The sequence below is a fragment of the Hamadaea tsunoensis DSM 44101 genome (genome assembly GCF_000428945.1).
GTDB classification, from domain to species: domain Bacteria; phylum Actinomycetota; class Actinomycetes; order Mycobacteriales; family Micromonosporaceae; genus Hamadaea; species Hamadaea tsunoensis.
Genome location: NZ_AUAX01000016.1, coordinates 56,826 through 114,496 on the forward strand (window position 1 = coordinate 56,826; position 57,671 = coordinate 114,496).

A 57,671-nucleotide genomic window follows, 5' to 3' on the forward strand; every position below is an offset into this window, starting at 1 on the left:
GTCGACCCGAACTCCAACCCCGCCACCTGGGTCGCGGCCAACCCGGCCGACTCGCGCGCCGCCACCATCCAGGCCGGCATCGCGAGCAAGCCCATGGCCCGCTGGTTCGGCAACTGGAGCGGCGACATCACCACCGCCGTCGCCGGCTTCGTCGGCGCCGCGGACACCGCCGACAAACTGCCGATCCTGGTCGCGTACAACATTCCGGGCCGGGACGCCTGCGGTGGGCAGTCCGGCGGCGGCGCCGGGTCGGTCGCCGCGTACAAGACCTGGATCGCCGCGTTCGCCAACGCCATCGGCAACCGCCCGGCGATCGTCGTCCTCGAACCCGACGCCCTCGGCGACTTCAGCTGCATGGACACCGCGGCCATCGCGGCCCGCAACGACATGCTCGTGTACGCGACGCAGCAGTTCCGCGACCACGCCACCAACACGTGGGCGTACCTCGACGGCGGCAACGCCGGCTGGGTGGCGGCCGACACGATGGCCCAGCGGCTGTACGCGGCCGGCGTCGGCAACGTGCGCGGCTTCTCGCTCAACGTCTCGAACTACTACACGACCGCCGAGACGACCACGTACGGCAACTCCGTCAACAGCAGCCTGCAGACGCGGTACGCGTACACGAAGCCCTATGTCATCGACACGAGCCGCAACGGCAACGGCGGCAACGGGCAGTGGTGCAACCCGGCGGGCCGCAAGCTCGGCGCGGTGAGCCAGGTCGGCGGCGGCGCCGAACTGCTGCTGTGGGTGAAGGTGCCCGGGGACTCCGACGGGCAGTGCGGGATCGCGCCGACGGTGCCGGCGGGGACGTTCAGCGCGGACCTCGCGGTGCACCTCATCACCGGAGTCTGACCGGACCTCCCAGGGGCCGGCCGCGCGGGTACGCGGCCGGCCCCCGAGCGTTACCGGGCGACCCCGTTCGCGCCGGGGAAGTCGTCGCGGCCGACGTGCGCGGGGTCGGCGAGCTTCTCCGGCGCCATACCCTTCGCCTCGCTGTACGCCGACACGAAACCCGACCAGATCCGGTACGGCGCACCGTTTCCGGTGACCGCCCCGCCTCCGACGGGGTCGACGACGCCCACCGATCCGGCCGCGTTGCCGGTCCAGACGGCCACGGTGAGCTGCCGGGTGAACCCGACCGTCCACGCGTCGGAGTTGAGCGCGGCGTCGTCGGTGGCGGTCCAGGATCCCGTCTGCACGGCGATCGGGCGGCCGTGCGCGGCGGCCTGGAACCCGTGCGCCTGCGCGGTCTGCCCCATGGCGTAGGTGACGTCGTCGGCGACCTGGCGGCGGACCGCCTGTACCGGCCGGAGCCGCTCGCCGGCGCCGGGGACGATCCTGAACTCGCCGGTCACCGTGTCCTTCCGCTCGACCTTGAACACGAAGTGCGGCGCGTTGTACCGGCCGCCGTTCGCGATCGTCGCCACGCCCGCGGCGTTGTCCAGCACGGTGACCGGATACGCGCCATAGCCCACGGGACGGTCGAACGGCGCGCGCGCCGTGTCGTCCTGCGCCGAGCCTGAGCCGAGCATCTCGCGGCCCTCGGCCGTCCACATTCTGGTGATGCCGGCTCGCTGGGCGGTCTTCACGATCGTGCCCGGGCCGATCTGGCGGGCCACCCAGTAGAACGGCACGTTGTAGCCGGCGGTGAAGCTCTCCTGGAGACTGCAGTAGTCGGCGCAGGGAGCGGCGGTGCTGTTGCCGATCTTCGCGCCTTCCTCGGTGGTGAAGGCCGCGCCCCGCCAGCGGGACTTCAGGGAGGCGCCGGACTCCAGCGCCGCGGCGAGGGAGTAGACCTCCATGGTCGCTCCGGCGGGATGCCCGCCGAACGAACCCTTCGGGCCGCCGACGTTGAGGCCGGCGACGTCCGTACCCGTGCCGTCCAACCCGCCGTAGTACGCCAGGACCCGGCCGGTTGCGTTGTCGAGGACGACCCCGGCGGCCTGCAGGTCCTGGCCTACCGCCGCTTTCCGGCCGGCGAGCTGCGAGCCGGGCAGATCAGGCCGGGATTGCGTCTCCAGCAGCGCCTGCGCCTGCGGGTCGATCGACGTGGTGATCCGGTAGCCGCCGGTCCGCAGTTCGTCGGGGGAGATGCCCTGCGCCGCCAGCTCCGCGAACACGTAGTTCAGGACGTTGCCGGTCGCCTTGCCGGCTGGCGTACCCGGCTCGATCTTGATACCCCACTGAGCGGCCGAGGACACCGTGGCGGCGTCGCGTACCTGCGGGAGCTGGAGCTGGTCGCGTTCGGCGGCGGTGAGCCAGCCTTTGTCCACCATGGAGTCGAGTACATAGGTCCACCGCGCTTTGGCCTCCGCGGGATGGGCCTGCGGATCGTAGATGCTCGGCCCGGCCTGATCGCCATAGGGCGCCTTGATGATGCCGCCGAGCACGGCCGCCTCCGCGACGGTCAGGTCCCTCGCGCTCTTGCCGAAGTAGGCTTCCGCCGCCTTCTCCACACCGACCGCGCCCCGGCCGAATTCGACCAGGTTGAGGAAGAAGCCGAGGATCTCCAGTTTCGTGTACTTGTCCTCCAGCTTCCGGGCCAGGATTACCTCGCGCAGCTTGACGCTGTTCGAGTCGTCCGAAGCCTGCGTCGCCAGCCGGATGTACTCCCGCGTGAGCGTCGACGCCGTCGCGGAGCCCTCGAAGAAGTCCTTGTCCTCACCGGCGATCAGCGCCTGGCGTACCTTCTCGGGCAGGATGTCCATCGGGATCACCGACCGGTTCTCGGTGCCGAGCTGCGCCAGCTGCGTCGTCCCGTCGGCCGCGAAGATCGTCGTCACCTGCGGGACCGGCAGGCTCTCCGGCAGAAGCTCGTCGATGCTGTCGACGTACAGGGTCCCCGCGACCGCTCCCCCGGCGAGGAGCACCACCAGCACCGTCAACGCCACCAGCAGGGTCTTGCGCCTGCTGCGCCGTTTCCGCGTACGCACCGGGTGGGACTCGAGCACGTCCGCGTCGGGCGCGGGCTGATTGTTGTCGGCATCGGACGTCATGCGTCATCCCGTTCTGTCAGGGGCGGGGTACCGCCGCCGCAGAGGGTCGTATCGCCCTCGTATCGATATGGCCGAGCCTGTGCACCCCCGGGATTCTGCCGCAGAGTCCGCCGCGCCGCCGCCCCATAGGTCCGTCCACATCGGTGATGACGCTTCGGCAGGACGCCGACGTTACGTCCGTTCCCACCTGTTCACAGCGCGCCTGGAAGCTCCGACGCGACCGCCGGGAACAGCCGAGCCTCGCTCAGGATTCTCGGCACATCCAAGCTCAGCAGTTCCGCTGCGGAATAGCGGTCGAGAAGCCGCGTACACCAGCGGTCTCCGGCGTAGTACCCACAGCGCTGCGGCAGACCACCGGAACCGCTCGGGTTCCCGCTGAAGAAACGCTCCCCCGCGGCTTCCGGCTGGTCGAGTGCCGCCGTAAGACCGTCGACGATCGCCGGCCAAGCCCGCTCACACGCCGCCGGCCAGTCTTCGCCTTCGGCCCCCAGCCCGAGGTACGCGAGATCGGGCAGCCCTGCCGCGTACCGCCGGGACAAGGCGGTGGCGATGCCCTCGGCGAACAGCCACGTACCGACCCGCAGATCGCGTTCCAGATCGAGTCTTCCGAGATGAGCCACGTGTACGAGTTCGTGACTGATCAGCACGCGGTCGACCGGCGCGGCAGGCAGCGACTCCAGCGCCACGAAGAGTGCCGCCCGGCCACGGAACGAAGTCGTCCAGGCGTTGGATGTGCCGTAGCCGACCAGCAGGACCGCCGCCGGATCCGCGTCCGGAAGGAGGCGGTCGGCGTACAGGCGGCCCGCGACCTCGCCGATGAGGTCACGGGCGCGGCCTTCCGCCTGAGCGATCCGCTCCAGCACCTCGCCGGCCCGCTCGACGCCGCGGTGCCGGAGCGCCGGATCACCCGCGGCGCGGTGATACACCTCGAAGACGTCCGGGTACGCGGCCTCGTAGCCGTCCACCCAGTCCGCCTCGGTACGCGGCCCCGAGGCCCAGCGGCGAAACGCGTCTACAGTGGATACGACGGGCACGATGCGACACTACCCTGCCGGATCGAACCGCCCGGATCACATGGTCAGCGGAGGTCGCGGCGCATCGCCGTACGCGGCCAGCGGTCGAGTCCCAGCGCGATCTCTCGATCCCGGATCACCCGCAGCCCGGGAGTCAGCTCGTCGTCGCCGATCCGGTGGAATCCGTGCCGCTCGTAGTACGGCGCGTTCCAGGGCACGTCGACGAAGGTGGTCAGGGTCAACGCCGGCAGGGCGTCGGCGACCGCCCGCGCAGCGACCGCGGCCAGCAGCGCCGCCCCGAACCCCCGCCGTCCGTGCGACGGGAGGACCGAGATCTGCTCGATGTGCAGGCAGCCGTCGACCGGCTCGGCGATCAGGTAGCCGACGGCCGTTCCCGCCGCCGTGGCCGCCCACGCGTACCCCTCGGCCTGATGGCGGGCCAGCACCTCCAACGGAAGTGCCTCGTAGCCGGCGATCTCAGGCATGCCGATGTCCACGAACAACCGGCCGGCCTCGACCTCGATCTCCCGAAAGACGGGCAGGTCAGTCGCGTACGCGAGCCGAATCTCCATGGGCGCATGGTAGTCGGACCGCGTACGCCTGCCGGACTGTCGAAGAATGAGACAGTGAACGACATACAGGCGGATCCGGCACCCACCCTGTTCTTGATGGTCGGCCTTCCCGGGTCCGGGAAGACCGTGCGAGCGCGGGAGCTGGCGGCCGAGCGCGGCGCCCTGCGGCTCACCGCCGACGACTGGGCGCTCTCCATACTCGGCCGGGAAGACCGGCACCAGGCCCGGCCTGGCGGCATGCGGTGGCTGCTGGAGGGCCGGCTCATCGCGCTGGCCGTCGACGCCCTGCGCCTGCGGCTCAGCGTCGTTCTTGACTTCGGACTCTGGTCGCGCGACGAACGCTCCGCCCTGCGCTGGATCGCCGCGTCAGTGGGAGCGTCGTGTGAAATCGTGTACCTGCCGGTGGAACGCGAGGTGCAGTGGAGCCGGATTCAGCACCGCTGGAAACACACGCCGGAGCAGACTTTCCCCATGGCCGAGGCGGAGCTCGACCCCTGGAGAGAGCAGTTCGAGGTCCCCGGCGCGGACGAGCTCTCCGGTTCGTCTCCGCCTTCTCCGCCGCCCGGAGATGAGAGCTGGTTTGACTGGGCGCAACGTTTCTGGCCCTCTCTCGCTCAAGGCTTAAACGGGCGACTCCCCGAGAGATAACCCGCTGTCGCGGAGATGGTCATCGGCCTGGGCGCACCGACCCACGTAATCCGACTTGAGGCCCGTATCCCGATTCCATCTCGCGGGACGGAAACCGGAAAACGGGGCAGGTATCTCCGTCTGGCCATCGATCGACCGGCGGGCCGAGAAGAATCATCTGTCTGCCTGCCGGGCGTTGGGAGGAAACCCATGGACACCACGACACAGGCCACTGCGGCCGGCGTACCACTGTCGGAGTATCCGCGTCGCTGGCTGGCGCTGGCGGTGATCGCCATGGCGCAGCTCATGGTCATCCTCGACGCCACGATCGTCAATGTCGCGCTGCCGCAGGCCCAGGCCGACCTGGGGATCAGCGACCCGGACCGGCAGTGGGTGGTGACCGCCTACACATTGACCTTCGGCGGGTTCCTGCTGCTCGGCGGGCGCATCGCGGACTACTGGGGCCGCAAGCGGACCTTCATGGCCGGCGCGCTGGGCTTCGCCCTGGCGTCCGGCCTCGGCGGTCTGGCGCAGCACGGCGCCACCCTCTTCGCCGCGCGCGCCCTGCAGGGTGCGTTCGGCGCGCTGCTCGCGCCGGCCAGCCTCGCCCTGCTCACCGTGCTCTTCACCGAGGTACGCGAGCGGGCGAAGGCGTTCGCCGTCTACGGCGCCATCGCCGGCGGCGGGGCGGCGGTGGGCCTGCTGCTCGGCGGCATCCTGACCGAGTACGCGAACTGGCGCTGGTGCCTGCTCGTCAACATCCCGATCGCGCTGATCGCCATGTTCGCGGCCGTGAGCCTGGTACCGGAGAGCAAGGCGCACGGCAACACGAGCTTCGACGTCCCCGGGGCGATCGTCGTGACGCTCGGCCTCGCCTCGGTCGTCTACGGCTTCACGAAGGCCGCCACCGACGGCTGGCATGCCCCGGTGACGCTCGGCTTCCTCCTCGGCGGTCTGCTCCTCGTGGCCGTCTTCGTCCTGTTGCAGACACGCGTACGCAATCCGTTGCTGCCGCTGCGGATCGTCCTGGACCGCAACCGCGGTGGGGCGTACCTCGGCAGCCTGCTCACCGGGGCCGGACTCTTCGGCTCGTTCCTGTTCATGACCTTCTACTTCCAGCGCACCCTGGGCTACTCGCCGATGCGGGCGGGCCTGTCGGCGCTGCCGGTGAGCGGCGGCGTCTTCATAGCCGCCGCCGCGGCGAGCCAGCTCGTGCCGAAGATCGGCCCGAAGCCCATCATGGTGACCGGAGGCGTCCTCGCGACCGGCGCGCTGCTGTGGCTGACCCAGATCGGCCTGTACACCAGCTACTGGACACACGTCCTGCCCGCGCAGATCGTGCTCGGCATCGGCCTCGGGGCGATCTTCGTGCCGCTGTCGAGCCTCGCGCTCATCGGTGTCGCCGACCACGACGCGGGCGCGGCGAGCGCCACCCTCAACGCGACCCAGCAGGTCGGCGGCTCGCTCGGCACCGCTCTGCTCAATACGCTCTTCATCTCGGCGGTCACCGCGTACGCGACGTCGCACGCGCGCAGCATGCCCGATCCGCGCCAGCTGCAGGCCGAGGCGGCCGTGCACGGTTACACGGTCGCCTTCTTCTGGTCCGCCGTCCTGCTCGCGGTCGCAACAGTGATCATGGCCGTGCTGGTGAAGGCCCACAAACGCGACCTGCCCGCCCAAGGCGCCGGTCCGACGTGATGTCCGGCTGTATGCGGGCTTGGGGGCACTCTGCGTCATGCAGTTGAGGCGGACGCTTTCTCGGCGGCACGGGCAGGTTCGCGTTCGCGGAGCATGTTCAGCAATCCGGGAAAGCGCTGATCCACGTCGCCGTAACGCAGCGTCATCAGCCGGCGGATGCCGTCGACGCGCGTACGGATCAGGCCGGCGTCGCGCAGCACCTTGATGTGGTGCGACAGCGTCGACTTCCCGATGGTGACGCCGGTGTTCTTGAGGATGTCGCTGCCGCACGTCCAGTCCCCGGCGGTGTCGAGGGCGCGCACGAGCGTGAGCCGCACCGGGTCGGCGAGCGCGCTGAGGACGACGTCGATCGTCACGGTCTCGATGGCGGGTTCGATCACCTCGGTCACGAGACGAAGCCTAGCCGGATCTTGCGAAAAGTTCGACTCTCGTCGTACTGTACGACACAGCTCGAACAGTACGATACAGATCGAACATTGGACGGATCATGAAGGCGATCATCTACCGCGACAACGGCGGCCCCGATGTACTCCAGCTCGTCGAGCGGGACCGGCCGGAGCCCGGACCCGGCGAAGTCCGCGTCAGGGTTGCCGTGTCCGGGGTCAACCCGACCGACTGGCAGGCCCGCTCCGGCAGAGCCCACCGCAAGCTGTTCGCGGAGATCACCCCGCACCTCGACGGCGCCGGCGTGGTCGACGCCGTCGGTGACGGGGTCGACCCGGGTCGGATCGGTCAGCGTGTGTGGGTGTTCATGGCCGCCGCCGGGCGGCCCACCGGCACCGCCGCCGAGTTCACCGTCGTGCCCGCCGATCAGGCTGTACCACTCCCCGACGATGCCGGTTTCGACGTCGGCGCGTCGCTCGGCGTCCCCGCGCTCACCGCACACCGCGCACTCACCGTTGCCGAGGACGGGCCACGCCGCCTGTCCCCCGGCGTACTCGACGGCAAGGTGGTGCTCGCCGCCGGCGGGGCCGGCGCGGTCGGCCACGCGGTGATCCAGCTCGCCCGATGGGCCGGTGCCACCGTCATCGGCACGGTCAGCAGCCCGGAGAAGGCGAAGCTGGCCGCCGCAGCCGGTGCCCACCACACGATCAACTACCGCGAGGGCGACCCGGCCGCCGCCATCCGTGCGGTCGCCCCGGACGGTGTCGACATCATCGCCGAGGTGGCACTGGGCGCGAACCTGACCCTGGACCTGGCCGTGCTGCGTACGCGCGGCACGATCGCGACGTACGCCAACGAGGGCGGACAGGCGGTCGAGCTGAACGTCGGGCAGAACATGGTGCTGAACAGCCGCTTGCAGTTCCTGGTGCTCTACACGGCCGGCCCGCAGGCGCGCGCCGCAGCCGTCGAGGACGTCGCCGCCGCGGTCCGCGACGGTGCCCTGCCGGTCGGCGAGCAGCACGGCCTGCCACTACATCGATTCCCGCTGCACCGCACCGCCGACGCCCACCGAGCGGTGGAGACCGGCGTGGTCGGCAAGGTCCTGGTGGACATCACATCCTGAAGCTGGTGCAGGCGATGACCAAGGAGCCGACGATCGCCGAAGCGTCGCTCCGTCACCTCGTCGTGCGACTCGGCGTCCGCGCCGGAGAAGCACGGCCGAGGCACGGCGCATGACCCACGGGGGACGGTGCAGCGCCCTCCCTCGACCGGTGCCGGCGAGACGTTCGTCAGAGCGGCTTGAACCGATCCTCAACCATCCATTCTGGACCGAGTTCGACCCGCAGCCGCTCCAGCAGCGCCCTGGCGTCCGCGTTGAACCGCGCACACTCCGCCCGGCTCCACGGACCGGGGTCGGGCGGATAGTCCCAGTTCAGCGATGTGTCGAAGCGGGCAACGAGAGTATCGACGGCCCGCCGCAGATCTTCGCTCACCGGTAGGTCGCCGGTTTCCCACGGGCCGTCCTCGCCCCACAGCAGGCACCCCGAACCGGCGTCGAAGAAGAAGCGCGCCTCGATCACCTCGACAGTGTCTCTCCGAGGTCAACCGCGATACGCGGCTACCCTGGGGCGCGTGGCTCAAGATCTGCTCGACCGGGCGCTCACCGACGAGGTCCCCCTGCGGTCATTGCCGTCCGACGTCGCCGATCTGCTGCGTCGGGTGGGCGCCCCGCCGCGGCTGGCGGCCCACCTGCGGGCCGTGCACGATGTCGCCGGGCAGCTCACGGATGCGATCGCAGTGATGTACCCGGCGCTGCCGTTCGACCGGGACGAGGTGCTGTTCGGCGCGGCCACGCACGACGTCGGCAAGACGATCCACACCGCCGAACTGTCGGCGCCCGGCCACCAGCACGAGCAGGCGGGCTACCGGCTTCTGGTCGAGCAGGGCGTCAGCGGCTGGCTGGCGAGGTTCGCGGCCAGTCACAGTTCGTGGACGGCCCCCGACATCAGCACGGAGGAGTTGCTCGTCAGCCTCGCCGACAAGATCTGGAAGGCCCAGCGGGTGCCGGACCTCGAAGACCGGATCAGCCAGCACATCCGGGCGTACTCCGACGAGCTGCCCTGGGAGGTCTTCATGAAGCTCGACGACCTCCTCACCCGGATCGCCCAGGACGCGGACGCGAGGCTCGCCTTCCAGAACCGCCACCCTGTCAATGCCTGATCCCCTAAAGTCAAGATCGTTTTGTCCCGGGTTCGTCGATCTCACCTCCGCTCCTCCCGCGGGAGACCGTTCCGCCCCTATCGCTGCGCTCCGGGGACTCCACTGCCAGCACAGTGGGGCGACGCATCGTTCACCGTCATTCGGTCACGGTTTCGCCCTTCACCCCCAGCCTTTGTCGCGACTGTCCGGTATGCGCACGGGTGCATCGGCGACGAGGTGATCGTTTGCGGCTGGGGTGTGAATATCGCCGCCCAGTGCATGATCGTTTACGGTTCCCGGGCGCGTTGACCGGCTCCGGCTGCACCTGACGCGTCATCGATCATGCAGATCGGGCGGGATTTACACCCCAGCCGCGAACGATCACCTCGTCAGCGACCTCGCTCCCACCAGACGGAAGAGCGTTCCCGCATCACGGACTCCGGCCGCAGACCGGACGGCTCGGGCGTGATCCACAGCGATACTGATGCCAAACAAGCCCCACGCCCATGATCCAAAACGGTTCGGATGCAGGAAACCGGCCCCAGTGACATCTCGGCCGCGATGGATCAAGGGAGCGGCCCCGAAATTACATCCCCATCGCAAACGATCATCGGCAGCCCGACCCGGCGCCGCCATACCGGCCAGGCGGTCGACGATCTTGCGCGAATGTCCGGGCGCTTAGGGCATACCGGACGAAATTCGGGGCATTCGCGCAAGATCGCCGGAGGCGGGCCGTACCCCCGCCCACAAGTCGGACAGTCGCGACAAAGGTCGGGGGGCGAAGGGCGAAACCGTGACCGAACGACGGTGAACGATGCGTCGCCCCACTCAGGTGGCAGTGGAGGCGCCCCGCGCCGGAACGGTCTCCCGCGCGAGGAGCGGAGGTGAGATCGACGAACCCGGGAAATAAAGATCTAAAAAGATCTTGAAGTGAGGACTACCTCCCCCGCCGTGCCCGGATGTAGTCGGAGATGACGTACCGCCCGAGATCCTCCGCCGATGGAGTGAACACTCGTCCCCCGCTGCGCCGGGCGATCGCGTCGACGAAGCGCCGCAGCCCCGGATCCTCCCCCAGCATGAAGAGGTTGAGCGACGCCCCGTACCGGGTCAGGTGGTCGACCTCGACGACGGTGGCCTCGATCGTCTCGCGTACCGGCGGCCAGGAGAAGTACGGGCCGTCGGGCGTGTTGTGCGAGGTCGGCTCGCCGTCGGTGACCACCAGGACGACCGGTTCCCCGTCGGAGTGCTTGCGCAGGTGGCGGCCGGCGAGCTGGAGGGCGTGCTGGAGGTTGGTGCCCTTGTCCCAGTCGGGTTCGGCGCCCGCGAGTTCGACGTCGGTCATGGTGGCGGCGCTGCGGCCGAAGCCGATGATCTGCAGTGCGTCCTGCGGGTAGCGGGTGGCGATGAGGTGGGCGAGGGCGAGCGCGGTCTGCTTCATCGGGCCCCACCGGTCTTCGAGGACCATCGAGACCGACAGGTCGACGCACAGGGCCACCGCCGCGGAGGTGCGTCGTTCGGTTTCGACGACCTCGAAGTCATCGACCTCCAGGCGTACGGGGGTGTGCGGGCCGTTGCGCAGGACCGCGCGCGAGACCGTGCGGACGACGTCGAGCGGCTGCGTGTCACCGAACTGCCACGGCCGCGAAGCGCCCGTGATCTCCCCCGCGGCCCCGGCCATCGCCAGGTCGTGCTGTCCCTGCCGGCCGCGGCCCAGGTCTGCGAAGATCGAGTTCAATGCCGTGCCGCCGAGCCTGCGCAAGGCCTTGGGGCTCAACGTCAGCCCTTCGCCGGTACGCGTCACCCAGCCCTGCCGCCGCAGTTCCCGTTCGAGTTCCTGGAGCCGGCGGACGTCTTCGGCGGCCTGATTCCCGAGCGTACGCTCGACGGCCTCGACGTCGACGTCGTCGAGTGTCGCACCTGGACGGTCCTGGCCGAGCTGGTCGAGGAGGGCGTCGAGGTCGCTGATCTCTTCGAGGGCGCCGGTCGCCTGCCCGTAGCCGAGTTCGGCGTTGCCCCGGGTCTGCACGGCGCCGCCCCAGGACAGGCCCGGTCGCAGGGCGCGCAGGTTGTCGCCGAGTTCGGCCATCTCCGAGCCGAGCGGCCCCTGGAAGGCCTGGTCCATGAGGTCGGCGAGTTCCTGGCGCTGGCGTTCGGACAGCGAGCGCATCAGCCGCTCGCCGGCCGCGAACCGGCGGCCGAGGACGTCGATGAGTTCGTCGACGTTCTGCGGGTTCTCCGGGAAGTAGTCGCCGTGCTTGTTCATGAAGTCGGCGAACCGGTCGGTGACGTCCTCGTTGCGGGCGTGCCGGGCCAGCAGGTCGTTGAGGTCGTGCATCATGCCGGCCATCGCCTCGCGGGCGGCCGGGTCCGACGCGGCTTCCTTCATCCCCCGGAACCGCTGTTCCATCACGTCCTGGCGCAGGCCGTCGAGGATCTGGTTGTACAGGGCGGCTGCCTCGGGGCTCTCCCACCGGTAGCCTTCGAGCTCGCGTACGGCTTGGGCGGTGGAGCGGGGCAGGTTGTCCAGCATCGACCGGGCGAAGTCCGCGTCCATGTCCGTACGCGGCGCCAGCGCGTCCCGTTCCGTCGCGACGGCCTGGTCGAGCAGGTGCTGCGCGCGGGTCACGGCACCGCCGAGGTTGCCCCGGCGCAGGGCTTCGCGGCGGGCCCGCATCGCCCGGGCGGTCAGCTCGTCGAGGCCCCGCCGGCCGTCCGGGCCCCGGCGGAGCAGATCGTTGAGCGCGTCGCGTACGCCGCGGCCGGCCAGCACGTCCCGGCCGACCTGGTCGACGGCGGCCCGGACGTCGTAGGGGGCGGCCAGCGGATCGGGGCCGCCGTCCCAGGCGCCGTAACGGTTGCGGCTCACTCCCGGCTCCCGTAGAGGGTGCGGCCCTCGTCGGTGGTGGCCTTCGACATGCGGCGGGTCAGATGCAGCCCTTCGAGCACGAACTCGACCCCGGAGGCGGCCTCGCCCGGCGTGGGCGCGTCGCCGATGCCGAGCCGGTCGAGCACCTTGGCCAGGCCGGGGACGGTGCCGATCTGGCGCAGCACGTCGGCGGCCGGGACCAGTTCGCCGGTCTCGATGATGTCGCCTTCGGCGACCCGGTCCACGAAACCGGACAGGTCCAGGCCCGCCAGGCGGGCGCGGAAGGTCTCGGCGGTCGCGACCCGCAGCAGGTGGCCGAGGATCTCGATCTCGCGGCCCTCCTCGCCGCTCTCGAACTCGACCTTGCCGCGCAGGGTGCTGGTCACGGACACGGTGTCCCCGATCCGCGCGACCGGGTCGGCCTCGTTGAGCAGGCCGGACCGGCGCAGCGCGGCGGCGGCGACCGTCTCGGCGGCGGCGATGGCGAACCGGGCCGAGACGCCGCTGCGCGAGTCGACCGACGGGGACTCGCGTACGCCGCGGGCGAACCGGGCCAGCACCTCGATCAGGTGTCCGGGCAGGGCGGCGACGAGGTCGGCCTCCTGCTGGATCAGGTCCATCTCGAGTTCGAGGTCCAGCGGGTAGTGGGTGCGGATCTCGGCGCCGAAGCGGTCCTTGAGCGGGGTGATGATCCGGCCCCGGTTGGTGTAGTCCTCCGGGTTGGCGCTGGCCACCAGCAGGATGTCCAGCGGCAGCCGCAGCCGGTAGCCGCGTACCTGGATGTCGCGCTCCTCCAGCACGTTGAGCAGGCTGACCTGGATCCGCTCGGCCAGGTCGGGCAGCTCGTTGACGGCGAAGACCCCGCGGTTGGCCCGCGGCACGAGTCCGAAGTGGATGGTCTCCGGGTCGCCGAGCGTACGCCCCTGGGCGACCTTGATCGGGTCCACGTCGCCGATGAGGTCGCCGACGCTCGTGTCCGGGGTGGCGAGCTTCTCGGCGTACCGCTCGTCGCGGTGCAGCCACGAGATGGGCTGCAGGTCGCCGGCCTCGGCGGCCGCGCGGCGGGCGGCGGGCGTGATGGGGTGCAGCGGGTGCTCGTTGAGCTCGGAGCCGGGCAGGACCGGGGTCCACTCGTCGAGCAGGCCGACCAGGGTGCGGATCAGGCGGGTCTTGCCCTGGCCGCGCTCGCCCAGCAGCACCATGTCGTGGCCGGCCAGGATGGCCCGCTCGACCTCGGGCAGCACGGTGTCGTCGTAGCCGACCACACCGGGGAATCGGGGCTCGCCCGTACGCATCCGGGCCAGCAGGTTCTCGCGCAGCTCTACCTTGACCGGCCGGTACCGGTGCCCGGCCGCCCGCAGTTCGCCGACCGTCGCGGGTCGGCCTTCCGGCGTGATCGTCACCCTCGCACGCTAACTCGGTTCAGCGGCCTGCGGCACCTCTGATGAGCAGTTGTGTGAGCAGTTGTGCTGAGAGCGTCAATCGTTCATCCCCTGAGAATTCGCTCGACACCGCCCCAAGATCCCGCTTGGATCAGGAAAACCACCCGGATCATGGGCCATGATCACGTGGCGATCCCTGATCCGAGCGGGATCTTGAGGGCTCGATCTTGACGGCTCGATCTTGACGGCCGGACCGCGGGTCAGCCGCAGATGGACTCGCGGTTGAGCGTCGCCGTGGTCCAGCCGGTGATGTGCCCCTCGCCCACCTGCGGCGCGCCGGCCTGGCCCGGGTCGTACGCGACGAACCGCACCAGCCCGATGTTCTTGCCGTAGTAGTAGTCCTCCCAGTGCACCCACGTGCCGCCCTGGTTGACCTGCGACTGGAGCTGGATGACGTTGGAGATCGTGAACGACGTCCCCGGACTGGTCCACGACGCGTTGAACCCGATCACCACGATGCGCGTACCGGCCACGCCGGAGTGCGCCGTGTCGGCCGCACATGTCGTCTTCGACAGGTACGCCCGCACGTACGGCGACCGGCTGAACGTCGTGCCGACCGCCACCGAGCGCTGGATCCAGTCGTCGCCGAGCGCCGTGTTGGCCGTGTTGTACAGCGCGTACCAGGTGCCGCCCCCGGAGGAGGTGTCACGGTAGCGGCGGATCCGGTCGGCCGTGTAGGCGATCTCCTCCCACTGGGAGTTCTTCACCTGGTAGTAGCGCCCCAGCGAGGAGTTGTACTGGATCTGCATGGTCTCGCCGCTGGAGAAGCTGTAGACCGGGCCGTTCTGCCCGTCGGTCCGCGTGAGGTAGGTCGCCAGGTCGTACGGCGACGTCTCACCGCCGCCCCCGCCGCCGGACACCGAGATGTCGTCGAACGCGATCCAGCCCCACGCCTGCGGCGACAGGTTCAGCGCCGCGAACGCCACGTGCGTCGTCGCCCCGGCGGGCACCGTGAAGCTGCAGCTGTAGAGGGTCCAGGCCGTCGTGTTGGTCGCCGTGGTCTGGCACCAGCGCTGATCGAACAGGCCGTTGTCCACCTGCAGGAACGCCGACTGTACGCCGCCCGAGGTCCGGATCCGGCCGGACAGCGTGAACGTCCCGGCCGGCAGCGTGATGTTCTGCCACGTCACGATGTACGACGTCAGCCCCGATCCGTAACCGGTGTTGTCCGGATGGGCGTACCCCTCGGGGTAGCCGTTGGGGGCGCCGGCGCAGCAGGACTCGGCGCCGCCGTTGGTCGGCGCGTTCCAGCCGGAGATCCCGGCGCTGAAGGTGCCGTTGGTGACGTACTCGACGGCATGGGCGGCCGTCGGTCCTATCAAGACGGTTGCGGCGAGGGCCACCGCCGTGACCAGGGCGAGACGAAGACGCATGGAGGATCCTTCCGTTCGGGGCCAGAACATCCACGAAGGTAGATCGCACAGCCCTCGGCGGCGGGCTTTCTTGCGTACGCGCGGCGGCCGCGCAAGAACGACGCCGGGTTCGAGTGCCGACCACCCCAACGGGGGACGATGATCCGGCCGTCGGGTACCGCCGGACGGCAGCGGAATCCCGCCGTTCGCGATCCTGACTACACTCAGGACGGTCCATAGCATCGACTCATGCAGTGTCGCCAGTGTCATCTGCGCAATCGCGCCGACGCGCGTACGTGTACGCGGTGTGGTGCGCCCCTGGACACCGCGGACCTCGACGGCGCCACGACGAGCCGCCCGGCCGCCCCACCCACAGCCGCCCCGCCCACGGCCGTGCCGCCCACCGCAACGCCGCCGATCGCAGTGCCCTCGGCCCCTACGCCTTCGACCGCTGGGCCGACGAGTGCAGGGCCGACGACCGCCGACCGGTCGGCGGTGCCGGAGTCCGCCACCCCTGGGTCCACGGGCCCGCGCGAGACGGCGATCGGCGAATACGTCATGGGAGCCGGCGCCGCTACCACCTCGGCTCAGGCGCCGCCCCGGGCCGACGCGACCGCGCGGATCGTGGTCGCCTTGGGCATCGTGGCCGTGCTGGTGCTGGCCGGCGGGGCGTACCTGGTGTGGCTGCGGCCCACGTCGAGCACGAGCGCGCAGCCGCCGGCGTCCTCGGCGTCCCCGTCACCGGGCGACGTCTCCCCGGCGCCGGCCGAGAGCACGGCCGAGCCGTCGCCGTCGCCGGATCTCGACAGCCAGCGGCAGGCGGCCCGCTCCCTCGACGCCGTCGTGGTGCGCAGCAGCCAGTCCCGGGCCAAGCTGCACCAGGCGCTGGGGTTCATCGACGCCTGCCGCGTACCGAGCGCTCAGGGGCTGTTCAACCAGGTGGTCCTCGAACGCCAGGGCGAGCTGTCCACACTCGACACCCTTGTCCTCGACAGCCTGCCCGAAGGCGAGGCTCTGCGCCGCCAGCTCGCCGAGGCGATCGGCCAGGCGCTCAACGCCGACCGCGCGTACCAGCGCTGGGCCGTCTACCTCGCCGGGCACGGCTGCCGCGCGGGACACAACGGCGACTGGACGCAGGCGCAGGCGTACGACGACCAGGCCGGGACCGCCAAGGTCGCGTTCGCGACGGCCTGGAACGCGATGGCCGCCCGGGTCGGTGGCGGGCTGCTGCCGCACTCCCGGGAAGACTTCTGAGGCAGCGGGCCGCTCAGGGGGCCAGGTGGCGGACGACCAGGACCGCCGCCTGGGAGATGAGGGCCGCGACCTGCGTACCGTCGGCGAGCCGCCCGAGGTAGGTGAAGGCGCGCTCCAGCTTGCCCTTGTCCCGCGGCTGCTCGGCCAGCAGGAGGGCGATCGCCTGCAATGCCTGCCGGGCCTGCTCGCGGTTGTCCGCCGCGAACTCGTCGAGCCGGCCCTCGATCTCGGCCAGCAGCGCGGCGGAGTCGGTCGCCTGCACGTTGGTCTGGTGGAACTCCGAGTCCTTCGCGTTGAACACGGGCTGGCTGCTGTGGAACGTCATGTCGCCGTGGAAGTTGAAGGTCGAGTCGTCCATCGGGACTCCTCGCGCGAAGATTCGGACGTTCGGTGGGTCGGGCCGCCCGGTTCTGGTGGGCTCAGTTCTGGTGGAACGTCGACGTTCCGCCGAAGGCCTGCTGGCCGCCGTGGAACGTCAGGTCGCCGTGGAAGTTCTGGATGTGGTTGACCCGCTGCGCGAACTCGGCGATGTCGTAGCCGCCGTCCTGCAGGAAGCGGAGAATCGACTCGCTCACCGCCCGCTCGATCAGCTTGACGTACTTCGCCGTGTCCAGCAGCTGCAGGTACTTCACGATGACGGGGTCGGCGGCGGCCGCGCGTACGCTCAGCCGGGCGCCGTAGTCGTGGACGCGCGACAGTTCGGTGTCGCGGCCCGACGCGGCCATCCGCAGCCCGGTACGCGCCATCCGGGCCAGGCCGGTCAGGATCCGCCAGCCGCTCGCGGCCGAGTCGGCGGGCATGGCGCGCAGCGCTTCGCGTACGGCCAGCCAGCCCGCGACGCGGGGGCGCATCGTGTCGACCAGTTCGAACCGCTCCCGCACCGGCGGCAGGACCCGCGACAGGAACTCCGTGTACAGCATGCCGCCCTCGACCGCGACGTGCACGAACACCGAGATGTCCACCCCGGCCACCCGCGGCGGGAGGACCTCGGTCCCCGCCCCGGTACGCACGGGGTTGCCCGGCCCCGAGACGACGATGCGCTCGTAGTACCGCAGGCCGCCCTGCGGACAGCGGCGGATCGCGTCGATCAGCTCGTCGGCCGCGTACGCGTACGGCATGCGCCGGTCCGGCGACAGCAGCGGATCGTCGACGTCCATCCGCCCGTCGGCGACGAGATGCGGCAGGAACTCCAGGTTGGCGATGCGGGCGCCCTCGGGCAGGCCGGCGTCGCGCATGCCTTCGACCGCCGAGCGGATGCCGCCGTAGAGGCCGTCGGTGAGCTCGCCCAGCGGCAGCACCGGGCCGCCGCCGTCCTCGGCCGGGCGCAGCCGCAGCGCGAAGCTCCAGTCGTCGGAACCGTCGCTGACCGACATCCCGCAGCCCAGGAACGGGTCGCGCTCGTGGACGACGATGTTGCCGTACTGGGCCGCGGCGATCTTCGCCAGCCGCCGGCGTACCCGGTCGCTGTGCGTCTCCGGCCGGAATCCGGGCCGGTCGGCGGCCAGTTCCGTGGCGAGGATCGCGTTCACCCGCAACCGGTAGGCCAGCAGGACACCGAACGTCAGGACCGCGAGCGCCAGCGGGATCAGAAGGGCGGCCAACGAACCCAGGTCAGGTGGCGCCTGATCGGCGCCCGAGCCGCCGGCCGAAGCGGACGTTCCGCTCACCCCGCCCGTCCCGCTCGTGCCCATCGCGCTCTGCACCTTCTGCAGGACGCCGAACAACGCGAACAGCAGCGAGCCGGCGATGCAGCACACCGCCGCCCCGACCGCGCCGAGCACGCCGAGGACCACCCATCGACGCGTACGCGGAGACAGCGCCCGCATCAGCGGCGTACGCCAGCCGGCCACCACGAAGCCGATGGCCAGCCAGCCGACGGTGAAGACCGGGGTGAACCGCAGGCCGACCAGCACGAGGACGGCGAGCGCGAAGGAGGTGGCCAACCGCAGCCGGCGGGCCCGCAGGGCGTGCCGGACGACCGGCTCGACGTCGAAGCCGAACGAGGGGGCGACCGCACGGCGCTCGTCCTCGACGAGTTCGCGGATGACCGTCTCGCCGAACCCGGGCTCCAGGTACGCGCCCGCGCACAGCTGCCGCGTGGTGGTCTGGAACCGGTCGAGCGCGCGGTAGACCGGGAAACCCAGCAGCCGCAGATCCGGTGACGTCATCGGGCCTCGTTTCGCCGGTGGCGGGACACACTCCCTGACGCCACCGTGGACCGTCGCCCGGCCACCCGGCCAGACCCTTGCGGGACAGCAAAAGTCGGCCGGGTGGCCGATGCCGGGCCGGAGCGGGCCGATCGTCCAGGTCGGACGGTGCGGCCCCGGCGGCCCGGCCGGTACGCGTCGCCGGGCGGGGTACGCCACCCGCCCGGAATCAGCCTCCCGGCCGGAGGAGACGGGGTCGCCTGATCCGGCCGGGTGACCGGGGCGGGCCGGCGCGTACGCCCGCCCGCCCCGTTGCCGCGTCAGCCGTTCGGGAACAGGCTGCCGTAGTCGGCGGCGGCCATCGCGATGTCCGCCTGCGCCCAGAACCGGTGGTAGGTGAACGTCGGGGCGGGGCCGGTGCCGGCCATGTACGCCGCGACGGGTCCCCACGCCGGGTCCTGCGCGTAGAACGGGCGGATGCTCATGAACGTGGAGCTGGAGTTGATCTGAGCACCGCTGGGCATCGTGCCGCTGAACCCGGACGGGATGTACAGACCGGTCTGCGAGGTGGAGTTCCACTGGTCGTCGAACCGGTTGTAGTCCGTACGCGTCTCAGGCACCGCGACACCCTTCGTGTCGGCGTGCGTGTAGATGCCGTCGACCAGGCACTTCGCCATCGCCTTCGCGGTGGTGCTGCCCGACTTCTGCGCGTACCAGGCCAGCGTCCGCGCGTACGCGGCGGCGACACCGACATCGTTCGTCGTGTTGCTGACCGCCACGTGCAGGCCGGTGTTGGCCGCCGGGCCCGACGTGCTGCCGGAGTAGCTGGCCGCCGGGGCGCCCGACCACGTCATGTCCGACGGGAAGGAGTACGCCGACGACGTGCAGGTGGTCTGGCCGATCGCCCAGGGCACCCACTTGTCGAGGATCTGCTTGGCCTTCGCGTCGTTGCTGACGTTGTAGTACTCCGCGACGCGCTCCAGCGACCACGCCTGGAACCCGAACCACTGGTTCGACGGCGGGTCGTGGAACACCGGCTGGTAGTCGTACGCCCAGCCGTAGAAGGTCGGCGTGCCGGCCGGCGGCGCCGAGTAGTTGCCGTTCCAGCTGTTGGTCGCGCCGCCGGCGATACCGCCCTCGGCCGACTGCAGCCAGAGGTAGGAGTCGAGCTGCCGGCCGAGGCTGGTCTGCCAGTCCGCCGAGCCGGTCGACGACTGCGGCCGCAGGGCCGACGGGCCCGACGGCGACAGCGCCCACGCGGCCAGCGGGTTCTGGTAACCCTGGTGCCACGACGACGAGCCGATCCGCCACGCCCACGAGCCCTGCATGTCGCCACCCCAGGCGTAGTACCAGGTCAGCATGTAGGAGCTGCTGCTCTTGCCGCTGCCGGGGGTGCACGACGGGCTGGTGCAGCCCGGGTTCTTGAAGTACTTGTCGTACATCGCGTAGCGCAGGTAGTCGCCGAGCTTGCCGGCCTTGGTCACCGTCGAGGCGATCTGCGACTGGTTGCCCTGCGCGGTGGCCCACGTCAGCGCCCAGTACGCGGCCTGCACTGCCCGCGCGTCGGCGTCCGGCGCATCGGTGTAGCGCCACTGCCCGGTGGTGGAACCGGCGACGAACAGCGACGGGTAGTTGGCGAACCGGCCCGTGTCACAGGACGGGTGCGCCACCGTCTCCCACACCGACTCCTGCGGGCCGCGCTGGTAGGTGTTGATGTAGGTCGACTTCTGCCCGACCGCCTGGCCGCACTCCGCCGACGTACGCCCGCTGGCGTACCCGTAGGTGTTGTCGACGTCCAGCAGCCAGTGCATGCCGTAGACCAGCTTGTTGCCGTAGGTGCTCTGCAGCTCGGCCGAGAGCGGGTCGGCACCGGGGGTCACTCCGGAGTCCAAAGCGGACGGGTAGCCGCTGGGCTGGTCGTGCTCCGGCGCGTACGTGGCGGGCTTGCTGGCGTCGTAGGAGCTGGAGCCGCCCGGCTGGCCGGCCGACGTGGGGATGATGTAGGTCTCCATCGTCGTCCACGCGTTGTTGAACGGCGTCCAGTTGCCCGAGACCCGGCCGTACTGCGCCTCCAGCCACAGCCAGAAGCTGAACGCCTCCGACGTGGTCTCGTGGCCCCAGTCCGGCGCCTCGACGAGCAGCGTCTCCACCGAGTGGTACGGGACGCCCTCGGACGAGAAGTAGCCGTTCGCCGGGTTCTTGATCTTGTTGTACTGGGTCATGAACTGCGTGATGTACGCGTTCTGCGGCGCGTCGTCGTCCGCCTCCGTCGCCGTCACGCTCACCGACGTCAGACCGGTCGAGGAGACCGTGATGGTACGCGTACCGTTGGCCGTGTCCGCGTCTTGCGCCGCGGCGAGGGTGACGTTCTGGTTGGTGCTCCAGTTGCTGGACGTGAACGTCAGCGTCGCTCCACTGGAGACGGTGATGTCGGTGTCACCGGTACCCGCGACGGAGCCGACGGTGACCGTGCCGCTGGGCTGCGCGGCGAGGTGCACGGCGTAGACGGCGGTGGAGCCCTCGGGGACAGTGACCGCGGTGGGCGTGACCACCAGCGCCTGGGTGCTGGTGTCGTTGTCGGCCTCGGTGGCGGTCACGGTGACCGACGTGAGTCCGGACGAGGCGACGGTGATCGGGCGCGTCCCGTTGGTGCTGTCGGTGTCCTCCGCCGCGGCCAGCGTGACCGTCTGGTTGACGTTCCAGTTGCTGGTGGTGAAGGTCAGGCTGCCGCCCGCGCTCACCGTCAGGTCCGTGTCTCCGGAGCCCGCGGTGTTCGTCACGGTCACGTTGCCGGTCGGCTGCGACTGCAGGTGGACCGTGTAGCTCGCCGTGCCGCCTTCGGGAACGCTGACGGCCGTCGACGAGACGACCAGCGCCTGCGCGGTGTCGTTGTCGGCCTCCGTCGCGGTGACGGTCACCGACGTCAGGCCGGACGAGGCCACAGTGAACGTACGCGTCCCGTTGGTGGTGTCGGTGTCCTCGGCCGCGCGCAGCGTCACGTTCTGGTTCGTGTTCCAGTTGCTGGACGTGAACGTCAGGCTGCCGCCCGCGCTCACCGTCAGATCCGTGTCACCGGAGCCCGCCGTGCTCGTCACGGTCACGTTCGCCGACGGCTGCGTGGCGAGGTGGACCGCGTACGTGGCGGTGCCGCCCTCGGGCACGCTCACCGCCGTCGGCGACACGACCAGCGCCTGCGCGGTGCTGTCGTTGTCCGCCTCGGTCGCCGTCACGTTCACGGTGGTCAGCCCGGAGGCCGCGACCGCGATCGTACGCGTGCCGTTGGTGGTGTCGGTGTCCTCCGCCGCGGCGACTGTGACGTTCTGGGCCGTGCTCCAGTTGCTCGACGTGAACGTCAGGCTGCCGCCCGCGCTCACCGTCAGGTCCGTGTCACCGGAGCCCGCCGTGCTGGTCACCGTCACGTTGCCCGACGGCGCGCTGGACAGCTTGACGGCGTAGGTCGTCATGCCACCCTCGGGTACGCTCACCGCCGTCGGCGTGACGACCAGCTGCGGCGTGGTGGTCCCGCCGTTGCAGGCGACGCCGTTGACCGTGAACGCGGTCGGGTCGGTGTTGGTGCCGCTGTAGCTGCCGTTGAACCCGATGCCGGTCGACGCCCCGGTGCCGAGACTGCCGTTCCACGACAGGCTCGTCACGCTCACCTGCTTGCTGCCCGACGCCTGCGTCCAGTTGCCCGACCAGCCCTGGTCCACATGCTGGTTGCCCGGGAAGGCGAAGCCCAGCGTCCAGCTGGAGATCGCGTCGCCGGTGTTGGTGATCGTGATGTTGCCGCCGAACCCGCTGCCGTTGTCCCAGGCCTTGCTGTAGGCGACCTGGCAGGAGGCGGCGGCCTGGGCGGAGCTGGGCAGCCCCACCAGACCGGCGACGGCCAGACCGGCGGCCAGCAGACCGGCGACCCGTCGTCTGCGCCGGGAGGCGCCTGCGCGAGCGGCCAGAAGTGCGGCCGGATTCCATCGTTTGCCGAATAGCATGCTGCGTCTCCTCGCGATGCGTGAAGATCGCCGGCGCCCGGAGACAGGCGAGGATATGCGAATCGGGTCCACCATCACGATCGCGAGATCGTGCTGCCTGAGGCGACCACAGTTCGGCTCGGACCTGAGTGTTACATGGGAGCGCTCCCGCATTCAAGAGTCTCGTTGTATGCTCCCGCCCTCGCCGTGCGCCGCACTCCCAAGATCCCACCCGCCGCGTACGCCAAGATCCCGCTTGGCGTACGCCAAGATCCCGTTTGGATCAGGGAAATCACCCGAATCATGGGCCATGATTACGTGGCGATCCCTGATCCAAACGGGATCTTGGGAGCGGGAACCTGCCCGCGGAGCTTGGGTTCGGCTCAGGCGCGGGACAGGGCGGCGACGTCCTCGGCCGACAGCTCGACGGCCACCGCGCCGACGTTGCCTTCGAGGTGCCCGATCGAGCCGGTCCCCGGGATCGGCAGGATCGACGGCGAGCGGGCCAGCAGCCAGGCCAGCACGACCTGCCGCTCCGTCGCGCCGTGCTTCGCGGCGATCTCCGCCAGGACGGTATTGTCGGCGAGGTTCTGGATCGGCGCCCACGGCAGGAAGACCATGCTCTCCTGCTCGCACAGGTCCACCATGGACTCCGAACCGCGATCGTCGACATTGTACCGATTCTGGATCGACACGATCGGCGTGAGCGCCTGGGCCTGGCGTACCTGGGCCTCGGTCACGTTGGACAGGCCGATGTGGCGGATCTTGCCCTGCTCCTTCAGCCGGATCAGGGCACCCAGCGACTCCTCCAGCGGCACCTTCGGGTCCGGCCGGTGGAACTGGTACAGCTGGATCTGCTCCAGCTTCAACCGCTTCAGGCTGCCTTCGCACGCCTCGACCAGATGCTCCGGCCGGCCGTCGGGAACCCAGCGGTTGGGGCCGGGGCGTACCAGGCCGCCCTTCGTGGCGATCACAAGATCCTCGGGGTACGGGTGCAGCGCCTCGGCGAGCAGTTCCTCGCTCACGTCCGGCCCGTACGAGTCGGCCGTGTCAATGAAGTTGACGCCCAGCTCCACGACCCGGCGCAGCACGGCCTTGGCCTGCTCACGGTCCGGCGGGTCGCCCCAGATGCCGCTTCCGGTCACGCGCATGGCGCCGAAGCCGAGACGGTTGACGGTCAGGTCGCCGCCGAAGTCGATGGTGCCCGCCCGGCCGGCGTTCGTTTCCGTGGTCACGACCGCCATCGTAGATCGTCGCCGGGACGGCAGCAGGATATTGATCTTAATGAAGGTCTTCCCGGGAACTCCGGTCGCGACTACTCTCCGGACCAGTACCACCGTTTGGAAGCGCTCCCACCGCAGATGTCTCCCCTCCGGCCGGAGTACGGACCCAAGCCCGGACACCGCCCACCGGCCGTCGCTCACCAGCTCGGAAGGAGGTGGAGCCCGCACAGTCGCGCACGGCTCCGGCCGGACGACCCATCCGGCCAACGTGGGGACGGGGTCTGCCTGCCCTGTCCCCACGCCCCCACGGACGGACATCGACCAGGTTTTGTCTGCCACCGCAACCGGTCCCGTGCGGAGGTAGGCTGCCGGCGTGCAGAAACTGGAACCGCCGCGGGGCGCGCCCACCCGCTGGCCGGGCGATCCCGACCGGCTGGCCCTGGTGATCGCCGGCGGGGCGTACGCGCCGGCGCGACCGCTGCTGCACTTCTCCCGCAAGGTGTTGCAGACGCACGGCTGGACCGTGCAGGAGCTGTGGTGGCAGCCGCCGATGACGACCGACTTCCGGTCCAACCGGGGCTGGGTGGTCGATCAGATCACCGCCGCCCTGGCCGACGAGACCGCCGCGCAGATCCTGCTGTGCGGCAAGTCCCTGGCGTCACTCGCGGCGCCCATCGCGGCGGACCGGAGCCTGCCGGCGATCTGGCTGACCCCGATCCTCTCCGACCCCGCCAACGCCGCGGCGGTCGCCCGGTCCACCGCCCCGACGCTGCTGATCGGCGGCGACGCCGATCCACTGTGGAACGGCGGAGGCGACCGGACCGCCGGGCACGAGATCGTCGAACTGCCCGGCGAGGACCACTCGCTCGAAGTCGCCGACCCTCTTGCGGCTTTGGCGACGCTGCGCCAGGTGGTCACCGCCGTCGACGACTTCGTCGGCCGTCGCTGCCCGCCACGCGCCGCCAGATCCTGAGGCCACCCGACCCGAAACCCACCTTGATCATGGAAGCTGTGCAGCTGTGAGCGCCGACCCTCCCGTGCCGGTGTGCCCCGCCTGGACGGTCTCGTGCCGATCAATAATGCGGACGCCCTCCTGCGGAGATGTTGGTAGCGTCGGCGCGTGGAACCCTTCACCGAAGCCCAGATCCGGGCCGCCTTCATCAACTGCTCGCAGGGCGACGCCTCCCGGATCAAGCTCCCCGCCGACTTCGCCGCCACCCCGTGGAGTGATCTCGACTACTTCGGCTGGGTCGATCCGTCCGCTCCGCTGCGGGCCGCGATGGTGGTCGCGGACGAGGACGGGCTGCGGGCGATCATGCTGCGCAAGGCCGATCGTGTGTCCGGCCGTGGCGCGATGCGGGCCAGCCTCTGCCAGGCCTGCCTGACCAGTCACCCGGCCGGCGGGGTCAGCCTCTTCACCGCCGCGTACGCGGGGCCGTCGGGTCGCAACGGCAACTCGGTCGGCGAATTGTTCTGCTCGGACCTGGCCTGCTCGTTGTACCTGCGCGGGCTGCGCCGGCCCAGATCCGGCGGCGTACGCGTGGAGGAGACGCTGTCGCTCCAGGAGCGGGTCGACCGGGAGCTGCGCAAGATCCACGGCTTCGTACGCCGGGTCGCCGAGCCGAGCACCGCGGGACGTTAGAGGCCGGGCCGCCAACGGCAGACGATCACGGTGGCGTCGTCGCTCACCTTGGCCCGCTGCCAACGGACCCGGTCGGGGTCGCCGGCCTCGGCCCGCCGGGTCTCGTCGATGATGGCCTGCGGGCCGTCGGCGTACCCGGTCTGGAGGAACTGTTCCCAGCTCCAGAGACCGAAGTCGGTGACCAGGAGCGCCGCGCCGTCCGAGGCCAGGATCGCCCCCTGCGCGTCGTCGACCGTGCCGCGCAGCGCGTGATAGCCCGCTGCCGGGTCGAGTTGGGCCACCCAGTAGCCGCCGTCGACGTTGCGGAAGCTCTGCTGCCGCTGGATGAACGCTTTCAACTCTTCGGGCGTCGCGTTCGGCGGCCGGCCGATCGGGGCCGAGACCGCCTTCTCCGACTCGTCGATGAAGACCGTGGGCGTACCGCCGAGGTCCAGCACCAACGGGGAGTCGGCGAGGACGAGGTAGTCGGTGTGGCGGCCGCGGCGACGGATCATCGTCACCGTCGTGCACGGCGTACCGGGGTGCGCGAGATCGCAGGTGTCCTCGTGCAGGCGGCCGACGTCGGTGATCGCCGCCGCCAGGCAGTCGGCCAGGTCCTGCCCCGTGCCCGCGTACGCGAGGAGGCGCGCTCCCAGCTGGCCGACGTACCAGGCCGTGCCGTGGCGGCAGCCGGTCGCCGGCCCCTCGGTGAGCCCGTCGAGGACGACCGCGACGGTCGGCGTCGCGCCCGCCCAGTCGAGGTTGTCCCGATCCGGGGCGATCGGTTCGCTCGCCAGTTCGACACGCATCCGGCCAGCCTATGCGCCCCCGCTGTCACCGGGTACGCAGCTCACCAGGTACGCAGCTCACCAGGTACGCGTGGCCAGCCAGTCGGCGAACGTGTGCCAGCCGACCTCGGGGTACTCCCGGCGCAGGGCCGTGACGTCGACGTCGAGTCCCACGGTGTCGAAGTAGCGGAACATCTTGTAGAGGTCTTCGCCCCAGGCCCGGGACTGCTCGGCCGGGGTGGCCTGGAACGTCACCTCATGCCCGACCGCGGCGGTGAACGCCTCCGCCATCCGCAGCGGCGTCGTCTCCTCCCCCGCGATGTCGATGCGCTTGCCGGACAGGCGTTCCGGCTCGGTCAGCGCCAGGGCGGCCAGGCCGGCGATGTCGGCGGCGCAGATCAGCGCGATGGACCGGTCGGCGGCCAGCGGGAGGGCGAAGTCGCCGGCGGCGAGCATGCGGGCGGCGTACCCGGTGGTGAAGTTGTCCATGAATTTGGCCGGGCCGAGGATCGTCCAGTCGAGACCGCTGGCGACGAGGTGGCGCTCGACGGCGTACTTGCTGTCGAAGTGCGGTACGCCGGTCGCGCGGTCGGCGTGGGCGACCGAGCTGAAGACGATGTGCCCGACGCCGGCGCGGGCGGCCGCGTCGATGGTCGCGCTGCCGTGGCGGATCTCGGTCTCGACGTCGGTGCCGAAGGGCGTGGTCATCAGGAAGACGGAGTCGACCCCCTGGAACGCGGTCGTGAGCGAGGCCGGGTCGGCGAAGTCCGCGTACGCGATCTCGGCACCTCGGGCTTTCAGAGCCTGCGCGGCGGGGGCGTCGACGGAGCGGGTCAGGGCGCGGACGGGGTGGCCGCGGTCGAGCAGGAGGTGGGCGAGCGTGCCGCCCTGGGTGCCGGTGGCCCCGGTGATGGCGAATGTTTTCACGAGCAAAGTTTGCTCCTGAAAACGTTTCTCCGTCAAGTGTAAGCTTCGCCATATGGAGAACTGGCCGGAGATCGACGTACCCGACAGCCACCCTCAGGTGCTGAGTTCCTGGCTGCACATCCATCAGGCCGTCGAGACCGTCGAGAACGCGATGACCGGCCGGATGGAGCAGGGCGCCCAGACCTCGCTGATCGAGCACCAGGCGCTGTTCCGGCTGGCGATCGCGCCCGGGCGGCGGCTGTCCATGCTGCGCCTGGCGGACCTGCTGAACACCAGCCCGAGCGGCGTCACCCGGCTCGTCGACCGACTGGTACGCCGAGGCTGGGTGTCGCGGGAGGTCCCGCCGGAGAACCGGCGGCAGACCGACGCCGTCCTCACGCCGGACGGGCTGCACGCGTTGACGGCGACGACCCGGCCGGCGTACCACGCGGCGCTGGAGGAATGCTTCGGCTCGCTGCTCGACGAGGAGGACCTGGCGGACCTTCAGCGCATCGGGCGCAAACTCCTCGAAGGGCACCACCGGTTCGACGCGAAGAAGTTCGCCTCGACCCCGTTCACCCACGAGCAGTGATCCGGCTCCCGTCTCGATCCCCCGTCTTGATCCCGTTTGGATCAGGGAAATCACCCGAATCATGGGCCATGATTACGTGCGAAACCCTGATCCAAACGGGATCAAGGAGCGACCGTCACGGGATCAAGGAGCGACCGTCACGGGAGCGGCGGAACGGGCCTACGAAGCCAGGTGGCGGGCGAGGAAGCGGGCGGCGCTGTCCGACTCGAAGCGGGGCAGTTCCTTGTGCCGCCCCGTGTTCGCGTGCAGCGTCTTCTCCGTCGAGCCGAACGCGTCGAACAGCGCCAGCCCCGCCTCGCGCGGGATGTGCTCGTCGTCCCACTGCATCGCGTACTCGATGGGGATCGTGATCCGCTTCGCCGTCTCGGCGAGGGCGTCCGGCCAGTGCAGGCCGAAGACCGCGGCGGTGATGCGGGGATCGTCGGCCACGAACGGCACGCCGATCGCGGTGGCCATGTTCAGCCCGTAGAAGCCGACCGGGCCGCCGACCCCGATCTCGGGAAGCTCCTGGAGAGCGTCCAATGTGGCCCGCCATTCGGGGACGGCCCGCCGGGCGATCTCGGCGTTGTAGCGGACGACGACCGGGCCCTCGGGCTCGCCGGCGTCACGGGCGGCGAACAGGGCGGCGACCTCCTGCTCGTCGTACGCCGTGCGCGGCCGGTCGCCGTGGCCGGGTGCGTCCACCACGGCGACGTGGAAGCCGCACTGGCTCACGAGGAGGTTCGCGCGGCCGGTCATGGCCGGCCACCGCTTGTGCGTACCGCCGCCGTGTCCCATGAAGACCAGGGGCGCGCGGCCGGTGTCATCGGCGGGCGACCACAGCACACCGGGAATGCCGGAGACGAGAAAATCGCGCTCGCGTACGCCGTTGGAGGACGTGTCGGTGAGGAAGCGCAACGTGTTCGAGGAAGCGTTCAGGGCAGCGTTCATGGCAGTGCCTTTCGGGAGCCTGCGGCGCTCCCGGCGACGCCTACGCGTCTATCGCCCGACCGTGGCGAGGGGTGGGAGCACCCACGTCGATACCAACTTCTGTCGATACCAGGTTCACGGGGGCTCACCTCCTCATGCCGATCACGGTCGAGGGGAGGCTATCAGAGATCACGCGGACTCGGTCAGCCGTGTGAGGCGGGCCTCCTCCGCGTCCAGCGCCTCCCCGGCCCGCTGGATGATCTGCGAGCGGTAGGTCCCGATCGTCCGGGCGTCGAGCAGCGTCCGCCGCTCCGTCGCCAGGACCTCGCTGCGCAACTGCATGTACTGCTCGCGGTACTCCACATTGGGCACCGCCTGGCTGCGGCCGGGGGCGACGCGTACGGAGACCTCCTGGCGGGCGCGGTCGAGGACGTCGGGGGCGTACGGGGTGCCGTCGGGCTGGGCCAGGGCCGGGTCGTCGAGGCGGTCGAGGGCGTCCTGGGACAGCCGGGTGAGCAGGTCGCGGTACTCGTCGCGGAACTCCTCCGGGTCGTCGGCCGGCACCTTGACCGTCCGGATCACCCAGGGCAGCGTCAGCCCCTGCAGCAGCAACGTCGTGATCGCCACGATGAAGGCGATGAGCAGCAGCTGCGGCCGGTAGGGCGTGTCGGCGGGCAGGGTCTGGGCGGCGGCGACGGTGACCGCGCCGCGCATGCCCGACCAGGCCAGCACGACCCCGCCGCGCCAGCCGAAGTTCTGCGCCACCTGGAACCGCACGTCGCTCTTGCGCTGCAGGATCCGCTTGGTGAAGCGGTCGAGCCGCCGCTCGCTCATCGTCTCCTGCTGCTTCGCGTCGTCCAGCGTGGCCTCGATCTGGCTGAGCCGGTCCAGGTTCGCCTCGGCCCGCGCCGCGTCCCGGCGCAGCCCGGAGACGAGGGGCGCCGTGTAGAGCATGCGCAGGAGGATGGCGACCAGCGACGCGAGCAGGCCGACCCACACCGCGGTCGCGACGCTGAGGCCCGCCGAGCGCGCGGCGTCCAGCTCGGTCTTCAGCTGCAGCCCCATCAGCAGGAACAGCCCGCTCTCCAGCATGAACGACGCCGTGCTCCAGTTCACCGACTCGGTCACCCGGTCGACCGCCCGCAGGTGGCGCGGGCTCTCATGCCCGGTGACCAGCCCGGTCACCACCACCGCGAGGACACCGGACGCGTGGATCGCCTCCGCCGGCACGAACGCGACGAACGGCACCACGAACGAGATGGCCGTGTTGAGCACCGTGTCCTTCAGCAGCGCGCGTACGCGCACGTTGATCTCGCCGATGAGGACGCCGACGACGACGGCCGCGATGACCGCGTACACGAAATCCCAGGTGATGGACAGGAAGCTGACCGCGGCGGTGGTGGCGGCGACGGCGGAGCCGAGCAGGACGAGCGAGGAGGCGTCGTTGACCAGGCCCTCGCCTTCCAGGATGGTGAGCAGCCGGGCGGGCAGGCCGAGCCGGCGGCCGACGGAGGTGGCCGCCACGGCGTCGGTCGGGCTGATGATCGCCCCGAGCGCGAACGCGGACGCGAGCCCGAGTCCCGGCAGGACGGAGTGGAACAGGTAGCCCGCGGCGGCGGTGGTGAGCACCACCAGGACGACCGCGAGACCGGCGATGGACTTGAAGTCGCGCCGGAAGTCGTGGGCGGGCATGCGGACGGCGGCCGCGTAGAGCAGCGGCGGCAGGACGCCGGCGAGCACCCATTCGGGCTCGATCACGATGTGCGGTACGCCCGGCAGGAAGCTCAGCACGGTACCGACGACGACCTGGCTGAGCGGCGCGGCGACGCCGATCCGGTTCGAGAAGGCCGCCACCGCCACGATGCTGACCACGCCGACCACGGCGATCAGGGTGAGTTCCATCGGTCCCTGATTGTGCCCGGTGCTGCCCGGCCGTCCCCCGGCACGACACGCTACCGTTTCTCCGCACGCGTCAGGGAAGTGCCGGGGGAGGACGCTGGTGGCGGGCAGGCTGCGGTTCGGAGTGGAACGCGACGCCGAGGAGCGGCACGGCTCCTGGCTCGAACTGTTCTTCGACCTCATCTTCGTCGTCGCGGTCGCCGAGCTCGCCGGCACCCTCGAACACCACCCCACCCCGCACGGCTTCCTGCGCTACGCCGCCCTGTTCCTGCCCGTCTGCTGGGCCTGGATCGGCTACACCTTCTTCGCCGACCGCTGGCAGAACGAGGACGCGCCGCATCGCGTACTCATGATCGTGTCGATGCTCGGCGTCGCCTTCCTCGCCATCGCGATCCCGCACGCCTTCGACGGCGGCACCGGCTCCGTGCGCTTCGCGATCAGCTACGGCGCCGTCCGGCTGCTGCTCATCGTCCTGTACGCGCGGGCGTACACGACCGATCCGGCGGCCCGCCCGCTCACCGGGCGCTACGTCACCGGCTTCACGATCGGCGCGCTGCTCTGGTTCTCCTCCGCCGCCGTACCCCTCCCCCAACGGCACTGGCTCTGGGCCGTCGGGTTCGCCGTCGAACTGGCCACGCCGCTGCTGTCCGCCCGGGCGATCGCGCGCGTACCCTTCCACCGCTCGCACATCCCCGAACGGTTCGGCCTGTTCGTCATCATCGTACTCGGCGAGGCGGTCGCGCTCGGCGTCACCGGGATCGAAGGCGGATCGCTCGGCCTGCCGACCCTGCTGGCCGCGGCGGTCGGCTTCCTCGGCGCGGGCGCCCTGTGGTGGCACTATTTCGACCACGTCGACGGGTCCGCGCTGCAACGCTGGCTGGTCTCCGGCCAGACCTACGTCTACGGGCACATGCCCCTGTACGCCGGGATCACCGCGTACGGGGTGGGGGTGCTGCTGGGCAGCCGGGCGATGACGGACGCGGCGCTCGCCGGCGCGGCGCGGTGGTGCCTGTGCGCGGGGGCCGCCGCCTACTTCCTGGTGGTCGCGGCCATCCAGTGGACGATGACCATGCCGGTCGGCGACGCTCGCATGTGGACGCGACTGGGGACCGCCGTCCTCCTGACGGTTCTCGCGACGGTGAGCGGGCTGCCACCCCTCGCCGTCGCCGTCCTGGTTCTCGCGGCGGTACTGGCGGCCCTCGTCGCCGAGCATCTCCTCACCGCCCGCACCCCGGCTCCCGCCGCCCCTGCCCCCGCTCCCGCCCTCGCCCCTGCCCCAAGATCTGGTTTGGATCAGGGAAATCACCCGAATCTTGGGCCATGATCACGTGCGAAACCCTGATCCACACGGGATCTTCCACCGGCGTCCGTTGACTCACGGTCATCGACGTTGTTAAGTGTTTCGAATGATCCTTCGCTTCACCAGCCGAGCCACCCTCGTCTGCCTGGCGGCCGCGGTCCTCACCGCCGGACCCGCCCTGCCCGCCCTGGCCGCCTCCGCCCCCGTCGTGGACGTCGACCTCGCCACCGTTCACCAGGACGCCGACGACGTGCTGACCAGCGACACGTTCTCCACCCAGTCGGCCAACGAACTGCTCGTCGCCCTGTTCTCCGCGGACGGACCCGGCACCGGCAGCGGAGTCCAGACCGTCTCCAACGTGACCGGTTGCGGCCTCACCTGGACGGAGGTCGGCACCGCGAACGACTACCCCGGCGTCGCGGCCGTCTTCAGCGCGTACGCCACGTCGACCGTGACCGACTGCCAGGTGTCCGGCGACCTCGGCTACTCCTTCGACGGCCTGATCCACATCCTGTCGTTCACGGGCGCGGCGTCGACGATCACCGAACACCACGCGCTGTCGACCTACTGGGGATCGGCCGGATTCTCGGCTGTCCGCGTACCGGCCGACAATTCCCGCGTCTACCAGGTCGGGCACAACTGGGGCGCCGCCGAGGAGCCCACGGCCGTCGGCGGGGACACGCAGCGGCCGCAGGAAGCCGTGGACGCGTCCCTCCGCAGCCTCTACCTCAGCGAATGGGGCGACACGAGCTACGTGGCGCAGATCGACGACCCGCTGGCGGCGACGCCCACCGGGACGGACCAGTACTCCGGACTGGCGGTGTGGTTCCCCGGCGAGGCGCCGGGCGGGATCAACACGGTCGGATTCGCGGTGGCCCCCGCCAGCTGAGAACTCATCCACGGGAGATCGACGGCGGAGCGGGCGGCATCGAGACCCGTTCCGCCGTGACAGGCCATGCACAAGATTGGTGATCCCGGCTCGACGGGTTGGCCTCGCGCCCGCCTAGACCGGGCGGACGGGGAACCGATGGCTTCCGCGGTGGTCGAGCAGGATCGTCGTCGCCGGCGACGGCAGCGACACCTCGTACCGCTCTCCGGTACGTCCGCTGCGCAGCGGGTAGATGTTGCTGCCGGGGGCCAGCCCCAGGTTCTCCATCAGCCGCAGCGGCCGCGGCGGCCCGGCGACGAAGGCGGGGACGCCGACGGTGTCCGCCCAGAACCGGAATCGCGGCTCGAAGGTCAGGTCCTCGCCGTCGAGGGTGACGAAGCCGTGCTTCCAGCGGCCGGTGGGGCCGGACGGGCCGCAGGGGCGCAGCGCCGCGGGCACGATGAGGAGATCCCTGCCGCGACGGCGGCGCGCGATCCGGAACCACACGACGAACGAGGTCGTCACCGCGCCGACGGACACGGAAGCGAGCCAGGCCAGCACGGTACGCATACGACCTCAAGGGGTTTGACGTGCGGAAACAGTCTCGGCACTGTACCCGGCGCCGGCTGTGTCGGGCCCAGCCGGCCGCGTACCGGCCTGGGCTTTGTGGCCGGGGTCACGACGGGCATCCGGTCATCGGAGAGCCCGCAGCCGTTCGGCCACCGCGCGCGATCGACCGCTCCCGGGGATGTCTCCGGGAGCGGTCGGGGTCGGCTACGCGTACGGCCGAGAGCTCAGGGTTTCTTGGTTCCTGACGGGCCGGGTTTGGGTGAGGACGACGCCTTGGGGCTGGCGCTCGGGCTGGCGCCCCCGCCGCCGGTACCGGCGCTGGGGCTCGTGCTAGGGCAGTTCACCAGCGGGTCGCAGGGCTGCCCGGACGGCGACGCCGGCGGCGCGCTCGGCGAGGGCGAGACGCCGTTGGCTCCGGCGAAGTCGTCGTCCCCGATGCCCGACTCGTTCGCGAGCTTCTCCTTGGGCATGCCCGAGCTGTACTTGGACAGGATGTCCCGCCAGATGCGGTAGGGCGTCGTGCCCGAGGTGACCGAGTCGCCGGTCACCGGGTCGATGACCGGGGCCTGCGAGACGGCGTTGCCCGTCCACACGGCCAGCGCGACCTGCTTGGTGAAGCCCACCACCCAGGCGTGCGCGTTCTCCTTGGTGGGCGTCGACGTGCCGTTCTTGACGATCGAGCCTTCCCACGTTCCGGTCTTGCTCGCCACGTCGCGGTTGTCCTGGGCACCCGCCCAGCCCGTGTGGTCGTGGAAGACCTTCTCCATCGCCGAGGTCACGTCGTTGACGACCTCGGGCCGGATCGCCTGCTTCGGCTCCAGCTTCTCCTTCTTGTCGACGTCCTCTTTGTACGTCCCCGTGACCGGGTCCTTCTTCTCGACCTTCAGCACGAAGTGGGGCTTGTTGTACATCCCGCCGTTGGCGAAGGTCGACAGGCCGGACGCGTGGTCGAGGACCGTGATGCCGTACTGGCCGTAGCCGACCTGCCGGTCGAACGGCGCCCGTTCGGTGTCGCCCTGGATGTCCTTGGTCAGGTCGTGGGCCTTGCCGTTGTTGTCCCACATCATGTTGACCCCGGCGGCGTGCGCCATCTCGACGACCTTGCCGGGGCCGATCTGCCGCGCCACCCAGTAGAACGGGACGTTGTACGACTTCATCAGGCTGTATTCGAGCGTGCAGTAGTCCTTGCAGCCGGTGTTCGGCGCGTCGGCGTTGCCGATCTTCAGATGGTCGTCGGTGGTGAACGGCATCGCCTTCCACCGCGACTGCAGCGAGGCCCCGGCCTGCAGCGCCGCCGCGAGCGTGTAGACCTTCATCGACGAGCCTGGTTCGTGACCGCCGTAGAACCCGCCGCTGCCGGAGTTCACCCCGGCGTAGTCGTTGCCCGTGCCGTCGATCCCACCGTAGTACGCGATCACCCGGCCGTTCTTCGGGTCGATCATCACCGCGGCGGACTCCAGGTCACGCGGGTTGCCGTACTTGTCCTTGTCGATCTTACGGCCGAAGATCGCCGAGCCCTTGATGTCGGGCCGGGCGGCCGCCTCGACGATCTTCTGCGCCCGCGGGTCGATCGTCGTGGTGATCCGGTACCCGCCGGTCCGCAGGTCCTTCGGTTCGATGTCCTTGGCCTTGAGTTCCTGGTACACGTAGTTCACGACGTTGCCGGTGGCCTTGCCGAGGTTCGTCCCCTCTTTGATCTTGATACCCCACTCGGCGCTCGTCACCACGTCCTTCGACGGCCGGGTCTTCGGCATCTGCATCGCGTTCTTGTCGGACTGCGAGAGCCAGCCCTTCTCGACCATGTTCTTGAGGACGTAGTTCCAGCGGTCCTGCGCGGTGTCCGGGTGCGCCTCGGGGTCGTAGATGCTCAGCGCGCCGTTCTCGGCGTACGGGTCGCGGATCACGGCGCCGAGGACGGCCGCCTCCTGCACCGTCAGCTTGCTCGCCCCGTGCCCGAAGTACGCCTGGGCGGCCTTCTCCACCCCGATCGCCCCGCGTCCGAAGTCGACGGTGTTGAGGTAGAAGCCCATGATCGCCAGCTTGGAGTACTTGTCCTCGAGCTTGCGGGCGAGCACCGCCTCGCGCAGCTTCCGGGCATAGCTGATCTGCGACTGCTCGGTGGCCAGCTTCACGTACTGCTGCGTGATCGTCGAGGCGCCCTGCGTCTGGCCGCCGCTGACGTTGTTCCACGCGGCCCGCAGGATGCCCGTGTACGAGATGCCGTGGTGCTCGTAGAAGCCCTTGTCCTCGCCCGCGATCAGGGCATTGCGGACCTGCTCGGGGATCGACTCGATCGGGATGTTCACCCGGTTGTCGGTGCCCAGCTGCGCGAGCTGCGTCGTCCCGTCGGATGCCATGATCATCGTCGTCTGCGCCGTGACGATCTTGTCGGGCAGGATGTCCTCGACGCTGTCGAAGTAGTACGTGAGGCCGATGGCACCGACGCCGAACAGGATGAGAACGCTGGCGAACGAGGCGATCAGGATCTTCCGCAGACGTCGCCGCCTGGGTTTGGCGACCTTGGCGGCCTTGGCGCCCCGGGCATCCCGGCCGGGGCCGCGTCCGCGCGACCGGTCCGGATCATCCGCGCCGTCGCCGTCGTCGAGCCCCGGTGGACGCACGCTCGCCCGACCCGGCACGCTCGCGCGTCCTGGCACAGGCGCCCGGCCCGGCACCGCGCCCGGCACACTCGCCCGGCCGGCACTGCCCGGCACGGAAGCCCGCCCGGCGCCGGGATGGTCGGCGCCATGCGGCGGACCGTCCTGGCCGTCGGACCATGGGACCTCACGCGGAATCCGCGCCCGGCCGTAGCCGTCGCCTGCCGGCTCGTCCGGACCGCCGAAGCCGTTGTCGTGTTCACCGTATGGACCCATTTCCACCTGTTCCGGTCATGGCAGCCCAGCCGCCTGGTCGGATAAGGCGCCCACGGGCGCGCCCTCACCATAGATGAAGTCGACGGCCTTCGCCGACCTCCCGACTCCTTACCCACGACCATGACGTCGCATGACATGTCAGGGGTTGCTGGGTCGAGCCGGAATTCTGGTCGCTCCGGCTACCGTGGCTCTCATGATCAGTGATGCGGAGCTGGCGGTACGCGCGGCCGAACTCGGCGCCGACGTCGTGCGTACGCGGTTCGGGACGGTGCTCGACCGGATCGCGAAAGGCCCCGGCGACTTCGCGACGGCCGCCGACCTGGAAGCCGAGCAGCGCATCCGCGACCTGATCCGGGCCGAGCGGCCGGGCGACGCCGTGCTGGGCGAGGAGCACGGCCTGACCGGTTCCGGCGAGCGGACGTGGCTGGTCGATCCGCTGTGCGGCACCGCCAATTTCGCGGCGCGTACGCACCTGGTCGCAGTCAACGTGGCGCTGCGGATCGGGGCCGAGGTCACCGCCGCCGCGGCGGCCGACCCGTTCACCGGCGAGGTGTTCTGGACCGACGGCGCGGCGGCCCGCGTACGCGCCGGTGGCGAGGACCGGCCGCTCGTCCCGTCGGCCGGGTCGCGGATCGTCGACCTGAACCTCGATCCGCCGTTTCCCAACGCGGCGGCGTTCCGCGCGACCCGGCTGCTCGGCCACGACCGTTTCGTCGAGCGGTTCCGGCCCCGCGTGGTGTCGTCCACCGTGGCCGTGGCCTGGGTGGCGACCGGTCAGCGGGCCGCGTACGTCACGGACGGGGACCTGCGCGACAGCGTCCACTTCGCGGCCGGGCTGGCCCTGTGCCGGGCGGCGGGATGCGTGGTCACCGGGCTGGCGGGACAGCCGCTGCACACCGGCATCGGCGGCCTGGTCGCCGCGGCCGACGAGGCGACCCACGCGGCCCTGCTGGAGCTGATCCGCGACCAGCTCGACGGGAACGGGCCCTCGAAACCGGCGTGACGCCCGTCGGTGGTGACGCACTACTGACAGCGGCTCCGGGACGGCGGCCCGCCCGTCATCCGCTATTGTCCACTCGGTCCGCGGTCGCAACGGGCGTACGCGGCTGGGAGGAGTGGTCGTGACGGACTTGGCTACGCCGGTCGCGGTGCTGGACGGGACGAAAGGGACCATCACGATCGGCCGCGATCCCGGCAACGACATCGTCCTGCCCGACCTGTGGGTGTCGGCGAAGCACGCGGAGATCCGGCGCGGTTCCGGCGGACAGCAGCTGGTGGACCTCGGCAGCACCAACGGCGTACACCACAACGGTGCCCGGATCCGGCGGGGCGACCTCAAGGCGGGCGACCGGTTCACGGTGGGCCGCCACGAGTTCCTCTTCGACGGCACGAACATCTACCAGCATGACGACCAAGGGCCGACCTCTTTCGTCGCCGACGACATCACTGTGGACATCGGCAAGGCGAACCTGCTCGACGACGTCAGCTTCGCGCTGCGGCAGGGCACCCTGCTCGGCATCATCGGGCCCAGCGGCTGCGGCAAGTCGACGCTGGTGAAGGCCATGACGGGCTTCCAGAAGCCGACCCGGGGCGAGCTGCTCTACGACGGCCGCGACCTGTACGCGCACTACTCGGAGCTGCGCCACCGGATCGGCATGGTGCCGCAGGACGACGTGCTGCACCGGCAGCTGACGGTCCAGCGGGCGCTGCGGTTCTCGGCCGCGCTGCGGTTCGCCGACGACGTGCCGCGCAAGCAGCGCAAGGAGCGCGTGACCGAGGTCGTCGACCTGCTCGGGCTCGCCGAACGTTCGAAGCAGCGCATCGACACGCTGTCGGGCGGGCAGCGCAAGCGCACGTCGGTGGCGCTGGAGCTGCTCACCGAGCCGTCGCTGCTGGCCCTGGACGAGCCGACCTCGGGTCTCGACCCGGCGCTCGACAAGGAGGTCATGCGGGAGCTGCGGCTGCTGGCCGACCGCGGCCGCACGGTCGTCGTCGTCACCCACAGCGTGCTGCATCTCGACATCTGCGACCGGGTGCTGGTCATGTGCATGGGCGGGCGGATGGGCTTCTTCGGGCCGCCGGACGAGCTGCTCGCCTTCTTCGGCTCCGAGGACTACGCCGACGTCTTCCACAAGGTCACCAACGACCCGCGCCGGTGGTCGCAGGAGTTCCGCAACTCCGAGGTGTACCGCCGGTACATCGGCGAGATGGCCCAGGAGCTCAACCAGCTCGCGCTGGACGCGAAGCGCGAGACGGTCAAGGCGACCGGCCCGGCGGACCACGCCGAACCCGAGGCCGAGGACGCCGCCGCGGCGAGCCCGGTCGAGGACGCGGCCGCCGCCCCGGAAACCGCCGTCGAGACCGCGACCGCCGAGGCCGGCCCGGCGGCTCCGGCCGCACCCGCGACCGCCACGGCGACCGCGACCCGGCCGGTCATCCCCGCGCAGCAGAGCCCCGAGCAACAGAGCCCCGCGCAACAGAGCCCCGAGAAGCAAGGCCCCGAGCAACAGGGCACCAAGCGGTTCGCCGACGCCGCGCGGGCGGGCGCGCCGGCGGCGGCCGGCGTACAGGATCTGTCCATCAAGGACAGAGCGCTGCATCCCCTCGCCCCCGTACGCGCCTTCTTCACGCTGTGCCTGCGGATGCTGTCGGTCATCGCCTCCGACCGCGGGTACGCGGCGTTCCTGGTCGGCCTGCCGCTGGCGCTCGCGCTGCTGTCGCGGGCCGTGCCGGGCGACATGGGACTGGGCCCGGACCCGCTGGGCTACAGCCTCGAAGCGCAGCGCCTGCTCGTCGTGTTCATCATCGGCGCGGCCTTCATGGGCGTGGCGGTCTCGATCCGGGAGATCGTCAACGAGCAGTCCATCTACCGGCGCGAACGGGCGATCGGGCTGTCGCCGACGGCGTACCTGCTGTCGAAGGTGATCGTCTTCCTGGTGATCGACGCCATGCAGAGCTACATCTTCGTCTACCTGGCGATGTGGGGCCGGCCGAAGGCCGTCGAGAGCCTGGTCCTGCCGAGCCCGACGGCCGAGATCGTGGTCGTGGTGACCCTGGTCGCCCTGGCGTCGACCTCGGTCGGCCTGCTGGCCAGCGCGCTCGTGCGGACCACGGAGCAGACCACGCCGATCCTCGTCGTCAGCGTCATGGCGCAGCTCGTCCTGTCCGGCGGCCTGTTCGCCATCGAGGGCCAGCGCACCCTGGAGATCATCTCCACTGTGGACCCCTCACGCTGGGGGTTCGCCGCGACGGCCGCGACCACGAACCTGCTCGCCTTCCCGTTCCCCGACCCGCTCTGGGACCACGTGGCGTCCAACTGGTGGCGCGGGGTCGGCATCCTGGCCCTGCAGATCGTCGTCCTGCTGGTCGCCGCCCGGATCGCCCTGCGGCGCTACGAGCCCGGCCGCGGCTGACGCCCGGCGAAGCGGCATGAGGGGCGGGCGGAGCTTTCCGTCCGCCCCTCACCCGTTGCCGGCCTGCCGGCCTTCGTAGTACGCGGCGACCGCGTGGAACGCGGCCTTGGGCTCCCAGGCTCCGTCCTCCCGCAGCCGCACGATGCTGTAGCTGGCCAGGTCGAGGTCGTCGCGCGGATCGCCGTCCGGCCGGTGCGGGTACGAGCTGAGCGCGAAGGTGAAGACGAAGGCGCTGTCCACCCCGGCGGCGTCGAAGATCTCCAGCAGTTCCCGCACGTACGCGGCCTGTCCCGGCTCGTCGCGCTCGTACACGCCGGACAGCCGGACGGGCGCGCGGGTGACCGGATCGTGCTCGACGACTTCGAGGCCGCGGGCTCCGAGATCACCGGCGCCGCGGAAGGTCGCCGATCCGAACTCGGTGACCGCCACCGGCTTGCCCTGCGCGACGAGCGTACGCACGCCGGCGGCGAACTGGTCGGCGACGCCGGAGTTGCGGTACAGGTCCATGGACAGGATGTCGAACGGCGTCCAGTCGACGCGCTCGAACTGGATCGCGGCGTACGTGACGGGGCCGGCGAAGCGCTCGCGCACCACCGTCAGCGCCCGGCCGAGGAAATCGTTGATCCGTACGGCGACCCGCGGGATCAGCTCCCGGACCGCCGCCGGCCCGGCGAACAGGCCGGCCAGCCGTTCCTCGGTCGTGCCGCCGGGCAGGAAGCCGGGGTTCATCAGGCTGTGCTCGGCCCCGGCCACGAAGACGACCTCCGCTCCCCCGGCGCGCAGCTTCTCGGCCCGCTCGGCACAGTCGGCGAACAGGGCCAGCATCTCGTCCTCGGTGGCCTCCAGCGGGTAGGGCGAGAACCAGACGGCCAGGCCGAGGTCGGCGGCCCGCGCCGCGGCGTACGCGATGCGGTCGGGGTCGCCGCCCATCACGCGTACGGCGGTGCAGTGCAGGTCGTCGCGGATGGCCCGCAGGTCGCGGTCGACCGCCGCCGGGTCGAACTGGGGCCGGGAGTTCGCGCCGTGCACGACGAAACCCGTGTCGTAGCTGATGCCCAAGCCGCGCATGTTCCCACCTTTCATTAAGGTACTGCCAGTACCCTAACACCACGTCGCGGTGATCGCGATACGGTACGCTGCGTACCATGGCGGACACTCGACGGCGGGGCGCCGAACTCGAACGGGCGATCCTGCGCGCCGCGGTCGAGGAGCTGACCGAGAACGGCTACGCCGGGCTCACCATGGACCGGGTCGCCCGCCGGGCGGGGACCAACAAGAACGCCATCTACCGCCGGTGGAGCAGCCGAGCCGCGCTGGGACTCTCGGCGTACCGTGAATTGATCAAGGCGGACCGGGAGCCGGCGGACACCGGGACCTTGCGCGGCGACGTGCTGGAGCTGCTGCGCGGCGCGAACCGACAGCAGTCGGCGAACCCGGTGCTCGGCGGGGTGATCCGCGGCCTGCTCGCGGCGGCCGCCGAGGACCCGGAACTGGCCGCTCAGCTGCGGGAGAACGTGCTGGACGCGGGGTCGGGCCTGTGGCTGACGGTGCTCGGCCGGGCGGTGGCGCGCGGGGAGATCCGGCCCGAGGCGCTGCATCCGCGGGTCGCGACGGTGGGGATCGTGTTGCTGCGCAACGAGTACGTCGCCCGCGGCACGACGGCGGTGAGCGACGAGGTCATCGAGGAGATCGTCGACGAGGTCTACCTGCCACTGGTGCGCGGCCGGTGATCGCCGAGGCGGACCGGCATGATGCTCGCCCGCGGCCGGTCGACCTCATGGGATCATGACGGGAGCACCGACCGGGAGGCAGCGTCATGACCGAAGTGCACGTCCTGCGGGTTTTCCGCGGCCCCGGCGGCACCGCCGGCAACACCCTCGGCGTCGTTCTGGACGGTCCCGGCGTCCCCGAAGACGACGAACGCCTCGCGATCGCCGAACGGCTCGGCTTCGCCGAGACCGTCTTCGTCGACGACGTGACAGGCGGTGTCCTCGACATCTTCACCCCCGTCGGCCGGATCCCGTTCGCCGGGCAGCCGCTGGTCGGCTCCGCCTGGCTCCTTCACCGCGAGGCCGGCGTGACAGTGCTGCGCCCGCCGGTCGGCGAGGTCGCGGCCCGGGTCGACGACGAGTTCAGCTGGGTCGTCTGCCGGCCCGAATGGGGCGCCGGCCGGCGTACGCAGGAGTTCGGCAGCGCGGCCGAGGTCGACGCGCTGCCCGGACCGCCACCCGGCGAGGGCTTCCTGTACGCCTGGGCGTGGCAGTCCGAGGACGTCGTGCGCGCCCGCGCGTTCCCCCGCCGGGGCGGCCCGATCACCGAGGACGAGGCGACCGGTTCGGCGGCGGTCGTCCTCACCGCCGAGCTCGGCCGGGATCTCGACATCCGGCAGGGAGTCGGGTCGCAGATCCTCACCAGGCTGCTCGGCGACGGCAGCGTGGAACTGGGCGGCCGCGTCCTCACGCAGGAGATCCGGCGGCTGTAGCCGGCTCGGCCAGGATGGCGGCCGCGACCGTGTCGACGTACCAGCCCTGGAACTCCTCGGCCGACCAGCCCTGCTCGCGGACGAGATAGTCGTAGTTACGGACGTCCATGGCGAGCCAGAGGACGTCGACGACCCGGTCGGCACTGAGCTCGGGCCGTAGCCCGCCGGTGGCGGCGAGGTCGGCGGCGAACATCGACATGCCGTTCCGGCGCTCCTCCTGGTTCTTCCGCCAGATCACGGCCGCCTCGGGATCGGCGGTCGCGGCGCCGGCCAGCGCCACCATCACCGCCGCCTGCCGGGCCTGGACCTCGGTCAGGTGCCGGGCGTACCGCTCCAGCATCGCCCGGGGATCGGTCAGCGCCCGGATGTCGTCGACGAACTGCCGTCGCGCAAGGGGAACCTGCTCGTCGTCCCCGGCGATGGTCACGTCGATCAGATCGGACAGCAGCGCCTTCTTGGTGCCGAACACCTTGTACACGGTCTGCACCGCCACACCCGCCTCCGCGGCGACCGCCGTCAGCGGGGTCGCGGCGTACCCGGGGTCGACGAAGAGCCTGGCGGCCGCGGCAAGGATCGCCCCCCGCGTCATCCGGGCCTGCTCCTGTCGGTGGACCGAGTCGTACCGGCGCTTGACAACCACCCGCTGAGTGTAGTCCTCTATTGGATAGAGACTAGCTCTACTCAAGTTAACGGGAAGGTGAGTCCGATGGTCGGTCAGCAGACGGCGGCACGCGGCGCCCAGGTGATCTTCATTCCGCCCCCGGCCTACTATGCGGCCGGTCTGGTCGGCGGGGTCCTGCTCGACATGGTGGTCCCGCTCGCGGTAGGCGGCCGACCCGCGACCGCCGTCGCCGGCGCGGTGGTGGGCGCCGCAGGGGTGGCACTCACCGTCGCCGGAGTGTCGGCCGTTATCCGCCACCGCACGACGATCGTCCCCCACCACGCCGTCTCGAACCTGATCACCACCGGCCCCTACCGGCTGTCCCGCAACCCGATGTACACCGGGCTCGCGGTGCTCTACATCGGACTGGCGCTCGTATTCGGCTCCTGGTGGCCGATCCTGCTCGGACCGGTCGTGCTCTGGGCGATATACAGGCTGGTCATCCGGCCCGAGGAGGAATACCTCGGCGAGCGGTTCGGGCCGGCGTACGCGCGCTACCGTGCCCGCGTACGCCGATGGCTCTGAGGGTCAGAGTGCCTTGAGCAGTTTCAGGAGGGTGTTCCAGTTGCGGCCGGTCCCGAGTACCGGCGCCTTCCGCCCGACGAAGTAGTCCCCGAGCTTCGAGTCCGCGATCCCGCCGGGCAGCCACAGGTACACCTCGGACCTGCCCACCCGGAACTCGTCAGGCCGGTACGCGTCCGCGTCCAACTCCTCGCCCAGTCCCTTCGGCGCGGCTTCGGCGAGGAACACCACGAGATATCGGGACGGGTTGTCGGCGACCTCCGCCAGCGGATTCTCCTCGACGATCGCCTGCAGTTCGTCGCGCGTACGCAGAATGCAGCGCACGGTGGTCCCGAACCGCTCGGCGACGGCCGCCTCGATCGTGGCGATCACCTTGTCACGGGCGGGGTTCCCGGCCACCGTGAAGACGGCGTTGCCGCTCTGCAGCAGGGTCGCGACCTCGGTGTAGCCGCAGCCCGCGAGCAGGTCGCGGAGTTCCGCCATCGCGATCTTCTTGTTGCCGCCGACGTTGACGCCGCGCAGCAGGAGTGCGTACCTCGCCATGAAGCCAGCTTGGCACACCGCCCACCGGCCCGGGCGCCGCCCGGCCGCCCGCCCGCTCCGTGATCGCGTTTGGATCAGGGATCGCCACGTAATCTTGGCCCAAGATTCGGGTGATTTCCGTGATCCAAACCCGATCCGGGAGCGGGCGCCACGTTGCCGTCTGCGGTTGTCGGGTAGGCGATGCCCGCGGCGGCAACTCCGGCCGCCGGAGCGTACGTCTTCGGGAGCGTCACCACGTTGAAGGAGCTTCCGTGAACCGCACACTCGCCACCGCCGCACTCGCCGCCCTCGCCGTCGCGGGCCTGGCCGCGTGCTCCCCCAAGGCCGCCCCCACCGCCGCACCGGCGACCACCGCCGCATCGCCCAGCGCCGCCGCACCGTCGGCAAGCGCCAGTCCCTCCGCGCCGCCGTCGGCCGGCACCTCCCCCGTCCCGTCGCCGCCTCCGCCGCCGGCGAAGCCCGTGGCCCTCGGCCCGACCGGTTACGGTCCGCTGAAGATCGGCCTCACCCCCGCGCAGGCGTACGCGACGGGCATCATCACGAAGCCGACGGCCGGCAACGGCGCCTCGCCGGGATGCGACCAGTCGGCCGGGCTGGCCGGCTCGGGCTACAAGGTCGGCGGCGACAGCGTGGCCGGCTGGGTCCTGTTCGGACCGCACGGCGTCGCGGCGATCTACGCGTACGGGAAGATGGCCACGCCGGAGGGCATCCGCCTGGGCAGTACGACGGCGCAGGTGACCCGGGCCTACCCGAAGGGCGTCATCGCCGAGGGCCGGATGAACGTCGCGGCCGACGCGACGGGGAAGACGGAGTACCGGATCGCGCTGTCCGGGGGCAAGGTCATCCAGCTCGCGCTGCAGAACCGCCCGAACGGCTGCTACGAGTAGGCGTCACGCGGACGCGCGCCCGGGTTCGCACCCGGGCGCGCGCATTCCGCGTCCGACTCCAATATGGACCGACTGTCGCTACGCCGCCGACACCACGATCGTTCCGTTGGGTTGGCGTACGCATTTCACCGAGTGCACCCCCGCCGCGTACGCGCCCGCGAGGCACTGGCCCAGCACGGCGTGTCCGGCCACGTTGGGATGCCACGACTCCTGGCACGTCTGGAAGTAGGTGATGCAGGTGTCGGCGTACCGCTTGATGTCGAGTTTGTCCTTGCCGGACAGGCTTGTGAGCGGCACACCGGTCGGCCCGTCCTGTACGCGTACCGGGGTGGCCAGGGCGGTGGCCGGGTTGGTCGACGCCTCGCACAGCCGGGCGCCGTCGAAGGCCTGCTGGACGTTGAGGTAGACCAGGTCGTCGGCGGGGAACTCGGCCGACAGCGTCGTGTACGCCGACTTCACGATGTTGCCGAGGTTCGCCGAGAACTGGTGGCCCGGGCCCATGCTCGCGCGGTGGATCGGGCAGCCGGCCGCGTACCGGGCGGCGCCGAGGTCGCGGAACTTGTCCCGGTCGTCCTCCCGGCCGTCCGCGCTGACCAGCGACGGCAGCACGTCGAACGGCAGCGGATTGGTGTAGTCCTGCAGCACGATGCGGTGCTGGTGGTCGGCGTCGACCTGGTCGAGCACGGTCAGCAGCTGGCGCAGCGCCACGATGGTCTCGTTGGTGGCCGTGTTCACCTGGGCGGCCGTGGCGAGGTCGTCGGACGTGCACGGGTCCTGCTCGACCGGCCCGTTGATGTACGCCCAGAACTCCCACCACCCCGTCCACGCGTCGGCGATGAACCGGTTGGCGCACTTGCTCGCGACGTCGCCGAAGCTGAACGAGCTGTTGTTCGACCCGAGCCCGATCAGGACGAGGTCGATGTCGTTGGTCTGGGCGACGGCGCGTACCTGATCGATCTGGGACGCGACGGAGCGGCCTTTGTCGCGGGTGGACGACGCGGCGGTGATGTCGTAGGGGCGCCCGCCCGAGCAGGCGAGGTTGAACCGGTTCTGGATGCCCGGCAGGTTCGCCTGGAAGAGCGAGGCGTGCGGGGACCGGTGGCAGAAGTACGCGTTCGAGTTCGCGGCGGACCAGCCGGGGAAGCCCTGGGCCACACCGTTGACGTCGGTGACGGGCGCGTAGTCGCCGGCGCCCTCGCCGCTGACGAAGCTGTCGCCGAGCACGACGGCGGCGGTGGGCAGGGCGTCGAGTTCGAGGGCCGGCGCGGCCGCGGCCCGGACCGGGAGCGCGGCCAGGACGAGGACGGCCGCGAGGGCCGCTCGGCGGAGCGTGGACACGGATGCATCTCCTACGAGGTGTCGGGACAGGTCCACATCAGAGCATGAATAATTCTCACCGTCAATATCCTACCGATCCAGTGGGATATCGGCCGGAAACCCGTTGGACTCCGGACGGACCAGGCCGATAGCCTCCCGCTCGTGACGATCTGAGCGAACGACTCCCGCTCCGGCCGCGCCGAGGGAAGGCGGCGGCCGGCCCGTCCGCGCGTCTGCTCTATCCACAAAGGATTGTCATGGAGATCTACCAGCACCCGCTCGCGTACCTGCTCGGCTTGGAGGGGGTCGCGCTGCTGCGGGCCTTCGCCGGCGAGCACGACCGCGACTTCACCGCCGCCCGCTTCGCCGAGATCCGGGCCCTGCTCGATCGCGCCGACGAGTTCGGTCCCGGCAGCGACGTCCCGCTCATGCCGACCGCACGCGGATACGACGGCTGGGCCCGCACCTACGACATCGAGGACAACGGCTCCTTCCCGTTGCAGGACGAGGTACTCCTGCCCCTGCTCGACCGACTTCCGCCCGGCGAGGTCATCGACGTCGCCTGCGGCACCGGCCGGATCACCCGCGAGCTCGTCCGGCGCGGCCACCGCGTACGCGGATTCGACCAGTCGCCGGGGATGTTGGAGAAGGCCCGGAAAGCGTTGCCGGAGGCGGAGTTCGCCGAGGCGTCGATGACCGCCCTGCCGGTGCCCGACGGCAGCGCCGACCACGTGGTCTGCACGCTCGCCCTCGGCCACCTGCCCGACCTCGAACCGTTCTTCGCCGAGGCCGCCCGCGTCCTGCGCCCCGGCGGCCACCTGGTCGTCTCCGACACCCGCGGGCACTACACCGGCTCCTGGCTCTACCCGCTCGTCAAGGAGGACACCGAGGGCAACGTCGGCTACGTCCGCAACTGGAGCCACCCGACCGGCGCGTACCTGCGGGCGGCTCTGCGGCACGGATTCGGCGTACGCGCCTGCGAGGAGCCCCTCCGTCCGCACCCGACCGTCGATCCGGACGAGGCCGCCGAGCCGCTCGATCTGACCGAGCCGCCGGACGTGTGGACGCTGCACCCGTGGATCCCCGAAGCGGCGAACGCGGCCCGGGCGGGCCTGCCCGCCCTCATCATCTGGGACTTCCAGCTGGCCTGACCGGATCGAAGGGAATGCGCGACCTTGGTACCGTGCGCCCATGGGACGGGGGTCGCGCATTCTGCTCGGGCTGTTCGCGTTCAACGGACTGCTGGTCTCGTACATCATCACGGCCGGGCTGCCCGGGCCGCCCAAGGCGATGCCGGTCGCGTCCGGCGCCGCCACCGCCTACGACGCCTCGATCGGCGGCTGCGCCGACGCCTGCGCCCGCGCCCGGCTGGACGGCAACGCCGCCGCCCTCCGACGGCGTGCCGACGTGACCCGCCGGGCGACGTGGGCCTGCTTCGGCGCCGGCTTCGGCTGCCCCGGGCACCACCTCGAAGACCGGACGGCGGTGGGCCCGTGGGAGGTCCTCGGCCTCGTCGACGGTCTGCGTACCGGCGTCGCCAACGAATTCGGGCCGGTGTTCCGGGAGACCCGGTTCAGTGTGCAGTGCGGCTCGGTGGACCTCGAATGGGCGCTGACGCCGTCAGTGACGCCCGGGATCAGGACCGTCTACCCGGCCGCCGTTCTGGGCTATCGCTGGACACGGCACGAATACGTCATGGTCTCGGACTCGTCGGTCACGCCTCGGCCGCGTACGCCGGTGGCTACGAGCTGGGAACTGGAGCGGGCCGTCATCGCCGTGGCGATGATGCCCGGATCACTGGACGTGCCGCCCGCGGACGCGCGTGATCTGCGGCGGTTCCTGGACAGCCGGCTGGGCCTGCCGGCCGTGCCCTCGTTCACCGACATCAACGGTGCCTTCATCGGTGAGCCGGGCGTCGAAGCCGGACCACCCTGCAACGCCACCGTGCGCGGCGTCCCACCGATGATCACCGGTGCCCGGTCGCTGAACCAGCCGGGTGAACGGCAGCCCCGCGTCCTCGAACCCGCCGCCGGGACGGCCCTGATGATCCTCGTCGGCTGCCCTGGGGCGCACGGCTCGACGGTCACCCTGACCGTGCGAGCCGGGAACGGTGCGGAACAGGGGCACGCCGAAGTCCGTTGCACCGGCGAACTAGCGGTCGGCGCGGTGTTCCCGGTCGCCGAGCCCACGGCCGTCGGACCATACACGGTGGATGCGCAGGGATCACCCGACTGGGTGGCGTACGCGTACGCCGTGCCGATCGTCCACGCCCAAGGCACGTGAGGACGGCTTTCAGCTCGATACGACCGGTGCTCGGTAAGCCCAGTACACGTAGGCGTCGTCGTCGCGGACGAGCAGCAGCACCGGAACGAACTCGTCCGCGCCGACGCGTACCTCCCGCGGCCACCGGGCGGTGAACCACATCGGCGCGGATCCGTTACGCGGGAACGATACCGCTTCCGCATCGGTGGTCACGCCGCCGGCCACCGGGCGGTCGGCCACACCGGACAGCCACGGATAGCGGCGCGGCAGATCGACGCCCCAGGAACCCATCCAGCCGGAACCGTCCGGGCCGGAGATGGATCCCACGACGTCGCCCGAGCCCACCCGGATCGCCAGCACCTCGTAGTGGCTGCCGGCCGGGGCGGCCCGGCCCGCGTCCAGCCGGCCTATCACCGCCCGCTCGCCGTCGAACGGGCCCGCCGTGTTGATGCCCCGCAGGTCCAGGTCGGCGAGCGCGGCCGCCATGGTGTCCCGGTCGACGACACGGACGCGGACGACCGCGCGGCTGTCCTCGGGTGTGATCGGCGGCTGTGCCCGGACGTACTGGGGCAGCGCCCACACCAGCGGTAGCACGACAAGCAGCGCGGTCGCCCCGGCCGCCACCGCCAGCACCCGCCGCCGCGGCGGGGAGAGCACCGGGCCGGTGTTGCTGAGCAGCGAGCCGACCAGAAGCACCACGGCCAGCGCCGTCAGGTTCCGGAACTCCAGCCCGTCGTCCGGGCCGGGTAGGGCGGCGAACCACATCTGGCCCAGGCAGGCCAGTGACAGCACCGCCCCGCCCGCGGTGATGCCGCGCGCGGCGTCCGTGCCCGGTTCGGCCAGGCCACGCAGGCCGTGATGAGTGGCGAAGCGGATCGCCCCGGCCGTGACCAGCGCAGCCACGACCGCCCCCGCGCCCCAGGCCGCGACGACCTCACGGTCGGTGCCCTCGCTGCGGACGGCCAGGGCCGCCGGCAGCGAGATCGCCGTCAGCACGAGCAGCGCCCACGGCACCACCTGCCGCCAGCGGCCCACCGCCGGCACCTGGCGGTCCGGACCGCGCAGCACCACCTCCGCCAGCGCCGCCCCGATCAGCCAGCCGGCCAGCAGCGCCGTCGCGGGCAGCACGATCCGGTGCTGCGGCAGCGTCACGACCAAGGTCACGATCACAGCCACGAGTACGCCGAGAGTCCGCATTCGCCGCCGCGCCAGCAGATACCGTCGCAGCTGTTCGCGTACGGCGGGTTCGTCGGGCAGGCCGTCCGCCGTGAGCAGCCAGGACAGGCGCTGCTCACGGACCGGGAGGACGAAGCCGAGGCACAGGACAGCCAGCGTGATGATCAGAAACTCGACCGCTTGATCCGGCACGACCACTCCCCCGACGTGTGTGCACGGCACTGTATTCGAAGGCGGCTATACGCGTACTCCCGTGTGGGGTGGCGGCTTGCCTCCCGCCGATGACCTCTGGCATCGTCGGCGGGATGTCCGTGTCGCCGCTGCTCGAAACGTCACCGCGCGCCACGACGGACGAGGGCTGGCGGCGCGATTTCCATTGGCGGTGGGCGGCGCAGGCGGCCGGCGAGCTCGGTACCGCGGTGGGCTACTCGGCGCTGCCGATGGTCGCGGTGCTGGTGCTCGGCGCGTCCGACTTCCAGGTGTCCTTCCTGAGCGTGCTGTCCTCGGTCGTCGGCATGGCGCTGGCGCTGCCGCTGGGACCGTGGATCGAGTTCCACCGCAAGCGGCCGGTGATGATCGGCGCCGACCTGCTGCGCTTCGCGTCGACCGCCTCCGTCCCGGTCGCGGCCTATCTCGGCCAGCTCACGTACGCGCACCTCTGCGTGGTCGCGATCGTCCGCATGGTCGCCACCCTGGCGTTCAACGCGGCCAGTACCGCCGACCTGAAGCGGCTCGTCCCGGCGTCGCACCGGGCGGAGGCCAACAGTCGCTTCGAGACAACACTGTGGACCGCCAACACGGTCGGCCCGCCGGTGGGCGGCGTCCTGGTGTCGTGGCTCGGCGCGACGGCGTCGCTGGCGGTCGACGCCGTCAGCTTCCTCGCCTCCGCGTTCGCCATCCGGCGCCTGCGCACCGCCGAACCGCCCCGGCCGCAGCGCTCCGCCGACCACCACTGGGCAGGCGAGTTCCTCGCCGGCTGGCGGCACATCCTCGCCCACCGCGGGCTCGCGAAGCTGTTCTTCAACGCCCTGGTGTTCGGCGGCTGCATCATGGCGTCGGCGCCGCTGACCACCGTCTTCATGCTCCGCGACCGCGGCTTCTCCGCCTGGCAGTACGGCCTGTCGTTCGGCCTGTCCGCGGTCGCCGGCATCGCCGGATCGCTCCTGGTCAAGCCGTTGCTGCGGCGCTTCGGCCAGCGGCGTACGCTGCTCGCCTCGGGAGCCGGGCGCAACCTGTGGCTCGCCTTCACCCCGCTGGCCGCGGCCGGTACGCCGGGACTGGTGCTCATCACGGTCTCGCAGTTGCTGCTGCTGTTGTTCGTCGGGGTGTTCAACCCGCTGTTCGCGACCTACCGGATGACGGCCAGCGACGACGCGTACATGTCCCGGGTCATGATGGCCTGGTCGATCAGCACCAAGACGGTGCAGCCGATGTTCATCGCGGCCGCCGGGGCGCTCGCGGCGGCGACCAGCGCCCGGACGGCACTGCTGGTGCTGTCGGGGACACTTCTGCTGTCGACGGCCCTCCTTCCCTGGCGAGACGCCTGAATTCGTCGTACGCCGGTGGGACCATCTCCTCATGGCGTATGACGAAGAACTCGCCGAGCGCGTACGCGGACTCGTCGCCGGTGAGCGGGGCGTCTCCGAGAAGCGCATGTTCGGCGGCCTGGCGATGCTGATCGACGGCAACATGGCCGTCGCCGTCCGGGGTCAGGGCGGTCTGCTCGTCCGGCTGCTGCCCGACGACCCCGCGTACGAGAAGATCCTCGCCGAGAAGGGCGCGGACGAGGCCGTCATGCGCGACCGGCCGATGCGCGGCTGGATCGCGGTCGAGGAGTCGGCCTGCACGAAGGCCGCGGACCTGAAGAAGTGGGTGGGCCGCGGGGTCGCCTCCGCGCGGGCGCTGCCGAAGAAGTAGCCGGGACTGTCCACATAAAACGGAGGCAGTGGGCAACCAGCAGGTGCCTTCCGCCGTGGAAGGACCATGACATCCCTCCGTGGCACGCCCACGAACACCCCGGCGACAGCCTGGCCCCGGGTCGCGTACGCGGCCGCCGGGCTGGCGCTGCTCGCCGCGCTGACCGCCGCCGCACCGGGCGGCGGGGCGGCTCCGCCCGCGTCACCCGGACAGCCGGCCGGACCGGCGACGGCAGCAAGGACGACAGCCGGGACGAGGATCACCCTCGTCACCGGCGACGTCGTGACCCTGGACGGCGACAACGCCGACGTCCAGGCCGGTCCGGGCCGGGCGGGCATGACCTTCGAGGTCACCCGGTCCGGCGGGCATGTGCGGGTGATCCCCGCCGACGCCGGGCCGCTGATCGCCCGGTCGGCCGTCGACCCGCGGCTGTTCGACGTGACCGCGCTGGTACGCGACGGCTACGACCGCCTGCCGGGCCTGCCCCTCATCATCGGCTCGGCCGCCAGCCCGACGACGACCGCCGACGCGCCGCTGCTGCGGGACGTGCCGGGGCTGACCGGCCGCCAGGCCCTGCCCGCCGCGAAGGCGACCGCCGTCCGCCAGGACCGCGCCCACGCCGCCGACTCGTGGCGCGCCTGGGAGAGCCGCCTCGGTACGCAGCACGCCCCGGCCGTCAGCCTGGACGCGCTGCGGCACACCACCTCCGGAACGGGCGTCGACCAGGTCGGCGCGCCGGCCGCGTGGGCGGCGGGCTACACCGGCACCGGCGTCACCGTGGCGGTCCTCGACTCGGGCATCGACGGCAACCATCCGGATCTGGCCGGGCAGGTCGCCGAGCACGTGAACTTCACCGAGGGCGAGGAGGCCGACGGTGACTTCGCCGGCCACGGTACGCACGTCGCGGCGACCATCGCCGGCACCGGGGCCGCGTCGAACGGCACCTACAAGGGTGTGGCGCCGGGCGCGAAACTGCTCGACGGCAAAGTGTGCACCCAGTACGGCTGCCTGGAATCGTGGATCGTCGCCGGGATGACCTGGGCGGCGACCCGGGCGAAGATCGTCAACCTGAGCCTCGGCGGCATGGACACCGACGGGCTCGACCCGGTCGAGACCGCCGTGCAGACCCTCAGCGCCCAGTACGGCACGCTCTTCGTGGTCGCCGCCGGCAACGGCGACGGTCCGACCGAGGGGGCCATCTCCTCCCCGGGCACCGCGCCCGCCGCGCTCACCGTCGGCGCCGTCGACGGCACCGACGCCCTCGCCTACTTCTCCCGCCGCGGTCCCGGGCCCGACGGCACGATCAAACCCGAGATCACCGCCCCCGGCGTCGCCATCACCTCCGCGCGCAGCGCCGACTCCGGCCTGCCGGGGGACGCGTACACGCAGCTGAGCGGGACGTCCATGGCCACGCCGCACGTCGCCGGCGGCGCCGCGCTGCTCGCCCAGCAACACCCGACGTGGTCCGGGCAGGCGCTGAAGGCCGCGCTCATGTCCGCAGCCCTTCCCAATTCCACCCTCTCCGTGTACGCGCAGGGCGGCGGCCGGCTCGACGTCGCCCGGGCGGTACGCCAGAACGTCACGAGCACCACGCCCGGCGTCTCCTTCGGTTTCCGGCCCTGGCCGCACACCGCCGACCCGGTGACGAGCGCGAGCGTGGCGTACCACAACGACGGCGCGCAGCCGGTGACGCTGACGCTGGCGATGACGGGCGCCCCGGCGGGACTGTTCACCCTGGGCACGTCGACGGTGACCGTCCCCGCCGGCGGCGACGCCACGGTGGCGGTCACGGCGGACACGCGTACCGGTCCGGACGGCCACCTCGGCGGCTGGCTGACGGCCACGGCCGGCGACACCGTCGTGCGTACGCCGGTGGCCGTCGACAAGGAGGTCGAGAGCTACACCGTGACACTGGTGCACCACGACCGCTCCGGCGGCACGCCGTCCTTCTACGGCACCCAGATGGCCTTGCGGAACAGCGACGTCGAGGCACCCGGCGTGTGGGGACCGGACCCCGGCGACACCGAGACCCTGCGGCTGCCGCGTGGTCACTACTCGCTGACCAGCTACATGGGCCACAGCGGCGACGGCCCGAAGGGCGACCAGACCGGCGCCTACTCGGTCCTGATGGGACAGCCCGACATCGACGTCAGCCACGACCAGACCATCGTCCTCGACGCGCGTACCGCCCAGCCGGTCTCGGTCACCGTTCCCCGGGCCGATGCCGCGCAGGCGTACGGGGCGGTCGCGGCCTACGACCGGCGGCCGCACGGCACCGCGGGATCGGCGGTCATCTCGAACTCGTTCGCGTCCGTCTACACCGGACAGATCGCCCCGGCCCCGCTCGACAACGGCTTCATCTCCATCCTCTACGGCCAGTGGGCCCGCCCCGGCGCCGACAGCCCCTACGTGTACGCCCTGACCTTCCCCGAACCCGGCCGGCTGGTGACGGGATACCAGCGCGCCGTGACCGACGCCGGGCTGGCCCGGGTGGACGCCGACTTCACCCGCGTCCGACCGGGCACCACCGGCTGGAAGCGGATCCGCCCGTCCGTACCCGCGTGGGGCGTCGGCGCGTTCGGCCCGGACCTCGCCTTCGACCTGCCGTTCACCCGGACCGAGTACTACAGCCCCGACCCGGACACCGCGTTCGCGGGCGACTTCATCGAAGCCGCGTCCGACACCGGCGACGCCACCCGCGTCACCCAGGGCGACTACGGCACGTACGCGGCCGGGCACGCGTACCGGGAACACTGGAACCGGCCCGTCTTCGGTCCCGGGCTCGGCGCCGGGACGGGCCAGGGCGTGGTCCGCGAAGGCGACACTCTCACCGTCGACGTGCCCCTGTACGCCGACGGTGACGGGCGGCCGGGCTCGGCGGTGACGAGCACGCTGACGGCCACGCTGACCCGAGATGGCACACCCGTCGCCATCACTCCGGGCGAGACCGGGTTCACCGCGGCCCTGCCGCCGGGCTCGGCCGCGTACCAGGTGCAGCTGGCGACCGAGAGCGAAGGGCCGCTGTCGACGCGTACGACGGTGTCCTGGTCCTTCCGGTCCGCGACGACCAGCGGCGCGGTACCGCTGCCGCTGTGGTGGATCAAAGCCGCACCGGCCGCGGACCTGTACGCGACGGTGCCCGCGAACGCGACGCACACGCTGACGGTGAGCGCGGTGCCGCAGGCGGGGTCGACGCCGGGCCGGCTGCTCGCGACGGTGACCGAGGTGTCGTTCGACGACGGGCGCACCTGGCGCGCGGCGGCGCTGTCCGGCGGCTGCGCCCAGGTACGCACACCGGCCGGCACCGGCTTCGTCTCGGTACGCGTGACGGCAGCCGACAGCGCGGGCAACACGGTCCGGGAGACGGTCGTCCGCGCCTACCGCTTCGCCTGACCAAGTACACCGACCTGCCTGAGCATATGTACACGCGTTGCTCAGGCAGGTCGGCGGCACTCTTTTCGGGTGACCGAACCGCGGTGAAGGATGCTTCGCCCGACCAACCTGGCAGTGGAGTCCCCGGAGCGCAGCGATAGGGGCGGAACGGTCTCCCGCGGGAGGAGCGGAGGTGAGATCGACGAACCCGGGACATGAATGTGATCTTGAATTTGAGCTTTACCCGGTGTTGTCTCGAACCGTGGCGAGGTTCTTGATCGGCTATGGCCTGGTCCGCACAATACGCGGATGACCGACTCCCGCCTCGTCGAGCTGAGCCATGTCCTCGTCCCCGGCATGACGACCTATCCGGGGCTGCCCGGTCCGGAGATCCGGCCGTACCTCTCCCGCGAGGACTCCCGGTCGCACTACGCCGCCGGCACCGAGTTCACCATCGACTGGCTGACGATGCTGAGCAACAGCGGCACCTATGTGGACAGTCCGTTCCACCGGTACGCCGACGGCGCCGACCTGGCCGACCTGCCGCTGTCCAAGTTCGCCGACCTGCCGGTGGTGGTCGTCGACGCGACGGCGGCGACGGAGCGTGGCATCCCGGCGGCGGCCCTGGCCGGTCTCGGCGTACGCGACGCGGCCGTTCTCCTGCACACCGGCTGGGACCGGCACTTCGGCACGCCCGCGTACGGGGTGGACGCCCCGTTCCTGACGGCGGAGGCGGCCGAGCTGCTGGTGGCCGAGGGCGCGAGGCTCGTCGGCATCGACGCGGTCAACATCGACGACACGACCCCGGGCGGCGAGCGGCCCTGCCACTCGGCGCTGCTGGCGGCCGGCATCCCGATCGTGGAGCACCTGACCGGGCTCGCGCGGCTGCCCGCGACGGGGGCCCGGCTGCACGCGGCTCCGCTGCGCGTCCGGGGACTCGGGACCGTGGCCGTCCGCGCGTACGCGATCCTGCCCTGAGCTCAGGCGAGGTGGGCCGCCGCCGCGAGGATCAGGTTCTCCGGCGGCGCGCCCTCGCCGCGCAGCGGCAGGGCGACGAGCGTGCCGTCGCGCAGCCTGCAGTGGACGCCGCCCTTGACGTGCGGCGTCGCCGCGCTCGGGCCCACCAGCCCGATGTCCTCGACGTCCGCCCACGCCACCGGCGGATTCCCGTCGAAGCTGATGCCCGCCGGCATGATGTCCGCGCGTCGCAGCTCGGCGGCCTGGGGTACGCGCAGCCGGCGCCAGAAGCCGACGAGGACCAGGCTGCCGGCCACCCCGAAGAGATTGAGCCAGCCCTTGGGCCGGTCGAGTTGCGTGTGCAGCGGCAGTCCGGATCGCCGGAAGATGAACGCCGCGACCGCGACGGACCCCACCGCCATCGCCAGCAAGGTCAGGTAACGCGGCCGCGACCGGGACGGCTCCTCGTCCCCCGTCGGGCCGGCCTGCGGTGACGACAGGAACGACAGGATGTTCGGCACCTCCGCCCAGGCCGGTACGCCTTTGCGGGCCGTCCAGCGCCCGGCGGCGATGACAAGAGCGGCGCCGCCCAGGATCGGGCCGGCCCAGAGAAGGTTGGCGAGGCCGTGGGTCTGGACCGTGCCGCCGACCGCGATGAGGGCGAGGGCCATGCCGAGGAACAGGGAGGTTCCCGCGATCAGCATGAGGTTGCGCCACCACGGCCACGGCTGCTCGTAGCGCAGCCAGCCGACCACGACCGCCGCCACGGCCGGATCCGGATGCCCCTGATCGGCCTCGCCCAGCCGCCGGGCCTCGGCGCGTACTTCCTCGGGGAGGGCGTACCAGGCGTCGTGGGCCGCGGGGCCGACCGGGATCGTCACCATGAGCCGATGGTAGACGCGAGACGCATGCGTATGGTCCGGCCGGATATGGGGTAACGCCGATGCGTGGACTTCTTCGGCTACTTCGCACTGGCGTGGACGCTGGTCTACCTCGGCGTCCGGTACGCCGGCGCGCGGCGACCGGGCCCGGCTCCGAACCTTGCCGCCGCCGCACCCGGTCCGGCATCGGTTTCCATGCCGGTGTCCATGTCACTGTCCGTGGAGGGCCGCAGCCCCGCATCGGTGGTCACGACCCAGTCCCCCACGCGGGCCGACCGTCGGCGGCGCCCGCTGTGGCCGGCCATCGCCCTGGGCGCTGTGGGAGCGGTCGCCGCCACTGCGTGGATCCTGCGCCGCCGCAGCACCGGCTGATCAGCCGCGGCACCACCTGATCAGCCGCGGTGCCGCCCGATCGACGGGCGACGGTCCGGCTGCCGGACGGTTGGACATCCGCCACCGAACAGCCGTGGAAGTCCGTCCGCACGGAACGGGAAAACACCCCTACCCTGTGCCGATGATCATGCCCGATTCCCTGGTCGTCACCGGCACCGGCCTGCCGGACGTCTGCGTACGCCACGGTTCTCCTGCCCTCGCCAAGCAGGACTTCAAGGTCTTCACGCGGATGCCCTGGTGGCCGTTCCTCTTCGTGCCCGTCATGGCCGTCGTCTCGCTCTTCTTCGCGACGCATTGGCTGGCCGCCGCCGGCGCGGTCCCGTATCTGGCCGTACGCGTACGCCGGGACTCCCTGGACGTGCGCGCCTGGGCGTTCTGCCGCGCCTGCGTGAAGACCCACGTCGTGCGGCTGCTGATCACGATGGCGATCTTCCTCGCCGGAGTGGCCGCCACAGTGTGGATCTTCGCCGCGGTCACCGACGAGGAGCAGCACCCCGAGCTGTGGCTGCTCGGCGTGCTCGTGCTCGTGGTCGCCGGGTTCGCGTTCTATCCGCTGTCGACGTGGCGGTTCATCGCCCGGGCCCACGTGGTGGGCGGCGGATCCGCCGTCAAGGTACGCGACCCGCACCCCGGGTACGCGGCCGCGGCGGAGCAGCGCCTGGCCGCGAGCGGCTACCGCCCGGACGGCTCGCACCTCCCCGTCGCCGTCGCCTGAACCGGAGTCCGGCCCGGCCGCCGAAGCAGCCGGGCCGGATCACCGCCGGATCAGGCGTCACGGATCCAGTCGAAGGTGACCGTGTCGCCGCTGCGCTGGTTGAGCG

Annotated in this window: 50 protein-coding genes (2 of these 50 cut by a window edge); 25 read left to right on the forward strand and 25 right to left on the reverse strand. The window is 71.0% G+C overall.

The features are described from left to right. On the forward strand, positions 1-852 hold the 3' portion of the coding sequence (locus tag G401_RS0122145) for a glycoside hydrolase family 6 protein (RefSeq protein ID WP_027344217.1). 540 nt of this gene lie to the left of the window's left edge; the window shows 852 of its 1,392 coding nt (coding positions 541-1,392); its start codon lies beyond the left edge, outside the window; its stop codon occupies positions 850-852. A 50-nt stretch (positions 853-902) separates the two neighbouring features. On the opposite strand, the gene G401_RS47535 is transcribed toward G401_RS0122145, so the two are convergent. The 3 genes from G401_RS47535 to G401_RS0122160 form a co-directional block, all read right to left on the reverse strand. Then, positions 903-2,996, reverse strand: a complete 2,094-nt coding sequence (locus tag G401_RS47535) for a transglycosylase domain-containing protein (RefSeq protein ID WP_051366985.1) — start codon at positions 2,994-2,996, stop codon at positions 903-905. A 191-nt stretch (positions 2,997-3,187) separates the two neighbouring features. Then, positions 3,188-4,030: a hypothetical protein gene (locus G401_RS56045; protein WP_157546110.1), complete on the reverse strand. Its 843-nt coding sequence runs from the start codon at positions 4,028-4,030 to the stop codon at positions 3,188-3,190. Between the two features lie 44 nt (positions 4,031-4,074). Next, on the reverse strand, positions 4,075-4,581 hold the full coding sequence (locus G401_RS0122160; protein ID WP_027344219.1) for a GNAT family N-acetyltransferase: 507 nt from the start codon (positions 4,579-4,581) through the stop codon (positions 4,075-4,077). 54 nt (positions 4,582-4,635) lie between these two features. On the opposite strand from G401_RS0122160, the gene G401_RS0122165 reads away from it, so the two are divergent. Then, positions 4,636-5,229, forward strand: coding sequence for an AAA family ATPase (locus tag G401_RS0122165; protein ID WP_245601807.1), 594 nt, complete (start codon positions 4,636-4,638; stop codon positions 5,227-5,229). A 189-nt stretch (positions 5,230-5,418) separates the two neighbouring features. Continuing rightward, positions 5,419-6,906, forward strand: coding sequence for an MFS transporter (locus tag G401_RS0122170; RefSeq protein WP_027344221.1), 1,488 nt, complete (start codon positions 5,419-5,421; stop codon positions 6,904-6,906). Positions 6,907-6,941: 35 nt separating this feature from the next. On the opposite strand, the gene G401_RS0122175 is transcribed toward G401_RS0122170, so the two are convergent. Continuing rightward, positions 6,942-7,295 (reverse strand): ArsR/SmtB family transcription factor, encoded by a 354-nt coding sequence (locus G401_RS0122175; RefSeq protein ID WP_027344222.1) that lies wholly within the window; start codon positions 7,293-7,295, stop codon positions 6,942-6,944. A gap of 98 nt (positions 7,296-7,393) precedes the next feature. Here G401_RS0122175 and G401_RS0122180 point away from each other — a divergent pair, with 98 nt between their 5' ends. After that, positions 7,394-8,413, forward strand: a complete 1,020-nt coding sequence (locus G401_RS0122180) for an NADPH:quinone reductase (protein WP_027344223.1) — start codon at positions 7,394-7,396, stop codon at positions 8,411-8,413. 166 nt (positions 8,414-8,579) lie between these two features. On the opposite strand, the gene G401_RS47540 is transcribed toward G401_RS0122180, so the two are convergent. After that, positions 8,580-8,870 (reverse strand): hypothetical protein, encoded by a 291-nt coding sequence (locus tag G401_RS47540; protein WP_051366986.1) that lies wholly within the window; start codon positions 8,868-8,870, stop codon positions 8,580-8,582. 52 nt (positions 8,871-8,922) lie between these two features. Between G401_RS47540 and G401_RS0122190 the strand changes: the two genes are divergently transcribed. Beyond that, positions 8,923-9,510: an HD domain-containing protein gene (locus tag G401_RS0122190; RefSeq protein ID WP_027344224.1), complete on the forward strand. Its 588-nt coding sequence runs from the start codon at positions 8,923-8,925 to the stop codon at positions 9,508-9,510. 916 nt (positions 9,511-10,426) lie between these two features. Here G401_RS0122190 and G401_RS0122195 read toward each other — a convergent pair. The 3 genes from G401_RS0122195 to G401_RS0122205 form a co-directional block, all read right to left on the reverse strand. Then, a complete protein-coding gene (locus G401_RS0122195; RefSeq protein WP_027344225.1) occupies positions 10,427-12,355 on the reverse strand; it encodes a vWA domain-containing protein in 1,929 nt (642 codons plus the stop codon). Continuing rightward, positions 12,352-13,758: a sigma 54-interacting transcriptional regulator gene (locus G401_RS0122200; protein ID WP_027344226.1), complete on the reverse strand. Its 1,407-nt coding sequence runs from the start codon at positions 13,756-13,758 to the stop codon at positions 12,352-12,354. The genes G401_RS0122195 and G401_RS0122200 overlap by 4 nt, the downstream gene beginning before the upstream one ends. A 239-nt stretch (positions 13,759-13,997) precedes the next feature. Continuing rightward, on the reverse strand, positions 13,998-15,170 hold the full coding sequence (locus G401_RS0122205; protein WP_027344227.1) for a hypothetical protein: 1,173 nt from the start codon (positions 15,168-15,170) through the stop codon (positions 13,998-14,000). A gap of 228 nt (positions 15,171-15,398) precedes the next feature. Between G401_RS0122205 and G401_RS0122210 the strand changes: the two genes are divergently transcribed. Continuing rightward, a complete protein-coding gene (locus G401_RS0122210; RefSeq protein WP_157546114.1) occupies positions 15,399-16,403 on the forward strand; it encodes a zinc ribbon domain-containing protein in 1,005 nt (334 codons plus the stop codon). A gap of 13 nt (positions 16,404-16,416) precedes the next feature. On the opposite strand, the gene G401_RS0122215 is transcribed toward G401_RS0122210, so the two are convergent. From G401_RS0122215 to G401_RS0122230, 4 genes are all read right to left on the reverse strand, one after another. After that, the gene (locus G401_RS0122215) at positions 16,417-16,761 is read right to left on the reverse strand and encodes a hypothetical protein (protein WP_027344229.1); all 345 of its coding nucleotides are present in this window, start codon (positions 16,759-16,761) and stop codon (positions 16,417-16,419) included. Between the two features lie 61 nt (positions 16,762-16,822). Then, positions 16,823-18,571, reverse strand: a complete 1,749-nt coding sequence (locus G401_RS0122220) for a hypothetical protein (RefSeq protein WP_027344230.1) — start codon at positions 18,569-18,571, stop codon at positions 16,823-16,825. A gap of 299 nt (positions 18,572-18,870) precedes the next feature. Then, complete coding sequence (locus tag G401_RS0122225) at positions 18,871-22,539, reverse strand: glycoside hydrolase family 48 protein (RefSeq protein ID WP_169734236.1); 3,669 nt, start codon at positions 22,537-22,539, stop codon at positions 18,871-18,873. Between the two features lie 362 nt (positions 22,540-22,901). Continuing rightward, on the reverse strand, positions 22,902-23,762 hold the full coding sequence (locus tag G401_RS0122230) for an aldo/keto reductase (RefSeq protein ID WP_034592656.1): 861 nt from the start codon (positions 23,760-23,762) through the stop codon (positions 22,902-22,904). A 352-nt stretch (positions 23,763-24,114) separates the two neighbouring features. Between G401_RS0122230 and G401_RS0122235 the strand changes: the two genes are divergently transcribed. Further along, positions 24,115-24,714, forward strand: a complete 600-nt coding sequence (locus G401_RS0122235) for an alpha/beta fold hydrolase (protein ID WP_027344233.1) — start codon at positions 24,115-24,117, stop codon at positions 24,712-24,714. Positions 24,715-24,861: 147 nt separating this feature from the next. Further along, positions 24,862-25,383: an FBP domain-containing protein gene (locus tag G401_RS0122240; RefSeq protein ID WP_027344234.1), complete on the forward strand. Its 522-nt coding sequence runs from the start codon at positions 24,862-24,864 to the stop codon at positions 25,381-25,383. On the opposite strand, the gene G401_RS0122245 is transcribed toward G401_RS0122240, so the two are convergent. After that, the gene (locus tag G401_RS0122245; protein WP_027344235.1) at positions 25,380-26,171 is read right to left on the reverse strand and encodes a hypothetical protein; all 792 of its coding nucleotides are present in this window, start codon (positions 26,169-26,171) and stop codon (positions 25,380-25,382) included. The two genes, G401_RS0122240 and G401_RS0122245, sit on opposite strands and share 4 nt — an antisense overlap. Positions 26,172-26,228: 57 nt before the next feature. Continuing rightward, complete coding sequence (locus G401_RS0122250) at positions 26,229-27,077, reverse strand: NmrA/HSCARG family protein (RefSeq protein ID WP_027344236.1); 849 nt, start codon at positions 27,075-27,077, stop codon at positions 26,229-26,231. A gap of 52 nt (positions 27,078-27,129) precedes the next feature. Here G401_RS0122250 and G401_RS53140 point away from each other — a divergent pair, with 52 nt between their 5' ends. Next, complete coding sequence (locus G401_RS53140; RefSeq protein ID WP_051366987.1) at positions 27,130-27,648, forward strand: MarR family winged helix-turn-helix transcriptional regulator; 519 nt, start codon at positions 27,130-27,132, stop codon at positions 27,646-27,648. A gap of 159 nt (positions 27,649-27,807) precedes the next feature. On the opposite strand, the gene G401_RS0122260 is transcribed toward G401_RS53140, so the two are convergent. Both G401_RS0122260 and G401_RS0122265 read right to left on the reverse strand, forming a co-directional pair. Beyond that, on the reverse strand, positions 27,808-28,578 hold the full coding sequence (locus tag G401_RS0122260) for an alpha/beta hydrolase family protein (RefSeq protein WP_034592657.1): 771 nt from the start codon (positions 28,576-28,578) through the stop codon (positions 27,808-27,810). 168 nt (positions 28,579-28,746) lie between these two features. Next, positions 28,747-30,459, reverse strand: coding sequence for a cation:proton antiporter (locus G401_RS0122265; protein ID WP_027344238.1), 1,713 nt, complete (start codon positions 30,457-30,459; stop codon positions 28,747-28,749). A gap of 97 nt (positions 30,460-30,556) precedes the next feature. Between G401_RS0122265 and G401_RS47550 the strand changes: the two genes are divergently transcribed. Next, positions 30,557-31,780 carry a low temperature requirement protein A gene (locus tag G401_RS47550; RefSeq protein ID WP_051366988.1) on the forward strand — a complete coding sequence of 408 codons (1,224 nt, stop codon included), beginning with the start codon at positions 30,557-30,559 and terminating at the stop codon, positions 31,778-31,780. Between the two features lie 82 nt (positions 31,781-31,862). Beyond that, the gene (locus tag G401_RS0122275; RefSeq protein ID WP_027344239.1) at positions 31,863-32,645 is read left to right on the forward strand and encodes a hypothetical protein; all 783 of its coding nucleotides are present in this window, start codon (positions 31,863-31,865) and stop codon (positions 32,643-32,645) included. 114 nt (positions 32,646-32,759) lie between these two features. Here G401_RS0122275 and G401_RS0122280 read toward each other — a convergent pair whose 3' ends face one another. Beyond that, entirely contained in the window at positions 32,760-33,194 is a 435-nt protein-coding gene (locus tag G401_RS0122280) for a hypothetical protein (RefSeq protein ID WP_027344240.1), read from the reverse strand. A 224-nt stretch (positions 33,195-33,418) separates the two neighbouring features. Next, positions 33,419-36,067: a transglycosylase domain-containing protein gene (locus tag G401_RS47555; protein WP_211240804.1), complete on the reverse strand. Its 2,649-nt coding sequence runs from the start codon at positions 36,065-36,067 to the stop codon at positions 33,419-33,421. 193 nt (positions 36,068-36,260) lie between these two features. Here G401_RS47555 and G401_RS0122295 point away from each other — a divergent pair, with 193 nt between their 5' ends. Both G401_RS0122295 and G401_RS53145 read left to right on the forward strand, forming a co-directional pair. Beyond that, entirely contained in the window at positions 36,261-37,070 is an 810-nt protein-coding gene (locus G401_RS0122295; RefSeq protein WP_027344242.1) for an inositol monophosphatase family protein, read from the forward strand. A gap of 118 nt (positions 37,071-37,188) precedes the next feature. After that, positions 37,189-39,480, forward strand: a complete 2,292-nt coding sequence (locus G401_RS53145) for an ATP-binding cassette domain-containing protein (protein WP_051366990.1) — start codon at positions 37,189-37,191, stop codon at positions 39,478-39,480. 48 nt (positions 39,481-39,528) lie between these two features. Here the strand turns inward: G401_RS53145 and G401_RS0122305 are convergent, their stop codons facing one another. Continuing rightward, a complete protein-coding gene (locus G401_RS0122305; protein ID WP_027344243.1) occupies positions 39,529-40,548 on the reverse strand; it encodes a hypothetical protein in 1,020 nt (339 codons plus the stop codon). A gap of 77 nt (positions 40,549-40,625) precedes the next feature. Between G401_RS0122305 and G401_RS0122310 the strand changes: the two genes are divergently transcribed. Both G401_RS0122310 and G401_RS0122315 read left to right on the forward strand, forming a co-directional pair. Beyond that, positions 40,626-41,210 carry a TetR/AcrR family transcriptional regulator gene (locus G401_RS0122310; protein ID WP_027344244.1) on the forward strand — a complete coding sequence of 195 codons (585 nt, stop codon included), beginning with the start codon at positions 40,626-40,628 and terminating at the stop codon, positions 41,208-41,210. 86 nt (positions 41,211-41,296) lie between these two features. After that, complete coding sequence (locus G401_RS0122315) at positions 41,297-41,962, forward strand: PhzF family phenazine biosynthesis protein (protein ID WP_027344245.1); 666 nt, start codon at positions 41,297-41,299, stop codon at positions 41,960-41,962. Here the strand turns inward: G401_RS0122315 and G401_RS0122320 are convergent. Further along, positions 41,937-42,602 (reverse strand): TetR/AcrR family transcriptional regulator, encoded by a 666-nt coding sequence (locus G401_RS0122320; protein ID WP_034592658.1) that lies wholly within the window; start codon positions 42,600-42,602, stop codon positions 41,937-41,939. The genes G401_RS0122315 and G401_RS0122320 overlap by 26 nt on opposite strands. 66 nt (positions 42,603-42,668) lie before the next feature. On the opposite strand from G401_RS0122320, the gene G401_RS0122325 reads away from it, so the two are divergent. Then, complete coding sequence (locus G401_RS0122325; RefSeq protein WP_034592660.1) at positions 42,669-43,148, forward strand: methyltransferase family protein; 480 nt, start codon at positions 42,669-42,671, stop codon at positions 43,146-43,148. Positions 43,149-43,151: 3 nt separating this feature from the next. Here G401_RS0122325 and G401_RS0122330 read toward each other — a convergent pair whose 3' ends face one another. Continuing rightward, a complete protein-coding gene (locus G401_RS0122330; RefSeq protein ID WP_027344248.1) occupies positions 43,152-43,688 on the reverse strand; it encodes a DUF1697 domain-containing protein in 537 nt (178 codons plus the stop codon). A gap of 251 nt (positions 43,689-43,939) precedes the next feature. Here G401_RS0122330 and G401_RS53150 point away from each other — a divergent pair, with 251 nt between their 5' ends. Then, complete coding sequence (locus tag G401_RS53150; RefSeq protein ID WP_051366992.1) at positions 43,940-44,575, forward strand: hypothetical protein; 636 nt, start codon at positions 43,940-43,942, stop codon at positions 44,573-44,575. A 78-nt stretch (positions 44,576-44,653) separates the two neighbouring features. On the opposite strand, the gene G401_RS0122340 is transcribed toward G401_RS53150, so the two are convergent. After that, a complete protein-coding gene (locus G401_RS0122340; RefSeq protein WP_027344249.1) occupies positions 44,654-45,913 on the reverse strand; it encodes an SGNH/GDSL hydrolase family protein in 1,260 nt (419 codons plus the stop codon). 236 nt (positions 45,914-46,149) lie between these two features. Between G401_RS0122340 and G401_RS0122345 the strand changes: the two genes are divergently transcribed. Beyond that, positions 46,150-47,043: a class I SAM-dependent methyltransferase gene (locus G401_RS0122345; protein WP_027344250.1), complete on the forward strand. Its 894-nt coding sequence runs from the start codon at positions 46,150-46,152 to the stop codon at positions 47,041-47,043. Between the two features lie 40 nt (positions 47,044-47,083). After that, on the forward strand, positions 47,084-48,175 hold the full coding sequence (locus G401_RS0122350; protein WP_027344251.1) for a hypothetical protein: 1,092 nt from the start codon (positions 47,084-47,086) through the stop codon (positions 48,173-48,175). Positions 48,176-48,184: 9 nt separating this feature from the next. On the opposite strand, the gene G401_RS0122355 is transcribed toward G401_RS0122350, so the two are convergent. Continuing rightward, positions 48,185-49,522, reverse strand: coding sequence for a hypothetical protein (locus tag G401_RS0122355; RefSeq protein WP_157546117.1), 1,338 nt, complete (start codon positions 49,520-49,522; stop codon positions 48,185-48,187). Between the two features lie 89 nt (positions 49,523-49,611). Here G401_RS0122355 and G401_RS0122360 point away from each other — a divergent pair, with 89 nt between their 5' ends. From G401_RS0122360 to G401_RS0122375, 4 genes are all read left to right on the forward strand, one after another. Further along, on the forward strand, positions 49,612-50,877 hold the full coding sequence (locus G401_RS0122360) for an MFS transporter (RefSeq protein ID WP_245601808.1): 1,266 nt from the start codon (positions 49,612-49,614) through the stop codon (positions 50,875-50,877). 31 nt (positions 50,878-50,908) lie between these two features. Next, positions 50,909-51,247, forward strand: a complete 339-nt coding sequence (locus G401_RS0122365) for a TfoX/Sxy family protein (protein WP_027344254.1) — start codon at positions 50,909-50,911, stop codon at positions 51,245-51,247. 66 nt (positions 51,248-51,313) lie between these two features. Further along, the gene (locus G401_RS0122370; RefSeq protein WP_027344255.1) at positions 51,314-54,640 is read left to right on the forward strand and encodes a S8 family serine peptidase; all 3,327 of its coding nucleotides are present in this window, start codon (positions 51,314-51,316) and stop codon (positions 54,638-54,640) included. A 288-nt stretch (positions 54,641-54,928) separates the two neighbouring features. Continuing rightward, on the forward strand, positions 54,929-55,597 hold the full coding sequence (locus G401_RS0122375; protein WP_027344256.1) for a cyclase family protein: 669 nt from the start codon (positions 54,929-54,931) through the stop codon (positions 55,595-55,597). A gap of 2 nt (positions 55,598-55,599) precedes the next feature. Here the strand turns inward: G401_RS0122375 and G401_RS0122380 are convergent, their stop codons facing one another. Continuing rightward, positions 55,600-56,460: a hypothetical protein gene (locus G401_RS0122380; protein WP_027344257.1), complete on the reverse strand. Its 861-nt coding sequence runs from the start codon at positions 56,458-56,460 to the stop codon at positions 55,600-55,602. Between the two features lie 63 nt (positions 56,461-56,523). On the opposite strand from G401_RS0122380, the gene G401_RS0122385 reads away from it, so the two are divergent. After that, on the forward strand, positions 56,524-56,829 hold the full coding sequence (locus G401_RS0122385; RefSeq protein ID WP_027344258.1) for a hypothetical protein: 306 nt from the start codon (positions 56,524-56,526) through the stop codon (positions 56,827-56,829). Between the two features lie 142 nt (positions 56,830-56,971). Beyond that, a complete protein-coding gene (locus G401_RS0122390) occupies positions 56,972-57,565 on the forward strand; it encodes a hypothetical protein (RefSeq protein WP_027344259.1) in 594 nt (197 codons plus the stop codon). A 50-nt stretch (positions 57,566-57,615) separates the two neighbouring features. On the opposite strand, the gene G401_RS0122395 is transcribed toward G401_RS0122390, so the two are convergent. Then, positions 57,616-57,671: the end of a hypothetical protein gene (locus tag G401_RS0122395; RefSeq protein WP_027344260.1), read on the reverse strand. 388 nt of this gene lie beyond the right edge of the window; the window shows 56 of its 444 coding nt (coding positions 389-444); its start codon lies off the right edge, out of view — the gene reads right to left on this strand; it ends in the stop codon at positions 57,616-57,618.

Excerpts from the sequence above, each read along its gene's own strand:
- G401_RS47535 (WP_051366985.1), bottom strand. The coding sequence starts at position 2,996 with ATGACGTCCGATGCCGACAACAATCAGCCCGCGCCCGACGCGGACGTG.
- G401_RS0122160 (WP_027344219.1), bottom strand. The coding sequence starts at position 4,581 with ATGGAGATTCGGCTCGCGTACGCGACTGACCTGCCCGTCTTTCGGGAG.
- G401_RS0122170 (WP_027344221.1), top strand. The coding sequence starts at position 5,419 with ATGGACACCACGACACAGGCCACTGCGGCCGGCGTACCACTGTCGGAG.
- G401_RS0122180 (WP_027344223.1), top strand. The coding sequence starts at position 7,394 with ATGAAGGCGATCATCTACCGCGACAACGGCGGCCCCGATGTACTCCAG.
- G401_RS0122205 (WP_027344227.1), bottom strand. The coding sequence starts at position 15,170 with ATGCGTCTTCGTCTCGCCCTGGTCACGGCGGTGGCCCTCGCCGCAACC.
- G401_RS0122210 (WP_157546114.1), top strand. The coding sequence starts at position 15,399 with ATGCAGTGTCGCCAGTGTCATCTGCGCAATCGCGCCGACGCGCGTACG.
- G401_RS0122215 (WP_027344229.1), bottom strand. The coding sequence starts at position 16,761 with ATGGACGACTCGACCTTCAACTTCCACGGCGACATGACGTTCCACAGC.
- G401_RS0122220 (WP_027344230.1), bottom strand. The coding sequence starts at position 18,571 with ATGACGTCACCGGATCTGCGGCTGCTGGGTTTCCCGGTCTACCGCGCG.
- G401_RS0122225 (WP_169734236.1), bottom strand. The coding sequence starts at position 22,539 with ATGCTATTCGGCAAACGATGGAATCCGGCCGCACTTCTGGCCGCTCGC.
- G401_RS0122230 (WP_034592656.1), bottom strand. The coding sequence starts at position 23,762 with ATGGCGGTCGTGACCACGGAAACGAACGCCGGCCGGGCGGGCACCATC.
- G401_RS0122245 (WP_027344235.1), bottom strand. The coding sequence starts at position 26,171 with ATGCGTGTCGAACTGGCGAGCGAACCGATCGCCCCGGATCGGGACAAC.
- G401_RS53140 (WP_051366987.1), top strand. The coding sequence starts at position 27,130 with ATGGAGAACTGGCCGGAGATCGACGTACCCGACAGCCACCCTCAGGTG.
- G401_RS0122260 (WP_034592657.1), bottom strand. The coding sequence starts at position 28,578 with ATGAACGCTGCCCTGAACGCTTCCTCGAACACGTTGCGCTTCCTCACC.
- G401_RS0122265 (WP_027344238.1), bottom strand. The coding sequence starts at position 30,459 with ATGGAACTCACCCTGATCGCCGTGGTCGGCGTGGTCAGCATCGTGGCG.
- G401_RS0122275 (WP_027344239.1), top strand. The coding sequence starts at position 31,863 with ATGATCCTTCGCTTCACCAGCCGAGCCACCCTCGTCTGCCTGGCGGCC.
- G401_RS0122280 (WP_027344240.1), bottom strand. The coding sequence starts at position 33,194 with ATGCGTACCGTGCTGGCCTGGCTCGCTTCCGTGTCCGTCGGCGCGGTG.
- G401_RS47555 (WP_211240804.1), bottom strand. The coding sequence starts at position 36,067 with ATGGGTCCATACGGTGAACACGACAACGGCTTCGGCGGTCCGGACGAG.
- G401_RS0122295 (WP_027344242.1), top strand. The coding sequence starts at position 36,261 with ATGATCAGTGATGCGGAGCTGGCGGTACGCGCGGCCGAACTCGGCGCC.
- G401_RS0122305 (WP_027344243.1), bottom strand. The coding sequence starts at position 40,548 with ATGCGCGGCTTGGGCATCAGCTACGACACGGGTTTCGTCGTGCACGGC.
- G401_RS0122310 (WP_027344244.1), top strand. The coding sequence starts at position 40,626 with ATGGCGGACACTCGACGGCGGGGCGCCGAACTCGAACGGGCGATCCTG.
- G401_RS0122315 (WP_027344245.1), top strand. The coding sequence starts at position 41,297 with ATGACCGAAGTGCACGTCCTGCGGGTTTTCCGCGGCCCCGGCGGCACC.
- G401_RS0122325 (WP_034592660.1), top strand. The coding sequence starts at position 42,669 with ATGGTCGGTCAGCAGACGGCGGCACGCGGCGCCCAGGTGATCTTCATT.
- G401_RS0122330 (WP_027344248.1), bottom strand. The coding sequence starts at position 43,688 with ATGGCGAGGTACGCACTCCTGCTGCGCGGCGTCAACGTCGGCGGCAAC.
- G401_RS0122345 (WP_027344250.1), top strand. The coding sequence starts at position 46,150 with ATGGAGATCTACCAGCACCCGCTCGCGTACCTGCTCGGCTTGGAGGGG.
- G401_RS0122350 (WP_027344251.1), top strand. The coding sequence starts at position 47,084 with ATGGGACGGGGGTCGCGCATTCTGCTCGGGCTGTTCGCGTTCAACGGA.
- G401_RS0122360 (WP_245601808.1), top strand. The coding sequence starts at position 49,612 with ATGACCTCTGGCATCGTCGGCGGGATGTCCGTGTCGCCGCTGCTCGAA.
- G401_RS0122365 (WP_027344254.1), top strand. The coding sequence starts at position 50,909 with ATGGCGTATGACGAAGAACTCGCCGAGCGCGTACGCGGACTCGTCGCC.
- G401_RS0122370 (WP_027344255.1), top strand. The coding sequence starts at position 51,314 with ATGACATCCCTCCGTGGCACGCCCACGAACACCCCGGCGACAGCCTGG.
- G401_RS0122375 (WP_027344256.1), top strand. The coding sequence starts at position 54,929 with ATGACCGACTCCCGCCTCGTCGAGCTGAGCCATGTCCTCGTCCCCGGC.
- G401_RS0122380 (WP_027344257.1), bottom strand. The coding sequence starts at position 56,460 with ATGGTGACGATCCCGGTCGGCCCCGCGGCCCACGACGCCTGGTACGCC.
- G401_RS0122390 (WP_027344259.1), top strand. The coding sequence starts at position 56,972 with ATGATCATGCCCGATTCCCTGGTCGTCACCGGCACCGGCCTGCCGGAC.